This window comes from Paenibacillus zeirhizosphaerae (genome assembly GCF_030705605.1).
Lineage (GTDB): Bacteria > Bacillota > Bacilli > Paenibacillales > Paenibacillaceae > Paenibacillus > Paenibacillus zeirhizosphaerae.
This window is the reverse complement of sequence record NZ_JAPCKK010000021.1, coordinates 1-55,635: the sequence shown is the minus strand read 5'-3', so window position 1 is coordinate 55,635 and position 55,635 is coordinate 1. Positions and strand designations below refer to the sequence as shown.

59 protein-coding genes, 15 tRNA genes, 1 rRNA gene, 1 riboswitch and 1 other annotated feature (1 of these 77 only partly in view) are annotated in these 55,635 nt (G+C 49.9%); of the genes, 18 read left to right on the top strand and 57 right to left on the bottom strand.

Annotated features, from left to right (window positions below):
* Positions 1 to 453: the 3' portion of a 1,4-dihydroxy-6-naphtoate synthase gene (locus OIN60_RS17005; protein ID WP_305756061.1), read on the top strand. Its footprint begins 396 nt before the window's first position; 453 of the gene's 849 nt are visible here — the last part of the coding sequence; its start codon lies off the left edge, out of view; its stop codon occupies positions 451 to 453.
* A gap of 126 nt (positions 454 to 579) precedes the next feature.
* Here OIN60_RS17005 and OIN60_RS17000 read toward each other — a convergent pair whose 3' ends face one another.
* From OIN60_RS17000 to OIN60_RS16990, 3 genes are all read right to left on the bottom strand, one after another.
* Positions 580 to 897, bottom strand: coding sequence for a hypothetical protein (locus OIN60_RS17000; RefSeq protein ID WP_305756060.1), 318 nt, complete (start codon positions 895 to 897; stop codon positions 580 to 582).
* 241 nt (positions 898 to 1,138) lie between these two features.
* The gene (locus tag OIN60_RS16995) at positions 1,139 to 1,420 is read right to left on the bottom strand and encodes a hypothetical protein (RefSeq protein ID WP_305756121.1); all 282 of its coding nucleotides are present in this window, start codon (positions 1,418 to 1,420) and stop codon (positions 1,139 to 1,141) included.
* Between the two features lie 127 nt (positions 1,421 to 1,547).
* Positions 1,548 to 1,907 (bottom strand): HesB/IscA family protein, encoded by a 360-nt coding sequence (locus OIN60_RS16990; protein ID WP_305756059.1) that lies wholly within the window; start codon positions 1,905 to 1,907, stop codon positions 1,548 to 1,550.
* 337 nt (positions 1,908 to 2,244) lie between these two features.
* Between OIN60_RS16990 and mqnE the strand changes: the two genes are divergently transcribed.
* Together mqnE and OIN60_RS16980 are read left to right on the top strand one after the other, a co-directional pair.
* On the top strand, positions 2,245 to 3,351 hold the full coding sequence (gene mqnE, locus OIN60_RS16985) for an aminofutalosine synthase MqnE (RefSeq protein ID WP_305756058.1): 1,107 nt from the start codon (positions 2,245 to 2,247) through the stop codon (positions 3,349 to 3,351).
* 59 nt (positions 3,352 to 3,410) lie between these two features.
* A complete protein-coding gene (locus OIN60_RS16980; protein ID WP_305756057.1) occupies positions 3,411 to 4,478 on the top strand; it encodes an NAD(P)/FAD-dependent oxidoreductase in 1,068 nt (355 codons plus the stop codon).
* A gap of 94 nt (positions 4,479 to 4,572) precedes the next feature.
* On the opposite strand, the gene OIN60_RS16975 is transcribed toward OIN60_RS16980, so the two are convergent.
* Positions 4,573 to 4,821 carry a YuzB family protein gene (locus OIN60_RS16975; RefSeq protein ID WP_305756056.1) on the bottom strand — a complete coding sequence of 83 codons (249 nt, stop codon included), beginning with the start codon at positions 4,819 to 4,821 and terminating at the stop codon, positions 4,573 to 4,575.
* A gap of 88 nt (positions 4,822 to 4,909) precedes the next feature.
* On the opposite strand from OIN60_RS16975, the gene OIN60_RS16970 reads away from it, so the two are divergent.
* The gene (locus OIN60_RS16970) at positions 4,910 to 5,158 is read left to right on the top strand and encodes a NifU family protein (protein ID WP_305756055.1); all 249 of its coding nucleotides are present in this window, start codon (positions 4,910 to 4,912) and stop codon (positions 5,156 to 5,158) included.
* Positions 5,159 to 5,239: 81 nt separating this feature from the next.
* Here the strand turns inward: OIN60_RS16970 and OIN60_RS16965 are convergent, their stop codons facing one another.
* From OIN60_RS16965 to OIN60_RS16930, 8 genes are all read right to left on the bottom strand, one after another.
* Positions 5,240 to 6,010, bottom strand: coding sequence for an SDR family oxidoreductase (locus OIN60_RS16965; protein WP_305756054.1), 771 nt, complete (start codon positions 6,008 to 6,010; stop codon positions 5,240 to 5,242).
* Between the two features lie 140 nt (positions 6,011 to 6,150).
* Complete coding sequence (locus tag OIN60_RS16960; RefSeq protein ID WP_305756053.1) at positions 6,151 to 6,990, bottom strand: MetQ/NlpA family ABC transporter substrate-binding protein; 840 nt, start codon at positions 6,988 to 6,990, stop codon at positions 6,151 to 6,153.
* Positions 6,991 to 7,059: 69 nt separating this feature from the next.
* Positions 7,060 to 7,728 carry a methionine ABC transporter permease gene (locus OIN60_RS16955; protein ID WP_305756052.1) on the bottom strand — a complete coding sequence of 223 codons (669 nt, stop codon included), beginning with the start codon at positions 7,726 to 7,728 and terminating at the stop codon, positions 7,060 to 7,062.
* Positions 7,728 to 8,744 carry a methionine ABC transporter ATP-binding protein gene (locus OIN60_RS16950; RefSeq protein ID WP_305756051.1) on the bottom strand — a complete coding sequence of 339 codons (1,017 nt, stop codon included), beginning with the start codon at positions 8,742 to 8,744 and terminating at the stop codon, positions 7,728 to 7,730. Before OIN60_RS16950 ends, OIN60_RS16955 begins: the two co-directional genes overlap by 1 nt.
* A gap of 124 nt (positions 8,745 to 8,868) precedes the next feature.
* A riboswitch (SAM riboswitch) is annotated at positions 8,869 to 9,010 on the bottom strand.
* Between the two features lie 153 nt (positions 9,011 to 9,163).
* Positions 9,164 to 9,883: a Cthe_2314 family HEPN domain-containing protein gene (locus tag OIN60_RS16945; RefSeq protein ID WP_305756050.1), complete on the bottom strand. Its 720-nt coding sequence runs from the start codon at positions 9,881 to 9,883 to the stop codon at positions 9,164 to 9,166.
* 30 nt (positions 9,884 to 9,913) lie between these two features.
* Complete coding sequence (locus tag OIN60_RS16940) at positions 9,914 to 11,686, bottom strand: UbiD family decarboxylase (protein ID WP_305756049.1); 1,773 nt, start codon at positions 11,684 to 11,686, stop codon at positions 9,914 to 9,916.
* A 166-nt stretch (positions 11,687 to 11,852) separates the two neighbouring features.
* Positions 11,853 to 12,776: a COX15/CtaA family protein gene (locus OIN60_RS16935; RefSeq protein WP_305756048.1), complete on the bottom strand. Its 924-nt coding sequence runs from the start codon at positions 12,774 to 12,776 to the stop codon at positions 11,853 to 11,855.
* Between the two features lie 174 nt (positions 12,777 to 12,950).
* The gene (locus OIN60_RS16930) at positions 12,951 to 13,295 is read right to left on the bottom strand and encodes a thioredoxin family protein (RefSeq protein ID WP_305756047.1); all 345 of its coding nucleotides are present in this window, start codon (positions 13,293 to 13,295) and stop codon (positions 12,951 to 12,953) included.
* Positions 13,296 to 13,487: 192 nt separating this feature from the next.
* On the opposite strand from OIN60_RS16930, the gene OIN60_RS16925 reads away from it, so the two are divergent.
* Positions 13,488 to 14,744 (top strand): DUF2515 family protein, encoded by a 1,257-nt coding sequence (locus OIN60_RS16925; RefSeq protein WP_305756046.1) that lies wholly within the window; start codon positions 13,488 to 13,490, stop codon positions 14,742 to 14,744.
* Between the two features lie 40 nt (positions 14,745 to 14,784).
* Here OIN60_RS16925 and OIN60_RS16920 read toward each other — a convergent pair whose 3' ends face one another.
* From OIN60_RS16920 to OIN60_RS16895, 6 genes are all read right to left on the bottom strand, one after another.
* Positions 14,785 to 16,413, bottom strand: a complete 1,629-nt coding sequence (locus OIN60_RS16920; RefSeq protein WP_305756045.1) for a putative polysaccharide biosynthesis protein — start codon at positions 16,411 to 16,413, stop codon at positions 14,785 to 14,787.
* Between the two features lie 114 nt (positions 16,414 to 16,527).
* Positions 16,528 to 17,007 carry a DUF456 domain-containing protein gene (locus OIN60_RS16915; protein WP_305756044.1) on the bottom strand — a complete coding sequence of 160 codons (480 nt, stop codon included), beginning with the start codon at positions 17,005 to 17,007 and terminating at the stop codon, positions 16,528 to 16,530.
* Between the two features lie 55 nt (positions 17,008 to 17,062).
* Positions 17,063 to 17,800: a Cof-type HAD-IIB family hydrolase gene (locus tag OIN60_RS16910; RefSeq protein WP_305756043.1), complete on the bottom strand. Its 738-nt coding sequence runs from the start codon at positions 17,798 to 17,800 to the stop codon at positions 17,063 to 17,065.
* Between the two features lie 252 nt (positions 17,801 to 18,052).
* Positions 18,053 to 20,128, bottom strand: coding sequence for a peptidoglycan D,D-transpeptidase FtsI family protein (locus OIN60_RS16905; RefSeq protein ID WP_305756042.1), 2,076 nt, complete (start codon positions 20,126 to 20,128; stop codon positions 18,053 to 18,055).
* Between the two features lie 81 nt (positions 20,129 to 20,209).
* On the bottom strand, positions 20,210 to 21,361 hold the full coding sequence (locus OIN60_RS16900; RefSeq protein ID WP_305756041.1) for a transglutaminase domain-containing protein: 1,152 nt from the start codon (positions 21,359 to 21,361) through the stop codon (positions 20,210 to 20,212).
* Between the two features lie 22 nt (positions 21,362 to 21,383).
* On the bottom strand, positions 21,384 to 21,830 hold the full coding sequence (locus OIN60_RS16895; protein ID WP_305756040.1) for a hypothetical protein: 447 nt from the start codon (positions 21,828 to 21,830) through the stop codon (positions 21,384 to 21,386).
* 214 nt (positions 21,831 to 22,044) lie between these two features.
* On the opposite strand from OIN60_RS16895, the gene OIN60_RS16890 reads away from it, so the two are divergent.
* Together OIN60_RS16890 and OIN60_RS16885 are read left to right on the top strand one after the other, a co-directional pair.
* Positions 22,045 to 23,184 carry an MFS transporter gene (locus OIN60_RS16890; protein ID WP_305756039.1) on the top strand — a complete coding sequence of 380 codons (1,140 nt, stop codon included), beginning with the start codon at positions 22,045 to 22,047 and terminating at the stop codon, positions 23,182 to 23,184.
* A 155-nt stretch (positions 23,185 to 23,339) separates the two neighbouring features.
* Positions 23,340 to 23,705 (top strand): toprim domain-containing protein, encoded by a 366-nt coding sequence (locus OIN60_RS16885; RefSeq protein ID WP_305756038.1) that lies wholly within the window; start codon positions 23,340 to 23,342, stop codon positions 23,703 to 23,705.
* A 111-nt stretch (positions 23,706 to 23,816) separates the two neighbouring features.
* Here the strand turns inward: OIN60_RS16885 and cyoE are convergent, their stop codons facing one another.
* Positions 23,817 to 24,752, bottom strand: coding sequence for a heme o synthase (gene cyoE, locus OIN60_RS16880; protein WP_305756037.1), 936 nt, complete (start codon positions 24,750 to 24,752; stop codon positions 23,817 to 23,819).
* Positions 24,753 to 25,086: 334 nt separating this feature from the next.
* Complete coding sequence (locus tag OIN60_RS16875; RefSeq protein ID WP_305756036.1) at positions 25,087 to 25,323, bottom strand: alpha/beta-type small acid-soluble spore protein; 237 nt, start codon at positions 25,321 to 25,323, stop codon at positions 25,087 to 25,089.
* Between the two features lie 119 nt (positions 25,324 to 25,442).
* Between OIN60_RS16875 and OIN60_RS16870 the strand changes: the two genes are divergently transcribed.
* Positions 25,443 to 25,610 carry a hypothetical protein gene (locus tag OIN60_RS16870; RefSeq protein ID WP_305756035.1) on the top strand — a complete coding sequence of 56 codons (168 nt, stop codon included), beginning with the start codon at positions 25,443 to 25,445 and terminating at the stop codon, positions 25,608 to 25,610.
* Between the two features lie 43 nt (positions 25,611 to 25,653).
* Here the strand turns inward: OIN60_RS16870 and trpS are convergent, their stop codons facing one another.
* Positions 25,654 to 26,643 carry a tryptophan--tRNA ligase gene (gene trpS, locus OIN60_RS16865; RefSeq protein ID WP_305756034.1) on the bottom strand — a complete coding sequence of 330 codons (990 nt, stop codon included), beginning with the start codon at positions 26,641 to 26,643 and terminating at the stop codon, positions 25,654 to 25,656.
* Positions 26,644 to 26,708: 65 nt separating this feature from the next.
* Positions 26,709 to 26,954: a binding site (T-box leader), on the bottom strand.
* Between the two features lie 131 nt (positions 26,955 to 27,085).
* Between trpS and OIN60_RS16860 the strand changes: the two genes are divergently transcribed.
* Positions 27,086 to 28,051, top strand: coding sequence for an aldose 1-epimerase (locus OIN60_RS16860; protein WP_305756033.1), 966 nt, complete (start codon positions 27,086 to 27,088; stop codon positions 28,049 to 28,051).
* An 88-nt stretch (positions 28,052 to 28,139) separates the two neighbouring features.
* Positions 28,140 to 28,385 (top strand): alpha/beta-type small acid-soluble spore protein, encoded by a 246-nt coding sequence (locus OIN60_RS16855; RefSeq protein WP_305756032.1) that lies wholly within the window; start codon positions 28,140 to 28,142, stop codon positions 28,383 to 28,385.
* 147 nt (positions 28,386 to 28,532) lie between these two features.
* Here the strand turns inward: OIN60_RS16855 and OIN60_RS16850 are convergent, their stop codons facing one another.
* Together OIN60_RS16850 and OIN60_RS16845 are read right to left on the bottom strand one after the other, a co-directional pair.
* Positions 28,533 to 28,943 (bottom strand): O-methyltransferase, encoded by a 411-nt coding sequence (locus OIN60_RS16850; RefSeq protein WP_305756031.1) that lies wholly within the window; start codon positions 28,941 to 28,943, stop codon positions 28,533 to 28,535.
* A gap of 589 nt (positions 28,944 to 29,532) precedes the next feature.
* A complete protein-coding gene (locus tag OIN60_RS16845) occupies positions 29,533 to 31,323 on the bottom strand; it encodes a M3 family oligoendopeptidase (protein WP_305756030.1) in 1,791 nt (596 codons plus the stop codon).
* A 149-nt stretch (positions 31,324 to 31,472) separates the two neighbouring features.
* On the opposite strand from OIN60_RS16845, the gene OIN60_RS16840 reads away from it, so the two are divergent.
* Positions 31,473 to 31,640, top strand: coding sequence for a YycC family protein (locus OIN60_RS16840; protein WP_305756029.1), 168 nt, complete (start codon positions 31,473 to 31,475; stop codon positions 31,638 to 31,640).
* Positions 31,637 to 31,879, top strand: a complete 243-nt coding sequence (locus OIN60_RS16835; protein ID WP_305756028.1) for a hypothetical protein — start codon at positions 31,637 to 31,639, stop codon at positions 31,877 to 31,879. The genes OIN60_RS16840 and OIN60_RS16835 overlap by 4 nt, the downstream gene beginning before the upstream one ends.
* A 6-nt stretch (positions 31,880 to 31,885) precedes the next feature.
* Here OIN60_RS16835 and OIN60_RS16830 read toward each other — a convergent pair whose 3' ends face one another.
* Entirely contained in the window at positions 31,886 to 32,590 is a 705-nt protein-coding gene (locus tag OIN60_RS16830; RefSeq protein ID WP_305756027.1) for a DUF2225 domain-containing protein, read from the bottom strand.
* A gap of 32 nt (positions 32,591 to 32,622) precedes the next feature.
* Positions 32,623 to 33,003, bottom strand: a complete 381-nt coding sequence (locus OIN60_RS16825) for a globin domain-containing protein (protein ID WP_305756026.1) — start codon at positions 33,001 to 33,003, stop codon at positions 32,623 to 32,625.
* A gap of 379 nt (positions 33,004 to 33,382) precedes the next feature.
* Between OIN60_RS16825 and spoVV the strand changes: the two genes are divergently transcribed.
* Both spoVV and OIN60_RS16815 read left to right on the top strand, forming a co-directional pair.
* Positions 33,383 to 34,597, top strand: a complete 1,215-nt coding sequence (gene spoVV, locus OIN60_RS16820) for a dipicolinic acid transporter SpoVV (protein WP_305756025.1) — start codon at positions 33,383 to 33,385, stop codon at positions 34,595 to 34,597.
* Between the two features lie 105 nt (positions 34,598 to 34,702).
* Entirely contained in the window at positions 34,703 to 35,506 is an 804-nt protein-coding gene (locus OIN60_RS16815) for an NAD kinase (RefSeq protein WP_305756024.1), read from the top strand.
* A 38-nt stretch (positions 35,507 to 35,544) separates the two neighbouring features.
* On the opposite strand, the gene OIN60_RS16810 is transcribed toward OIN60_RS16815, so the two are convergent.
* On the bottom strand, positions 35,545 to 36,198 hold the full coding sequence (locus OIN60_RS16810) for a YutD family protein (RefSeq protein WP_305756023.1): 654 nt from the start codon (positions 36,196 to 36,198) through the stop codon (positions 35,545 to 35,547).
* Positions 36,199 to 36,221: 23 nt separating this feature from the next.
* Positions 36,222 to 37,124, bottom strand: a complete 903-nt coding sequence (gene lipA, locus OIN60_RS16805; RefSeq protein WP_305756022.1) for a lipoyl synthase — start codon at positions 37,122 to 37,124, stop codon at positions 36,222 to 36,224.
* Positions 37,125 to 37,373: 249 nt separating this feature from the next.
* On the opposite strand from lipA, the gene OIN60_RS16800 reads away from it, so the two are divergent.
* Both OIN60_RS16800 and OIN60_RS16795 read left to right on the top strand, forming a co-directional pair.
* Entirely contained in the window at positions 37,374 to 38,429 is a 1,056-nt protein-coding gene (locus OIN60_RS16800) for a M23 family metallopeptidase (protein ID WP_370872525.1), read from the top strand.
* Positions 38,430 to 38,549: 120 nt separating this feature from the next.
* Positions 38,550 to 38,870: an IS3 family transposase gene (locus OIN60_RS16795; RefSeq protein WP_370872522.1), complete on the top strand. Its 321-nt coding sequence runs from the start codon at positions 38,550 to 38,552 to the stop codon at positions 38,868 to 38,870.
* Between the two features lie 272 nt (positions 38,871 to 39,142).
* On the opposite strand, the gene OIN60_RS16790 is transcribed toward OIN60_RS16795, so the two are convergent.
* Together OIN60_RS16790 and OIN60_RS16785 are read right to left on the bottom strand one after the other, a co-directional pair.
* The gene (locus tag OIN60_RS16790; RefSeq protein ID WP_305756019.1) at positions 39,143 to 40,201 is read right to left on the bottom strand and encodes a FecCD family ABC transporter permease; all 1,059 of its coding nucleotides are present in this window, start codon (positions 40,199 to 40,201) and stop codon (positions 39,143 to 39,145) included.
* Positions 40,198 to 41,202 carry a FecCD family ABC transporter permease gene (locus OIN60_RS16785; RefSeq protein WP_305756018.1) on the bottom strand — a complete coding sequence of 335 codons (1,005 nt, stop codon included), beginning with the start codon at positions 41,200 to 41,202 and terminating at the stop codon, positions 40,198 to 40,200. The genes OIN60_RS16790 and OIN60_RS16785 overlap by 4 nt, the downstream gene beginning before the upstream one ends.
* A gap of 157 nt (positions 41,203 to 41,359) precedes the next feature.
* Between OIN60_RS16785 and OIN60_RS16780 the strand changes: the two genes are divergently transcribed.
* The gene (locus OIN60_RS16780; RefSeq protein WP_305756017.1) at positions 41,360 to 42,346 is read left to right on the top strand and encodes an ABC transporter substrate-binding protein; all 987 of its coding nucleotides are present in this window, start codon (positions 41,360 to 41,362) and stop codon (positions 42,344 to 42,346) included.
* Between the two features lie 128 nt (positions 42,347 to 42,474).
* On the opposite strand, the gene OIN60_RS16775 is transcribed toward OIN60_RS16780, so the two are convergent.
* The 3 genes from OIN60_RS16775 to OIN60_RS16765 all read right to left on the bottom strand — a co-directional run bounded on the left by OIN60_RS16775 (position 42,475) and on the right by OIN60_RS16765 (position 44,944).
* The gene (locus tag OIN60_RS16775) at positions 42,475 to 43,317 is read right to left on the bottom strand and encodes a polysaccharide deacetylase family protein (protein WP_305756016.1); all 843 of its coding nucleotides are present in this window, start codon (positions 43,315 to 43,317) and stop codon (positions 42,475 to 42,477) included.
* Between the two features lie 139 nt (positions 43,318 to 43,456).
* Positions 43,457 to 44,248: a TrmH family RNA methyltransferase gene (locus OIN60_RS16770; RefSeq protein WP_305756015.1), complete on the bottom strand. Its 792-nt coding sequence runs from the start codon at positions 44,246 to 44,248 to the stop codon at positions 43,457 to 43,459.
* Between the two features lie 33 nt (positions 44,249 to 44,281).
* Positions 44,282 to 44,944 (bottom strand): potassium channel family protein, encoded by a 663-nt coding sequence (locus OIN60_RS16765; RefSeq protein ID WP_305756014.1) that lies wholly within the window; start codon positions 44,942 to 44,944, stop codon positions 44,282 to 44,284.
* A gap of 164 nt (positions 44,945 to 45,108) precedes the next feature.
* Here OIN60_RS16765 and OIN60_RS16760 point away from each other — a divergent pair, with 164 nt between their 5' ends.
* Positions 45,109 to 45,342: a small acid-soluble spore protein SspI gene (locus tag OIN60_RS16760; RefSeq protein WP_305756013.1), complete on the top strand. Its 234-nt coding sequence runs from the start codon at positions 45,109 to 45,111 to the stop codon at positions 45,340 to 45,342.
* A gap of 97 nt (positions 45,343 to 45,439) precedes the next feature.
* On the opposite strand, the gene OIN60_RS16755 is transcribed toward OIN60_RS16760, so the two are convergent.
* From OIN60_RS16755 to OIN60_RS16635, 25 genes are all read right to left on the bottom strand, one after another.
* Positions 45,440 to 47,023: a peptide chain release factor 3 gene (locus tag OIN60_RS16755; RefSeq protein ID WP_305756012.1), complete on the bottom strand. Its 1,584-nt coding sequence runs from the start codon at positions 47,021 to 47,023 to the stop codon at positions 45,440 to 45,442.
* Positions 47,024 to 47,258: 235 nt separating this feature from the next.
* Entirely contained in the window at positions 47,259 to 48,815 is a 1,557-nt protein-coding gene (gene zwf, locus OIN60_RS16750; RefSeq protein WP_305756011.1) for a glucose-6-phosphate dehydrogenase, read from the bottom strand.
* Between the two features lie 276 nt (positions 48,816 to 49,091).
* A complete protein-coding gene (locus OIN60_RS16745) occupies positions 49,092 to 49,748 on the bottom strand; it encodes a response regulator (RefSeq protein WP_305756120.1) in 657 nt (218 codons plus the stop codon).
* Positions 49,741 to 50,805 carry a sensor histidine kinase gene (locus OIN60_RS16740; RefSeq protein ID WP_305756010.1) on the bottom strand — a complete coding sequence of 355 codons (1,065 nt, stop codon included), beginning with the start codon at positions 50,803 to 50,805 and terminating at the stop codon, positions 49,741 to 49,743. The genes OIN60_RS16745 and OIN60_RS16740 overlap by 8 nt, the downstream gene beginning before the upstream one ends.
* A gap of 18 nt (positions 50,806 to 50,823) precedes the next feature.
* The gene (liaF, locus tag OIN60_RS16735; protein ID WP_305756009.1) at positions 50,824 to 51,474 is read right to left on the bottom strand and encodes a cell wall-active antibiotics response protein LiaF; all 651 of its coding nucleotides are present in this window, start codon (positions 51,472 to 51,474) and stop codon (positions 50,824 to 50,826) included.
* A 143-nt stretch (positions 51,475 to 51,617) separates the two neighbouring features.
* Entirely contained in the window at positions 51,618 to 52,310 is a 693-nt protein-coding gene (locus tag OIN60_RS16730; protein ID WP_305756008.1) for a PspA/IM30 family protein, read from the bottom strand.
* Positions 52,297 to 52,767: a PspC domain-containing protein gene (locus OIN60_RS16725; protein ID WP_305756007.1), complete on the bottom strand. Its 471-nt coding sequence runs from the start codon at positions 52,765 to 52,767 to the stop codon at positions 52,297 to 52,299. The genes OIN60_RS16730 and OIN60_RS16725 overlap by 14 nt, the downstream gene beginning before the upstream one ends.
* A gap of 8 nt (positions 52,768 to 52,775) precedes the next feature.
* Positions 52,776 to 53,447 carry a PspA/IM30 family protein gene (locus tag OIN60_RS16720; protein WP_305756006.1) on the bottom strand — a complete coding sequence of 224 codons (672 nt, stop codon included), beginning with the start codon at positions 53,445 to 53,447 and terminating at the stop codon, positions 52,776 to 52,778.
* A 23-nt stretch (positions 53,448 to 53,470) separates the two neighbouring features.
* A complete protein-coding gene (locus OIN60_RS16715; RefSeq protein WP_305756005.1) occupies positions 53,471 to 53,782 on the bottom strand; it encodes a LiaF transmembrane domain-containing protein in 312 nt (103 codons plus the stop codon).
* Positions 53,783 to 53,993: 211 nt separating this feature from the next.
* Positions 53,994 to 54,073 (bottom strand) — tRNA-Leu (locus OIN60_RS16710).
* A gap of 6 nt (positions 54,074 to 54,079) precedes the next feature.
* Positions 54,080 to 54,153: transfer RNA gene (locus OIN60_RS16705), tRNA-Cys, on the bottom strand.
* 9 nt (positions 54,154 to 54,162) lie between these two features.
* Positions 54,163 to 54,237: transfer RNA gene (locus tag OIN60_RS16700), tRNA-Gly, on the bottom strand.
* A 10-nt stretch (positions 54,238 to 54,247) separates the two neighbouring features.
* Positions 54,248 to 54,322, bottom strand: a tRNA-Gln gene (locus tag OIN60_RS16695).
* 15 nt (positions 54,323 to 54,337) lie between these two features.
* Positions 54,338 to 54,410, bottom strand: a tRNA-His gene (locus tag OIN60_RS16690).
* A 15-nt stretch (positions 54,411 to 54,425) separates the two neighbouring features.
* A tRNA-Trp gene (locus tag OIN60_RS16685) sits at positions 54,426 to 54,499 on the bottom strand.
* A 5-nt stretch (positions 54,500 to 54,504) separates the two neighbouring features.
* Positions 54,505 to 54,590 (bottom strand) — tRNA-Tyr (locus OIN60_RS16680).
* A 5-nt stretch (positions 54,591 to 54,595) separates the two neighbouring features.
* A tRNA-Thr gene (locus OIN60_RS16675) sits at positions 54,596 to 54,671 on the bottom strand.
* A 16-nt stretch (positions 54,672 to 54,687) separates the two neighbouring features.
* Positions 54,688 to 54,760: transfer RNA gene (locus tag OIN60_RS16670), tRNA-Phe, on the bottom strand.
* A gap of 28 nt (positions 54,761 to 54,788) precedes the next feature.
* Positions 54,789 to 54,865, bottom strand: a tRNA-Asp gene (locus OIN60_RS16665).
* A 27-nt stretch (positions 54,866 to 54,892) separates the two neighbouring features.
* Positions 54,893 to 54,966, bottom strand: a tRNA-Met gene (locus OIN60_RS16660).
* 11 nt (positions 54,967 to 54,977) lie between these two features.
* Positions 54,978 to 55,053: transfer RNA gene (locus tag OIN60_RS16655), tRNA-Val, on the bottom strand.
* Between the two features lie 92 nt (positions 55,054 to 55,145).
* Positions 55,146 to 55,217 (bottom strand) — tRNA-Glu (locus OIN60_RS16650).
* Positions 55,218 to 55,239: 22 nt separating this feature from the next.
* Positions 55,240 to 55,328 (bottom strand) — tRNA-Ser (locus OIN60_RS16645).
* 5 nt (positions 55,329 to 55,333) lie between these two features.
* Positions 55,334 to 55,409, bottom strand: a tRNA-Asn gene (locus OIN60_RS16640).
* A gap of 143 nt (positions 55,410 to 55,552) precedes the next feature.
* Positions 55,553 to 55,635 (bottom strand): 23S ribosomal RNA (locus OIN60_RS16635); the annotation flags it as partial.

Here is a 55,635-nt window from a genome sequence, read left to right as displayed (position 1 = left end):
TTTGACCAGATTATGCCGGCTGTACGCGATGGGCGGATGGATGCGGGGCTGGTTATTCACGAAGCGCGCTTTACCTACCCGGAATATGGGCTCAGCCTGCAAGTAGACCTGGGCAGTTGGTGGGAAGAGGATACGGGGCTTCCGATTCCGCTGGGTGCCATCATAGCCCGCCGTCATCTGGATTTGAAGGCGATCACAGGCTGGATCCGTGCTTCCGTAGAATACGCTTGGCAGCATCCTGAGGCTTCCCGGGATTACGTTCTCTCACACGCTCAGGAAATGGCCCCAGATGTCGCCCAGTCCCATATTGAGCTGTATGTTAATGACTTCACGGCCGACCTCGGCGATAGCGGTTATGCAGCCATCGAGGCTCTGCTCGGCCGCGCCGCCGCTGAAGGACTGGTCCCCGCATTTGATCTGGACAAGCTGAAATGGCCCCAGGTGGAAGCTTAATGAGAAAAAGACAGCCTGCTGCTTGAGACTCAAGCAGCAGGCTGTCTCATTCCATAGGAAAGCTTCTCTAACCAATACAGAAAAAGCCTTGAATGTGCAGCGCACTCAAGACTCCATCCAGCTTATTTAAGCTTCTGTTTCGATCACTTCTGTTTTAAATACATTATCCAGCTTTGTGCCCAGCCTTTTTACCAGGGGGACTTTGATATCCCTGCCCAGCTCTTTGAGAAATGAATTCACATCGCAATTCACTTGCTCCAATTGCAGTTCTATAAAGCCATCGTTGATAATGCTGGGATTAGCTTCGTCGGGCACTGCAACCGTAAGATCATACTTTTTCGTCAGAGTATTGCTGTAACGGGAGAAAATTTCTATCAACTCATCATTGTCGAACTTTTCAATCGCGTTCTTTCCTTTGTTCGTAAAATTCAGTTTCACTCTCACTTCACTTGTCCCCTTTTCTTTAAACCACTAATTTTTGCAAATCGCAGGTTGTCGTTCTGGCTGCTGTATGGTTCCTTAAAAGAGAAGACTGCATTATGATTACCCTTACATGATTATATCAACATTTTCATTATTTTTCACCATTGGGGTGTTCCACTATTCGTTCTGCTTCAAAAACAAAAAAAAGCGACTGTCATGAGACAATCACTTGGGCTGTAGACAGCAGCCGGTGTAATTCCGTTTAAACAGGCTTGGTACAGGTCCAGCCGTGGGACTCGTATTCTCGGATCGCATCCCGGAGATCCTCCGCATCATCGGAATGGATCGTTACCGGGGGCAGCGCAACCAGACATTCATCCGCCCCATAATCGATCATGACATCCTCGACTTCATAATAAAGCATGTCTCCGAAGGCAGGATCGGTTATTTTATGCCCCGTGTGAGGCAGGCTGTATGATTCGAACGTTCTTGCCACCTTCGTGTATTCTTTTACACCTGTTGCTGAAATTTGCTGGGTAATCACGATCTTCAAGTTAACCTCTCCTTAAAAAACCTCCATAACGCAGATAGCATGCTATCCCGCTATGGAGGCTATAGTTCTGCCCGCGCTGCATCATATTAAGACAGTAAGAACAAACATGATCCTCTGCTCAGCACTGCTCTGGACTCGGTACACCCGCATCATCACGTGTGCGGAAAGAAGAGCCGCAGCCGCACGTAGCGACCGCATTCGGATTATGAATGGTAAAGCCGCCCGACATGCCGGACTCCTCGAAGTCGATTTCCAGACCGTCAAGGTAACGAAGGCTGTCCTTCTCCATGACCACCTTCATTTCCTGAATGTCCATATATATATCCTGATCACTTTCCTGATCATCAAAGCCCATTGCGTATGAGAAGCCTGTGCAGCCGCCCGGCGTTACACCCAGACGCAGGAACATATTCGGCGTTTCTTGCTGGGCAAGCATCTCCTTCAGACGCTCGGCAGCGGAATCCGTAATGTTGATCATTCCATATTCCTCCTTTGTACTTCATTCTACTTGTTCAGTATACTCCAGTTTCGGCGGGGCCTCAAGCCATGGAAGCATCCGTCTGGCAAGGACAAAAGCACCGTTTTTCTAGCTTATCCGGTTGAACACCTGCCGGGTCAGGTTTATAATAGGTGGGTACGTAATTAGTAAACTGTCGGAATTTTGTCATAGATAAAACCGATATCTTTATTTTTGTAACATTTTTCACAGCATTAATCATGCTCCGCGAAGCCGGAAGCGTACCGACGGAACGGGACATCCTGTGTGTATCAGCAACCATGCGCTGATCGCCCAGCAATTTGGAGGAGGAATAGGTATGTCCACATTAGTATCACCCTTTACAGATCGAAGAATGGCCGAAATCGTGGAGAAGGTGCGCAATGGCGAGCGTCTGACGCTTGAGGATGGCGTGTACCTGTATGAAACGGATGATCTCCTGACCTTGGGTCAGTTGGCTAACGAGGCTAATTTACGTAAGAACGGCAAGAAAGTGTACTTTATTGAAAATATGAGCCTGTACTTTACCAATGTATGCGAGGCCCGCTGCGCGTTCTGTAATTTCCGTAAGGACCTGGGCGAGGAAGGCTCCTACACCTTGTCAGGTCAGGAAATGATCGACTATGTTGAACAGCATATCCATCCCGGAGTGCGTGAATTTCATATTGTAGGCGGGCATAATCAACATGTGCCCTTTCAATATTATGTTGATTCCCTGAAGGCGCTCCATGACAAATATCCGGATGTTACTCTGAAGGCTTATACGGCTGCCGAGATCGATTTCTTCACCCGCATCAGCGGACTCAGCATTGAGGAAGTGCTCCAGGAGCTACAGAAGGCCGGATTGCAATCACTGACCGGCGGCGGCGCTGAAATTCTGTCCGACCAATACCGCCAAAAAATGAAGGTCACCAAAGCCAACGTGGAACGCTATCTTGAAGTCCATCGCACCGCGCATAAGCTTGGTATGAAGACCCATACAACAATGCTGTACGGATCGGTCGAGTCTTACGAAGACCGGATTAACCATATGCTGCAAATCCGCGAGCTGCAGGATGAAACCAATGGCTTTATGGTGTTTATTCCGCTGTCCATGCAGCCGAAAAGCAAAAATGCCGGCATCATGCGGCGCAATTCAGCCTACGAGGATCTTAAGACAATCGCGATCAGCCGTCTGATGCTCGACAACATCCAACACGTGAAGGCTTATTTCATCAATATCGGTCCGCAGCTTACGCAGGTCGCGCTGTCTTTCGGCGCATCTGATGTACACGGCACAATCATCCGTGAGCAGATCAGTCATGCTGCCGGTGCTCTTACTCCTGCCGGTTTGACCCGCAAAGAGCTGATCTGGCTCGTGAAAGGAGCTGGACGCATTCCCGTGGAGCGGGACACCTTCTATAACGAAATTCAGGTGTACGAATAATCTTCTGTATGGAATTTTAGTTTGGCACAATCGTTACCCAGAAAGGGCGGACTTGTATCATGAAGAAATTCGTCATTCTTGGAGGCGGCTACGGCGGTCTCACCATTGTAAATGAACTGCTGGATAAATCCATTCCGCGGGATACCGAGCTTGTGCTGGTGGACAGGATGCCTTTCCAAGGGCTTAAAACGGAGTATTACTCATTGGCGGCGGGAACCGTATCGGATTTTGAACTGCGGGTCACCTTCCCGGAACACGACCAGCTTACCCGCAGATTCGGAGAAGTAACCTCCATTGATTTGGACGCCAGGATTATCCATTTCAAAGAGGGAGATCCCCTCTTATATGATCAATTGGTCATCGGCCTGGGGTGTACGGACCGGTTTCATAATACCCCTGGGGCCGAAGAGTTTTCCTGCACGATCCAGTCTTTTAATAGTACACGGCGGACCTATATGCGCCTGAATGAGATCAACCCTTACGGAAGCGTCCATATTGTTGGCGGCGGTCTGAGCGGCGTAGAGATTGCCGCCGAGCTGCGGGAAAGCCGACCTGACTTGAATATCTCGATCATGGATCGCGGGGAACGGGTGCTCTCTTCGTTCCCGCAGCGCTTGTCCGCTTATGTCCATGAATGGTTTAAAGAACATGATGTGAACGCTCTTTCCCGCGTCTCCGTGACACGGGTTGAGCCTAACGCCATTTATAACCACGACGACCTTATTCAAACGGATGCGGTCGTATGGACGGCTGGTATTCAGCCGGTCAAAGTCGTCCAGGATCTGAGTATAGCCAAGGATCCGCAGGGAAGGATCGTCGTGAACGAGCTATACCAAATCCCGAATCATACCGAGGTGTATGTGGTGGGAGATTGCGCAAGCCTTCCTTTTTCTCCAAGCGCACAGGCGGCGGGAATCCAGGGCGAACAGATAGCCCATATCGTGCAGGCTATCTGGAAGGGTGAGAAGCCCCAGACTCATGCTATCAAGCTGCGCGGCACCCTGGGATCATTAGGCAAGAAAGCCGGATTCGGCTACGGATTCTTGGGCGGCACGGCCCTGCGCGGGCGTATTCCCCGTCTGCTCAAGAGCGGAGTTCTCTGGAAATCGAAACGTCATTTTGGATAATATTCACCTATCTGCACATAAGCAGCGGAGAGGACGAAGCAATTCCGGAAAAGCGATTGTAGGAATGCTTCGTTCTCAGAGCGTCTCCCGGCGATCAGTCAAGATCAAGCGTCTCCCACGCCTCAGCTTCCTTGATCTTGGCGATAATCGCATCGTACAATGCCTCGGGAGAATCCGCCGCCACAATTTCACCGTCAACCATTGCAAACGGCTCGGCATAACACTGACCGCAATTGTTCAGACAGCCATATTCCACGATATCGTAATCCGGATTCTGCTCTAGTCTGGGCATGACTGCTTCTGTGCTGATATTACTGCTGCAAAATTCTATGATCGGTCTCATATTTTATTTCACCTGCTTTTGGCAGGAGCATTTTATTTTGCTCCCGTTTGTAATATAATAAGCATTATAGGAAAGGAGTTGAATTCTAATGAGCGATAACACACAAAGCATCACCATGTATGATGAGGTGTTGGAAGTTTTGGATAAATTGCGCCCGTTCCTGCAACGTGACGGCGGCGACGTCGAGTTGGTTGACGTAGAAGACGGCATCGTGAAGCTGAAGCTGATGGGGGCTTGCGGAAGCTGCCCGAGTTCAACCATTACGTTGAAAGCCGGCATCGAACGCGCTCTTCTCGAAGAAGTCGACGGTGTGCAAGAAGTGGTACAAGTATTCTAATATGCTTCAAGCATATTCATGACAGGGTCTTGGCTTCATATGAAGCCAAGGCTCTTTTTTTTGTTAACTCCCCTCTTCAGCCTACAGCGGTATCGAAGGACGAATCGGATCAAGTCCGCCCGAAATATCCATAATATTGCCTGTAATAAAATCGGACGAGTCCTCGCATAAATAGGCAATCACCCGCGCAATGTCCTCCCCGCTGCCCGGTCTGCCTCTGGGTGTCTCATCATCCCGCATACCGCTGACCTCGGCAATGGTCTTCTCCTTATTGTCACCGCGAATATCTCCAGGACAAATCATATTGACCGTGACCCCTGACGGAGCTTCTTCAACAGCCAATGTTTTCGTAAAAGAAACAAGCCCTACCTTGGCCGCCGCATATACGGCTCGGTGTGGCCATGCTCTCGCTTCCCCGGCGTGCCCAAACCCAAAATGGATAATTCTCCCCCACCGCTGTCTGCGCATATACGGAAGCACCCGATGGTCCAGCAGCATCGTTCCCACCAGATTGCCGTTCATCAAAGCATGAATTTCAGCAGGCGTATAATCTGCGAACAGCCTGCGCTCCCGTATAAACGGCCCTGCGTTATTCACCATAATATCGACACCGCCGAGCCTGAGCTCAACCTGGCCCACCAATTCTTCAATATCCTGCTGCCGGGTAATATCCGCCTGAATGGCCGTACACCGTACTCCTTTGGCCTGGATGATTTTCTCCAGCTCCAAGGCTTCCTTACGGCTGTGCACATAGTTTATCGCAATATCGAACCCTTGATCCGCTAAACGTAAAGCTGTCATTTTTCCCAGCCCTTTGGCGCTTCCAGTAATCAAGGCAACCTTTGATTTCAACGTACTTCCTCCTCTGCAAAGAGAACGCCACAGGAACAGTATAAAAGATTTGGGTTCTTGTCTCAACTTGCCGGAGCTCAGTATGCAAAAAAACCGCCCTGCCCGAAGGCAGAAGCGGTATATGCTTATACTGTTATTCATTAAAATGCAGGAACGATCGCCCCTTGGTATTTATCTTCAATAAATTTTTTGACTTCCTCGGACTGCAGTGCTTTTGCCAAAATTTGAATGCCTTCGGAGTCTTTGTTATCCGGACGGGCCACCAGCAGATTCGCGTAAGGGGAGTCCTTATCTTCGATGAACAGGGCATCCTTCGTTGGATTCAGATTAGCTTCCAGCGCATAGTTCGTGTTAATAACCGCCAGATCCAGGTCAGGCAACTGGCGCGGTAGGATGGCTGCATCCGCTTCACGGATGTCCAGGTTTTTCGGATTACCAGTAATATCGGCAATCGTAGAATTGATATCTGTGTTGTCTTTCAGTGTAATCAGACCTTGCTTGGCCAGCAGCATCAGGGAGCGTCCGCCATTGGTCGCATCATTCGGAATGCCTACAATAGCGCCGTCCGGAATTTCATCGGCCGATTTGAATTTTTGCGAATATGCACCCATAGGCTCAACATGTACTGGCACTACGGATACGAGATCCATACCGCGCGCTTCATTCTCGCTGGTCAGGTACGGCTGATGCTGGAAGAAGTTCGCATCCAACTGTTTGTCGAACACTTGTACGTTAGGCTGCACATAGTCGTTAAAAGTAACGACCTGCAGGCGTACCCCCTGCTTCTCCAGCTCAGGCTTGATCGCTTCCAGTATTTCGGCATGAGGCACAGCAGATGCACCGACTTTCAGCTCAATGCTGCGTGGTGTACCTCCTGGATTTTCGTCCGCTGTTGCTCCCGGACCGTTCTGAGCACTCCCGCAGGCTCCCAGAATCAGCAGCAATGCAAGGCTTAGAAAAGCAAATGACCATTTTTTCATAACGTGTAACCCCTCCAAAATTTAGTTTTAAAAGCTTGGCATGAATAAGGATTTATATTTAATGTTTCCTTATTTTCTTGTATAATGCCGCACGAGACGGTCACCCGCCATTTGCAGCAATTGCACCAGCACGACCATAAGCACGACGGCAACAATCATGACCGCTGTGTCGTACCGATAATAACCGTAGTTGATTGCCAGCGCGCCCAAACCGCCACCGCCTATCATGCCTGACATGGCCGTATAGGAGACCAGCGTGACAATGGTAATCGTCAATGCGGCCAACAGTCCCGGCCTTGCTTCACGGAGCAGCACTCGGAAGATGATTTGCCCGGTTGAAGCTCCCATCGCATGAGCCGCCTCAATGACGCCCCGGTCCACCTCCCGCAGGGAAGTCTCCACAAGCCTTGCGAAAAACGGTGCCGCCCCAATTACCAGCGGAGGAATTGTGCCGGTCACACCAATGGAGGTGCCAACGATCGCTCTCGTTACAGGGATCAATGCAACGATCAGAATAATAAACGGCACCGATCTGAGAATATTGACGATGAATGACAGCACCGTGTAGATGACCTTCATCAAGACGAGTGATGAACGGCTGGCCAGGAACAGCACGACACCGAGGGGCAGCCCCAGAAGGAGTGTAAACAACCCGGATATGCCTAGCATTTGAATTGTATCCAACGTCGATGCGCCAATTTCGTTCCAGTTAATTTGAGAAAAATCAAGCTCATTCATCAGCCGATCACCTCCACATCAAGCCCCTGTGCGGATAATTCCCGGGTCGTCTCCCGGATGGCTTTGTCGTCGCCCTCAAATCGAACGGTGAGCAGGCCGTAGGGCACATTTTTCAGCGTGGAGATGGTCCCCTGCAGGATGGCAAAATCCACACCGGTCCTGCGGACCGTCCGTGATAAAATCGATTCATAGGTTTTGTCGCCCAGAAACGAAATTTTGACGGTTTGCGAAGACGCCAGGTGAGGAGCCGCAATCGCTACCTGCAAATCTCCACTCTGATCGGATTCCCTCATAATAAATTCTCTTGTTACCGGATGCTGCGGCTTGATGAAGACTTCAGCCACCGGCCCTTGTTCTACGATTCCGCCCTGATGGATAACGGCGACGCGGTCACAGATCCGCTGTATCACATGCATTTCGTGAGTGATCAGCACGATGGTCAGATTGAAGCGCTGATTAATATCGAGCAGCAGCTTCAGAATCGAATCTGTCGTCTGTGGATCGAGCGCTGACGTGGCCTCGTCGCACAGCAGCACGTCCGGGTCGCTGGCAAGCGCGCGAGCAATTCCGACACGCTGCTTCTGCCCGCCAGATAGCTGGGCAGGATACTTGTTGGCGTGCTGCTCCAGTCCGACAAGAACAAGCAGCTCGTTTACCTTTTTGTCGATTTCCGCTTTAGGTTTGCTATCCAGACGAAGCGGAAATGCGATATTGTCATATACGGTCGCCGAGGACAGCAGATTAAAGTGCTGAAAAATCATACCGATTTTACGCCGTCTGGACTGCAGCTTCTTGCGGCTCAGACTGATCATGTTCACTCCGTCGATCCATATCTCGCCCGAGCTTGGCCGCTCCAGCAGGTTGATGCAGCGGATCAGCGTACTTTTCCCCGCCCCGGAGTGGCCGATAATACCAAAAATTTCACCTTTGCCTATCGATAAGTTCAGGTTAGACAGCGCTGGTGTCATCCGGCTGCCTTTGCCATAAAATTTAGTCAGCTTCTTGATTTCAATCAAGTTGGTCCGTCCCCCTTCTCTTCCTTGTACCCCTTCCCGCCATGACTGTCTCTATTTTGTCCAACAAAAGAAAAGAGCCCCTTTCGCAAATGAAAAGGGCTCTTGCCTATACAGCAAAATCCGGTTCTCATCTGCCAATACCTCCTGCAAACACAGTGGTATTGTTGGAATTAGCACCATGACGCTGCTCCTTAGCGTATATACGCCGGGGTGCAGCCGGTTGCCGGGCTTCATCGGGCCAGTCCCTCCGCCTCTCTGGATAAGAGATATATAGTTGTCTCGGTATCACGGTATCATAAAGCTCACATACAAACTAGAATTTAGTATAGATACTTTACATGGCTTTGTCAAAGGTAATTTTGCGAAAACATGCAGTAAAGCTTTCTTGCGGCTACATGGAAATGAATACATACTGCCGTTTACTGTCCCGTTGAACGTCGTTCCCACTGCTGATTCGTATAATCAAAAGCTGCCGCTATCGAACGACAGACCATGTCCAGGCCCTGCTGCAGATCATCAAGATGCTCGTCAAGATCCTCAAGCTTTATTTTACCGTATAATGCACGCTGCTTTTGCCATAAATCATCCTGCATTTCAACATTCATATAGTGCACTTCCGTATTTCTGCGTTTGCGCAGCCGGTTAAGCGGGTCTCTGAAGCCGTCCTTCAGCTCGAAAAGACGGTCCGCAAGCTTGTCATGGATTTTTAAATATCTGAACTGTCTAAGCACGGTAAAGTAGGAATAATGGGCTTTCACCTTCGACGTATTCATGTCGTAAAAGTCATTCAACAGATTTCCCAGTTTGTCCAGCAATGCGAACACTCGAATAAACCCGTTTTTGTAAAAATACACATACCGGGCATAGTCCTCCTGTTCCTCTGCAGTCATTTCCTCAGAGAAATTCGCACAGACCTTCTTCCTGAAAAATGCCGCCGCATACGCGCTCTGTTCCAGCTCATCCAGGGAGGTGCTCAACCCGCGCGTCAATATTTCAGCCTTACGGAAATCGAACGTCGGATCCCCGCTCTGCTCCATTTGGCGCTGCAGCAGACTTAGCGTCCGCTTCATGCTATTCATGGCCTGCAGCAGCGCTCCGCTGTCCTGCCTTGGCTGTTCACCCAAAAGCTCCCGAAGCATTGTACTCTAACCTCCTAGGGCCTGTATGGCTTAAGATTGGATACCATAGCTCTTCCAGCGCTCATCCACCAAACGGACAATGTCCTCGCGCGGCAGCACCTCATCCGGATAGCCCGGCTTCATGCGCGCATCCACGACGAGCGGCAGCTTGTAATTCAAATGATGCAGCTTGACTTCATGGTCGGCAAACATATCCGTTGCCGGATTGAAGCGGGTAAATACCGTCCACAGGAAGGACGCCTGTGAGCGCACCACTTCCTCGGCGTTGTCCACAATAAATACCAGCGGCCACTTCTGTTCCATACCGGACATGCGTTGCAGCACATGTGCGGGCAGCTCAGGCTCCTGCTCATATGAAGCTCCCGAAATGACAAGGCAGCCGCCGCAGTATGGCTCAATGCGGGTAATGCCCGGCAGGTCTCCGCCCTCATACACACGCGGCAACTCACGCACCGGCTCGCCGACACCCATCAGCACCGCCTTGCTTCCGTGGTTCAGCTTACGCCCGGTATAATCGAGCGTATCATGCGAGGTATGATTGAATATGAACAAATCCCGGGCCGGATCAAAACGCTCCAGAATCGTCTCCAGCAGCGCGGTAAAATTCGACAGGTCTAACGGTTTATCCGTCAGCATCAGGAATTTCGTCAGCGACAACTGACCTTGCCCCAGGATCGTAAAGGCAGACACAAGCGCCTCACGCGAGTAACTTTCACGCACAACGGCGGCAGCAAGCGCGTGCACCCCTGTCTCCGCATATGCCCATAAAGAACGCACCGCCGGCATGACAAGCGGATAAGCAGGGGACAGCAGACGCTGCAGGAATTCACCCAGATAATAGTCTTCCTGTCGCGGCTTGCCTACAATTGTCGCCGGATAAATGGCGTCCTTGCGATGATGCATATGCTTGACACGAAATACCGGGAAATCATGCTTCAATGAATAATAGCCGAAATGGTCCCCGAACGGTCCCTCCGGACGCCGCTCATGCGGAGGAACGTAACCACTGATCGCAAATTCAGCCTCCGCAGGGATACGATGGCCTCCCGACGGGTCTTCCACCATCGGAAGCTTGCCGCCCATAATCAGCGAAGCGAGCATCAGCTCAGGCAGATTTTCGGGAGCGGGAGCGATGGCCGAAGCGATCAATGCGGGGGGGCCGCCCAGGAATATCGTGACAGGCAGCGGCTCGTTGCGCTGCTCCGCTTCATGGTAGTGGAAGCCGCCTCCCTTATGGATTTGCCAATGGATTCCCGTCGTGGAATCATCATAGATTTGAATCCTGTACATGCCCAGGTTATGGTCTTTAGGCTGGCCGGGCTTCTCGGTATATACGAGCGGAAGCGTAATAAACGGACCGCCATCCTCATGCCAGCTCGTTACACGCGGCAGCGGCGCAAGCGGCGCCTCTGTTCTCTGCACACCCAGCACGGGAGCTTCTGCGGCTGAGACAGTTTTCACCCCTACCTTAATCATGTCCCTAATCAGCCCGCGCTCATTCCATAATGCTTTCGGAGTTGGCGGAAGCAGTGTTTTCGTTGCGTTGACGATCGTCTTCATCAGTTGCTCCGGACGTGGTCCGAAGGCCATATCAACACGCCGGTCCGTACCAAACAGATTGCTGACAACCGGAAACGGCGTTCCTTTCACATTGGTAAACAGCAGAGCCTTGCCCTCCTGCTCGATCACGCGGCGGTGAATCTCCGCCAGCTCAAGATAAGGATCAACAGGCGCTTCAATAATGTGCAGGTCATTCTCCTTGCGCAGTGCTTCAACAAACTGCCGCAGATTCTGATAGATCACAGGTTATTAGTCCTCCTATATTGAAAAGCCGCCGCAACTGCCGAGGGCAGGCCGGTTTTCCAGGCTTAAGCAAAACAAAGCCCTCGAGAAGCTCGCGGACTTTGCTTGTTCTAATCTTATTATATGGGTTTCCCCGCCTTTGGGCAAAACCGGATATTGCAGAGGCTTAAGTGCGCTGAAGAGAAGCGTTTTGCACTGCCATTTTCTCCGGCGACAGCTGCCAGACCCGGTAGCTCATGTAACACAATATGGCGAACAGGGCTGCTATGATGAGCATATGCGACAATACGACGAACATGTACAGCTCCGGTCTTCCCGCTGTGTACAACAGGGCTATCCCCACAACAATCTGGAGGGCGATAAGAATGACGGAGACTACGCCAAGAGCACGAATATCACCATGATCCGGATGCTTGCGATAAGAGAAGTGCCCTACCGCCAGAATGACAAAAAACAGGACGCCGGCTGCAATCTGGTGCAGCGATAACGGCGCAATTCCTAAGAAGGAATTAATGCGATTCTCGGTAGAGTGGCTCAGAAACGCCCCAGTATACACTGCAATATACGTATAGACGGTGGATGCCCAAATGAAATTACGGAAGCCGCGCGAAACCGGCTTTCGGTCATGGCGCAACATACGGTGTGTGTCACGATCCGCCTGCCAGGCGCCCAGCGTCATCATCGATGCACTCGCAAAGGCAATAAGGGCGAATCCAAAATGAAGCGCCATGACGGCCGTGGACTGGGAGAACACGACAGCCATTGCCCCCATGATGCCCTGAATAATGACAAAGAGCAGCGTCATGAGTGAGAAAAACTGCAGATCACGGCGCTTTTTGAAATAAATCAGGAACGCTGCAAAGGTGGCAATGGACAGTATACCCGCCAAACCGCTAACCAAGCGGTGGGAAAATTCGATGACCGATGCGATCGTATGGGCTGGAACGAACTTGCCGTTGCAGGTTGGCCATTCACTGCCGCAGCCAAGGCCCGAATCGGTACGTGTCACCACTCCCCCGCCAAAGGTGGCCAGGAACATGACAATACAGGTCGCCAGGGCCAGCCATTTTAAAATCCGTGTATTCTTCACGATATCTCACCTGCTATTTTCATATTTTTGAGTTGAGCGTATTCCCGCTAATTTCAAAATAATTATAACGGATAAAAACATCATTGACATAAAGCCTTTGTGACAAAATGTTAACGTCTCCCACGTAAAAAAGCGTCCCCCTTGGATAAGAGGGACGCTCGGTATTAACCCTGATTAAGCCTTCAAGGCTGTATGAACCTCAACGGCTCGGTCAAGAAACTGTTCAATTTCCGCACGGGATTTGCGCAGTCTGTTTACTAGCCGCATAACCTCCCTGCCTTCGCTGAAAGCGATGAAGCTTGGAATACCCAGTACGTTATAGGCTTCGCTGACTCCTTCGGCTTCCTCAACGTCCACCTGGATCAGCTTCAAATCATCCGCATATTTCTGCTCCACATCCGGCATGAACGGATCTATAAATTTGCAGTCACCGCACCAGTCCGCTTTAAATACAGCCACCGTCAGCCCGGGAGCCTGCACAGCCTGATCGAATTCCGCCTTATTTCTAATTTGCCGCATATCATACACCATCCCTTCGCATGAATTATGAAATAGCAATCAAGGATTGTTAAGGCCGAAGCCTATCTTTATTTTAACCCGAAAAAAGGTTTTTGCCCAGCACCCTCCGACTCCGATTGGAACCCCGCCTTGTGAGCCATACTGAATATATAAGGAATAGATAAGAAAACTGGGAAAGGAGGGAAGAGCATCATGCGGGACGACTGGCTTCGCTCCTGGATGCGCCTGCTTGGAACGGTGCCCCGTATGACTGGGGAAGCGCTGAAGGGAAAATATGCGGGATGGAAAGCTTCCAAGCGGCTCCGCCATCCACTGAGAGAAATACCATGGAACAGCCGCTCCGCCGAAGCGGCGCTGGCTGATGCGGAGCGTATGTTTTCCATGAACGGACGCAGCATGCGTGCACCGGTAACAAATATGCTCCAGTCCGAAGAAGACCGGGAGCTTGTGGAACTGATCCATAACGAGACCACACGGTCTAACCGCAGCAATATCACGCGAACGGCCGCCTATCTCGAATGCTACAACCGCTTTCCGGAACTGCACTGGGCACTGCTGGCCCATCTGGTGTCACGCAATGGCGGTTATAACATGACGGATTTGAAGGGCGGCCTGATGGAGGATCTGATGACCGGCCAGCAGAGGGAGTGGATGTACCGTTTGCTTGAGAGATGCAACGCCCTGATTTTCCAGGATGCTTATCCCCAACTGCTGCTTTACACACATAGCCGCCGGCTGGGTCGCAGTTGCTTTCATTTGCTGCCCTTTTTTCATGTCTCCGCTTTTATGGTCCCGTTTTGGGACAGGTTTTGGACATTGCGAGACAGCCCCCTGCTGACCGTCGCCCTTATCATCAATGAACAGCATTATATCGAAGAACGGGTCATACGGAACCCGTATTTTCAAAAGCATGTCACCCGCTGTGCGTCGTTCCGCGTACATGACTGGCTTCACCTTAACCAGATTGTGTTCCCTCTAGGGCAAGACAGCGGGCTGGCTGGTCTTATCATCGAGCATTTTACCAATCTGAACGAGCGCATCGGCTTCGGAAAAAGCCTGTATGCCCTCTTGTTCGGATATGAGCAGGTGCTGACGCAAGCACATTCCTTCGCACAGAATGTCCCGCATAAGGGCTCACGCAGCGAATACTGGCCCCAGCTCTTCACACCCGACATCAAAAAAGCGCTGCACTCTCCTTACGAGAGCGCAGCGCTTAATAACAAGGAGCGTCTTCCTTCCAACAGTAAATTGTACAGCCCGACACTTGAGCAGGTATGGTCGGATACACCTTATGAACCGATTCCCAGATACGACTGGTTCCAGGGAATGCTGAACCCTTCCTATCTGAGCAAGCCCCGGCGACCTTTCCTGTTCGAGATGACCCACGAGCACAGATTCGGCATCCGGAAGACTGCTGCGGGTCACGATGCCGAGATTCTATTGCAATAGGTCCTTTTTGCAATAAATGCCTTGCCGCGTGATGACTCCTTTACCCCCGCTGTCCGGACGCTCCGCGCTGCAGACGCATGAATGGGCGCAGTACCTTTTGCATGATCCGCGGATAACTGCCCAGCTCGTCCCGGCGCAGAACACGCAGCAGCACGAGCAGCACAAGGTAACTCAAGACGACCGCCAGCCCTGATACGATACAAGCAACCAGAAAAACGAATCTGGACGGTGCCGATCCCGCAGCAACCAGAACCAGCGTATTGACACCGTAGCCGACAGCTCCTGCAATCAGAACAGTCAGGATGAAGCCAACCCATCTGCCGCCAAGGATCGAGAACGGAACCACCTTTTTCAACACGCGCAGGTTCAGGTAGGTTATAACCAGAAAACAGAGACCCGTAGCCGCGATAATGCCGTAAATACCCAGCCATGACGCCAGTAGCCAGCTCGCAGCCAGCTTCACCATCAGACCAGCGGCAACACTGATCATCGAAATATTCGGCTTGCCGATGCCGATGATCATAGAATTGGTTGTCATCATTGTAATCTGGAAAATTGTTCCGAAGGTCAATGCCGCAATAATCTCGCTGCCGTTCAACGAACTGAACAACAGCCCATTCACCGAATAGGCTGCCGCACACAGCGCGATGACGATCGGCATGCCGGTCAGAATCGAGATGCGCAGTGCCGATGTAATCTGGTTACGCAGATGATCATGGTCCTTGCGCGCAAAGGCTGCGGAAATGATCGGCAGCAACGATTGGCTAAGCGCAATAGCAAGAATCGGCGGAATACCGGCAATGCTCTGCGCCCGGTTGCCCAATATGCCCAGCGTCTCCGTTGCCTTGGCTTCGCCCAACTGGTTAAGCAGCAGAGTCTTGACAATCGACGTGTCGATAAAGTTAACCGCAGGGACTGCAAGGGAAGAGAGCACAATCGGAATGGAGAGCACAAAGATGCTCTTGTAAATTTGCAGCAGCGGAAGCTGTTCCACCAGCGGCTCATTGATTCTGCCCGCCGCATCGGAGCGGCGCAGCTTAAACGTATAATAAAGCATGATAGCAAACGCCCCGAGACTGCCGAACACGCCGCCAAAGGAAGCGCCTGCCGCCACCTGCGCATCCGAATATCCGGCCTGCAGCAAGAAATAAGCGAGCAGAATGGCAATACCGACACGGGCAAACTGCTCCACAATCTGCGAAATACCCCCGGCTGTCATGTTGCCCCTGCCCTGAAAATAACCGCGCATCATCGCGATTGCCGGAAACAGCAGCAGCGCTGGCGCTAGCGCGCGAATCGACAGCGCCGCTTCTGGCGTCTTGGCGATATGCTCAGCATAGAATGGAGCGCCAAAGTACAGCAGTGTCGTAATGATAATACCGGCGCCTGCCGCAAAAATCAGAGCTGCCTGGTAGATGCGCCGCGCCTCCTGCGGCTTGTTCAGTGCATACCGCTCGGATACCATTTTACTAAGAGTGCTGGGTATACCTGCAGTTGCCACTGTCAGCAGCATCAGATATACCGTGTTGGCTATTGAAAAGGAGGCATCCCCGATATCCCCCAACAGATGCTCGAGCGGGACCCGCTGCGCGAGTCCCAGCACCCGTGCCACCAATGCCGCCGCCGCCAATATCAATGTGCCTTTAATAAACGTTTCCTTCTTGGACAATGTATGTTCCCTTCCTTCCCCGTGTAGCGGGCGTTTCCACAGCAAAGCCCCGCTCAGGGCCGGCCGGCAGACCGTCACCTGTGCGGAGCTTATCAGCGCTTATTCACCGTAAATTCAGAATACGTAAATCAGGAAAACGACAATCATCACGAGCTGTAAAATGACTTTCATCACCGTGCTGGTGAACAAACCAACGACCGAGCCAAACCCGACCTTGATCGCCTTATCCAGCGGTTGGCGGTTAATGAGCTCCCCGATCACCGCACCGATAAACGGCCCGAGAATGAGGCCGAACGCCGGAATGACAAAAGGACCGATGATCACCCCAACCGTGCTCAGCACCGTGGACAGCTTGGAGCCGCCGAACTTATTGACACCCCAGGCATTTACAATATAATCCGCCACGAAGAGAACAACCACGATGAGGGTCTGGATAATCCAAAACCAGGTGGTAAAGGATGAAAAACTGAAAAACCATCCGTAGATAAAAAAAGCGAAGTAAATCGCCAGCGCTCCCGGCAGAACCGGGTACACCGCGCCTGCCATCCCGATGACAAACAAAGCAATGATCAGCACCCAACCAAGTATGTCCATGGCCGCCTCCATTTCCGTTTCAATGTACTAGCCTGCCGCCCTTGGCGGACACAGATCAGACGAGAATATGGTCGCGAATGACTTCCACAATGCCGTCCTCATTATTGCTGGCCACGACCAGGTCTGCGGCTTCTTTTACCGTTTCCTGAGCATTGCCCATCGCTACACCGAGCCCAACCGCCTGGATGACCGCCAGATCGTTAAGACTGTCTCCGACCGCGACGACCTCATCCATCGTAATGCCGAGCAGGCCGCATACTTCCTTAATGCCGCTCTCCTTGGAGATTCCCTGCGGATTAATTTCGATATTCGTGGGAGAGGAATTCGTGATCTCAAGACCGCCCAGATTTTGCAGCTTGATAAGAATGTCATGGCGAACTTCTTCGATTTCTGTGTTATACCCAAATTTAAGCCATTCAAACCCATCCAGCGAATCGGGCCACCGCTCTGTATTAAACAGTCCCTCTGTTGTATACGCCCAGAACCAGGAGTCCGCTTCGTCCGCAATCGCCTTCATCTGACGAATGAGCTCTTGATCCAACAGATAACGGCGCCATAGCTCACGAGGGGATTTCCATACCTCACCGCCATTGACCGTTACCATCGGTGTATCCAGCCCAAGCTCCTGTCCGTAGGGCAAAGCGCTTGATGCCGCCCTGCCTGTCGATAGACAGACATGAATGCCCTCCCGCATGGCCTTATGAATCCATTTTGTCGTTTCCAGTGAAATCTCGTGGTCATCGTTCAGAAGTGTGCCATCCATATCGAGCGCAAGCAGCTTGTATTTTCCCATGGTCCCTCTCCTCCTGTATGTCCATTATGTATCTTTATCTCTCTTCATGTTAGGCTTTGCAGCCCAACGACATTTTACCACAAATAAAAAGAAGCTCAAAAGAAAAAAGCCCTCAGCCTTTGTAAACGGAGGGCATGGACTCTCTCCTCACATGCTGGTTCAAGGCTGCCACTGATACCTCATTCAGCACCTAAACAAAAAACATCCTGTGAGTTCACCTCACAGGATGCCCCTGTAGTAATAAAATGCAAATTATTGCTTCGCAGAGTCTTCTTCCTTGTCAGCATTTTTCTTCGGAACGCCGTCCAGCCCATATTCTTCATCATAAGCATCGAATATTTTGCGGGCGATCGGTCCGGCACTGTAAGCGCCAAAGCCGCCTTCAGGCACCATGACAGCCACAGCCAGCTTCGGATTATTACGCGGAGCAAAAGCGATAAATACCCCGTTATCCACTAATTTCCTACCTACACTCTCCTGCGAAGTACCAGTTTTGCGGGCGAAGTCATACGGGAAACCGTCAAAAGCCGATACATCCGTAGCCATGCCGCGCAGCACCTCATCCCAGTAAGCATCAGGAATATCCACTTCATTTAGCACCTTAGGCTTGATCGTTTTCACAACATTGCCTTCTTCATCCTTGATCTGACTGACCATATGTGGTTCCATCCGCTTGCCCTTGTTCGCCAGCATGGTTGTGTATTGAGCCAGCTGTAAAGTCGTATATTTCCCCTGCTGGCCGAATGAAGCAAACGCCAATTTAGAGAGAGCAGTTTCGTTTTCAGTCTCATAGTATTCCAATCGCCCGAGATACTCACCCGGCAAATCCACACCAGTGGATACTCCAAGCCCAAACTCCTTCATATGTTTATCCCAAACGTCTACGCCCTGATCCAGTTCCTCATTATTACGATACTTGTTATACAGCCTCTCCCCGATCATATCCACCATAAACGCATTGGAGGAATGCCGAATCGCGGAGGCCGGATCCAGTCCGCCGTAGACGTGATTGGAGGAGTTACGCACCCGGGAGGAATTGTTGCGACCGAAATAGGCAGCACCTGTATCCTGATAGTAGGTCGATGTCGTAATGAGCCCCTCCTGCAGACCGATCAGCACGGACAGCGGCTTAATCGTCGATCCTAGCAGAACAACAGATTCCGGATGTTGTCCCGACTGTCCGGAGGGGAACGAACGAATCGTTCCATTTAAATATACATTTTGAATTTTCTTGTAATTCTCGCTGCTGATCTTCCCCGAGCTCCAGTAGTTCGGATCGTAGTCCGGCATGCTTGCCATCGCCACCACATTACCGGTGTCCACTTCCATTGCGACCGCAAAGCCGGTTTTCGCATAGGGATGGGTGCTGCCTGATACTGCATTGCTGTGCAGCCAGCGCAACTGATCCATGATCGCCTGCTCGGTCTTAACCTGCACATTCTTGTTAATCGTGGAATAGACATTATAACCCTTGACCGGAGGCGTCACGGATTCCACGCCCTGCGGCATGTTGCGCGGATCGACAGGCACGGTCTTATACCCGTTTTTGCCGCGCAGCTCTTCCTGATATTGGTACTCCAGACCGTCGAATCCAACCGTTTCATTTTCCAGATAGACGACTCCCGGGTTTTTCTCGGCGGAGTTCTTTTTCTGAATTTCTTCATACTTAGGAAGCGTCTGCCGGGCACTGCTGTAATTTTTCACATAACCAACAGACTGCACGGCAACGGTATCCTTGTCATAGTGCCTTACGCTTTCTTCAACGACCTCGACACCGGGAAATTCGTCCTTATTCTGCAGAAAATAAGCAACCTCATCTTCGCTTAGGTCCGCCTTGATCAGGCGGGGGGTAAAACCGTTGGCTTTCCGGTAATTACGGTCCATAGCTTCCAGAATCAGGGCAGGAGTAAGCTTTTCCGCCTTCGGATCTCCATATTGGTTAAACCGGTTAGCCAGCTTCTTCGCCATCAGCTCAAGCTCAGGCAGCAGCTTCTTGTCCGGATCGCGCAGGTTTTCCGCGCTGTCACTGTAGTTCTTGCTCAATGTAATATACAAAGATTGAATCGGTGTGGAATAAGCTAGTTTATTCTCTCCTGTAGCATCATATATCGTGCCTCTGATGGGAGGAAGCGGTACACTTTTGGTAATGCTGCCCGTTTCTTCTTCCTTCAACTGAGGACCTTCCACGAACTGCAGGATAGCCAGCCTTACAATAATCACGGTGAATATCATAAACGAACTGAAAAAGAAAAGGTTGATCCGGAAGCTGAATCGTTTACGGCTTTCGGCTTCACTGTGCTTTTCCTGTTCGCCGCTAATCTGTCTCATACGGCTCCGATCTCTCCTTTTTCAGGGATACTAACGTTGAATATTTTAACATAATTTGTGTAAGCCAACCTGAAAGCAACCTTAAATCAACTGATCCTCGATATGGGTCTGGGCAAAATCGGGAGGATTGAACCAGTCGCCACTTTGCGCCCAGGTCGGATCAAGCGGCACCCATTTTTGCTTCTCGCCAAGATACACTTCATTCCAGGCATGAGGCCCGTACCCTCCCTGTCCGTTATACCCTAATCCCGTGACCACTCTGACCTCAAGCTTCTGGGAACGGGCCATCACCGCGTACAAGCGTGCATAATCAATACATACGCCTTTGCGGGTATCAAACGTATTCTGCGGTGTCTGCTCATGCCACACTCCGCGTTGTTCATAATCCTCGACCTTGTCATAATCATAAGCAATCCTTGTTCCCACCCAATCGTACAGCCGACGGGCCTTCTCCTCGTCGCTGGAGACGCCGCTTGAAACCTGTGCCGCTGCTGCTTCGATATCATCAGGGATGCTGCGGTCGATGATCTCATATCTGCGCTGTAAAACCCCGGTGAGCTCCTGTTCGGCCGCCTGGGTAATGACCGGCAGCTTGTCCTTAATCAGCCCGCCGGTCAGCGGAGCGATGACTGTCTGTGCCCCTTTGCTGTATACCGGGGAGGCCTGCACATAGCTGCTGAAGCTGCTCTCCGGGTACAAGCTCACACCGATAAAGAGCAGCGCAATGAGCATGATCGCCCGCACAGACCCAATGATTGCGCCAATGACAGCACCGGCCAGCCTGCTGAAAAATCCGGCTCCGCCTTGTTGCGGGTCTACACTGACAGCCCGGCGTCTGCCCATAAGCACTGCATAAAGCAGACTCAGCACCAAACGGACCACCAGATAACTGACAAGGAACAGTACAGCAAAACGCAAAAGCGGAAATATCTGCACAACATGAAGCACCGTATACCATAACTGTTCCGAGGTGCTCAATTCACGCTGCGGCAGCTCTTCACCCAAGACGGCCAGCCGCTGCTGAACGATGGGGGACAACCATGCAGCCAATCCAAGTGAGCTGACAACAGCGGCTGCGGCAAGAATACCGTCAACAAACAAATCAAACAGCCGTCCCGCCGAACGGGACGCTCCGCGCCACCAGCCTTGCATAAACGATATTAGCACAATGGCGATTAAAGCCACTGTAATCCCGTTCAACCGGAGAATGCTCTCCAGCCATTGATTATTCATTGCCTTCCTCCTCGGTTGCTTGCTACTGCACCGCCGAACGGTTCTTCGCGCTTTGAATGTAGTCCCCGACAGCTTCGGTTATACTCCATTCGCCGACCCGCACCCCGCGGAACCATACCTCCACCTTATCGCTGCCGCTTTGTCCCTTCACTTCGATATTGCTGCTCGATACGGTGTAAGTTCCATCACCGCCCGATTCATACTTCGCATCCTTTGCTTCTTTCACCATCATATTCAGGGCCTCGGTCCTTACCACATCGACGGCCTCGTCACGGACATTCGTCACCATTGTACTAATCTGTTCCATGGAGATGCCACTGTAGATCAGCAGAGCAGCTACAATGACAGCCGCAATCAGCCATTTTACCAACGTCTTCACCAGGTTCAGCACCGCAAACAGCACGATCAAGGAGATCAGGATCACCAGCCAGTTCTGTTTCAGAAATTCCATCCAGACATTTACATCCATGTTATATACACTCCGCTTTCTGCTGCAATCCGGCTCATTCGCCGTATCATAGCACCTACAATTCAAGGGCCGATAAGTAATTATACATGATTTCAGTAAGCTCTGTCAGCCGAGAACAGCCTGCCGAAATTTACGGTCTACGTTTGTCCAGCCGGGCGTAAGATGTACAGCAGGTAACTTGTACCAAGCTTTCAGTAAGAGAGGGGTATGCAGCATGAAAACAGCGCTGTGGCTGTATCTGTTTCTGTTCATTGCTTTTTTCGATCTTCACGCCCAGTATCCGATGCTTACTCCTTACGCCGTATCCCTAGGTGCTGCACCTACATTTATTGGCTGGATGATGGGCATCTATTCACTGACACATCTGCCGGGCAATCTGCTGGCAGGTCCAGGTGTAGATCGGCATGGCAGCAGGCGTTATATTATGCTGAGCCTTACGGCGGCAGGGCTCATCCTGATCATTCAGGCCTTCATCAAGTCTCCCTGGGAGCTGCTGGTGCTGCGGGGACTGAGCGGATTCGTGCTCGCATTCCTCTCCCCGGCTTGTCTGACATTGCTGGCCCGGCTGTCGGATCACCCTGTCACCCAAGGGAAATATATGTCAGGACATGGTGTGATCCATACCTCGGCTTCGGTTATTTCTCCAGCAGCAGGCGCGTTCATCGTCGCAAGCTTCGGATTCAGGACGACCTTCGGGTCGTTAGGGCTGCTCCTGATTGCTACCGGAATTATGGCTTATTTTACGCTCCCCAAAACCAGGCCCTCTGCTGAGCCTGCTGCTCCCTTGGATGCAGAACATAGCCGTTCCATTCCTGATTGGCGTTACTTCCTGCCCCCCTTCGTCATTGCGTGCGCGCAGGGAATTTTGTTCTATGAATTGCCGCTGCGCGGAGCGGGCAGCGCCTCCATCATGTCAACGGGTATCCTGTTCTCTGTCATCAGCCTTGGCGCCCTGCTCACGCTCAGCATGCTTTTTCTAAACCGTTATTCACCAATCCTCCGGCTGACTGCCGGTATATTCATGATGGCCCTCTGCTTCTATTTACTGGCCGTATTCGATACGTCTATTATCGTTACTCTGTTTTTGCTTGGCACAACCAAGGGCGTGATATTTCCTGCGATGGCTTCACTGTTCATCATTCTGGGCGGCTCCCATCTGGGCCGGACCTTTTCGCTGCAATCCATTGTAACCTCCATCGGATCGTTTTGCGGTCCTGTCCTGGCAGGTCTGATTCATGGCTATTTCTCACCTTTTTTTGCAGCCTTCCTTATTCTTATGATTGGGCTGGCTTTAACTCCATTACGACGGATTCCACAACCCGTTTCTCTGCCATCCTCAAAAAAAGCAGCATAAGCAAAACATTTCCAGCCTTTCTCCCTCAGCCTGCCGCCTGGCGGGCTATTTGCTTTTGCATGATCCCTTGTTTTGTTGCTACACTATCTATTGTATAACCATTCATCATTTCCCGGGGAATCGCGACAAGCTATTTACATGAGGGGGTGTGCCTGATGCCGATTACTATTATTGTGGAGGGCAAAAATGATCGCAGCAAGCTGCGCAGGCTGCTGGATCCCGAAGTACGTATTTTGTGCACCTTCGGCACGCTGAACACCTTAAAGCTGGACTCCTTGCGTAAGCAGGCCAAGCACGATGAGATCTATTTATTCATGGATAACGACAGCTCTGGAAAAAAAATCCGTGGCATGCTCCGCGATTCCTTCCCCGACGCCCTGCATATTTATACCCGCAAGGGTTATGCAGGAGTCGAGGGTACACCGGATGAATATCTCATCGCCCAACTCGAAAAAGCCGGACTGGATGAATTTATTCTATACCCTAAAGAACAGCCTCTAAGCCAATACTTTGATTCGTAAGCATAGCGCAAAAGGTCGAGAATAGGGCACAACCTGCTCCTCTTCCCGGAGTGTCTCAGAATATGAAAAGGGGATCCCAGGTCAATGGACCTCCTGGGACCCCCGTCAAACTTAATGGGCCGTATCAATAATCATCAGCAGGAAGCTGATGGTCAGGTAATTAATGGAGAACAGGAACACTTTCTTGCCCCAAGCCTCATTATCGTTCGTTTTAAAGCCCTTCACAGCGAAGAACAACCATACCAGAGACAGGATCAGGGTAACATACATGAAGATCTGACCAGTATACCCATACACGTGCATCAGAATCGGCACCGGAATAAGCAGGACCAGATACGGGATGCACTGCCATTTTGTACGTTCTACGCCCTTAACCACCGGCAGCAGTGGAAATCCCGCGGCACGGTACTCCTCCACGCGGCGGATCGCCAAGGCCCAGAAGTGAGGCGGCTGCCAGAGAAACAACAGGGCAAACAGCAGCCAGGCTCCAGCGTCAATCTTGCCGGACGCAGCCACATAGCCGATGACCGGAGGCATGGCTCCTGAAATACCGCCGATGGACGTGCTCCAGGTGGATGAACGTTTCAGCCAGAGTGTATAAATGACCACATAAACGAACATGCCCAAAATACCGAGCAGCCCCGCAAGCACGCCTGAGAAGGAGAACAAGACCGCCAGACCGGCAATACCCAGGATGATTGCATAGGAAAGCACGACTGCTGGCGTAAGACGTCCGGTTGGCAATGAACGATTCCGGGTACGCTCCATCTTCATGTCCAGTTCACGGTCAAAATAGTTATTGAACACACAGGAAGACGCCATGACAAGCACAGTCCCCAGCATCGTAAGAATCATTTTAATATAGTCAACGTCCCATTGGGAGGCCAGCCAAAAGCCGCCGAAGGCAGCGACCAGATTGGTTCGCAAAATACCGGGCTTGGTTACTGTAATAAAATCCTTCCAGGTACCGGCTTCACTGCCGGGCGGTTTCGATGGCACCGCAACTGCAGCTGTGTCCGAGGAAGCTTTATATCTAAAATTATTCACGTTAAGTAACTCCTCCTTTATGTCCACAAGAAAATCGGAGGAAGTCGCCCTCCGAATATAAATTTTATCACATTGTCTTTCCTGAGAGTTTGACAAAGATCGTACATTTACACTGATTCTGCGAGGTTGTTCTCATAAATATTGCCAATTTATCCGTTTTTCCATACCTTGTTTTATTATGTAAGCGCCCTCTTGACGTTTCTATAGTTCTGATTCACAATACGGGATAGGCGGACAACAAAGAAAAAGCCGGAGCGATAACGCCCCGGACTTTCGTCCATTGGTGTTTTCAGGATATGGGTATACCCTGTCCATGTCTATTTGGCGGAATTCGTTAGAAACGTCCTGTTCCAGCAGTGCCACCGGTAGTTCCTGCAAGGGATTGCTCCGCTTGTTGAACGAGTTTTTTGGTGATGTAACCTCCAAGGGCTCCGGTCTCACGGGATACCATGTTACCATAATAACCGTCTTGCGGAATGGCGATTCCCAGCTCCTGAGCCGCTTCCATTTTCATTTGATTCAGAGCGGAACCAGCTTGTTTGATCAGCAATCCATTTGAACGACGTGCCATATTTGGAATCTCCTTTCAGTCTTCTGGATGAGGTTCATTGCAAGCTTGCAAACTTATTATGGCTCTCAATCATCAGCTTATTCCCGTAAATACAATATTTAAGGTTGGAGGTTTTTCCCATGAGCAAGACTTTGTCCATGTGGTTTGCCGCTTCGTCCATTGTACTGCTGACTGCAGCCGCCATTTCCATCAGTCATTCCGCATGGCTCGCGGTCGTTCTAGGCCTTGCATCGGTGCTGAATATTGGTTGGGGCTTTGCCACCAAGGCGAGACAAAACCGCTCCTAAATAGAGCCCGGCTCAGTCCGGGCCCTCACAGCAAGCTTTTCTCTCAGCCTTTCGGCATGAGAAATCCCATTCGTTCCTTCACAGCAGCCAGTGTACTGGCTGCTGTTTCTCTTGCCCGCTCGGCAGATTGTGCAAGAATGCGGTCCATTTCTCCGGACTCGCGTATATCGCGGTAGCGCTGCTGCAGCGGCTCAAGAACAGATACCACCGCTTCACCCAGCTCCTTCTTGAATGCACCGTACATTTGCCCCTCGAAGCGTTTCTCCACCTCCGTCAGCGATAAACCTGAGCATTGGCTGAATATACTCATCAGATTGCTAATTTCCGGTTTGTTAGCCGGGTCATATCGCACTTCACTGCCAGAGTCTGTTGTGGCACGGCTTATTTTTTTGCGAATGACAGATGGCTCATCCAGCAGTGCGATATAACTTCCAGGATTCGGATTGCTTTTGCTCATTTTTTTGGAGGCGTCATCCAGCGACATCACGCGTGCCCCTACTTCAGGAATATAGGGCTCCGGTATCGTGAAATAATTTCCGAAGCGGTGATTAAAGCGCCCCGCCAAGCCGCGCGTCAGCTCAAGATGCTGCTTTTGGTCTTCTCCGACCGGAATCAGGTCCGCATTATAAAGAAGAATATCTGCGGCCATTAGAGACGGGTATACAAATAAGCCCGCTCCTACAGAATCTTTCCCTTCCGATTTATCTTTGAACTGTGTCATTCTCTCCAGCTCACCCATGTTCGTGAGTGTGGTCATCAACCATCCGAGCTCAGCGTGCTGCGGGACATGGGATTGCATGAACACATTGGATTTTTCAGGATTGATACCGGCCGCTACAAAAAGAGCTGCAACAGCGGCGGACTGCTCTCTAAGCTGTGCAGGCTCCTGCGGCACGGTGACCGCATGCAGATCCACGATCATAAAGTGACAGCGGTGATCCTCCTGCAGCTTCACGAAGTTCTTCATCGCACCGATGTAATTTCCCAGCGTCAATTGGCCACTGGGCTGAATTCCTGACAATACAGTTTTCATGCTTCAAATTCCTCCTGGTATTTTCTTAATTTAGTCCCTGAACGCAAAAAAGCCCGCTATCCCCTCAAAGGGACGCGAGACCGTGGTACCACCCTTATTCGCAGATGCTTGCGACAAGCCTTCCATCAACAAATCTGCCTTAGGATTCCTATAACGGGGAACAGCCGGCCGGCATACTGGGGAGAACACATCTCCTATTCCGCTTGGCACTCCAAGGTCCATTCGGCAGTCAGGCCACACCGGTTCGCATCATTCACCGGCTTTCTGAAGTGTACACTTGAATGCTTACTTGTCCTTATCATTGCATTACCATCTTATTTGTATTTATGATAAGTCCAGAGGAGTTTATTGTCAAATCTCGATTTGTACTTATAGCAGCAAAATCTGTTATCATAATGCTGTACGGTGAAAACCCGATTACAGTGGACAAAGGAGCATGGATATGAAACAAGTGACCAAAGGGCATTGGAATGGTTACGACACTTACATCTTACATAGCCGGGAACTAGAAGTCACACTGCTGCCTCGTTTGGGCAATAACGTTATCTCGATACGGGATAATATAAACGGACGGGAGATCCTGCGTAAGCCGGCTGAGGAAGATTTATCCTTTTATCTGCAAAAGCCATACCATTTCGGTATTCCTATGCTGATACCGCCAGGAAGAATTCGCGGAGGGCATTTTGTCTATGATCAGGTGGAGTACCAGTTCGACCGTAATACAGCCAATGACAATCATATCCATGGTCTGCATCGAACTCAGGCTTGGTGTGTAAGCGATATTGAAGAAGACGATGATTCCTGCAGCATTACCACTGAGCTTTTAACAATCAATGACGAAAATTGGATAAGACAGTTCCCTGTGCCGCTTCGCTTAGAAATGGTGTATCGACTGCAGGGAAGCAGCTTCAGCCAGACTTTAAAAGTTACACATCAGGGCGAGGTAGCCATTCCATTTGGAATGGGTTATCATACATGGTTCCTGCTTGACGGAGAACCAGAGAGATGGTCGCTCAAGCTGCCGGTGAGTGGAATATATGCACAGAACGAACAACTGCTGCCTACCGGGGAAATGGAGGGTCTTGGAGCGCTTGAGCAATTGCCTGAGGGAATATCTTTGAAGGGATGGAACCTGGATACACCTCTGCGTGCCTCAAGCGGCCCCGCCGTCGCCCTCCTGTCCAGAGATGACGGATACAGCATTCAATACAGTGCAGATGAGCAGTTTTTTAAGCATTGGGTCTTATATACGAAAGGGGAAGCGGATCAGTTTTTGTGCATCGAGCCCTATACCTGGCTGCCGGATGCTCCCAATCTGAAGCAAGGAGACGACTTTACAGGTCTGATTCGCCTGGAGCCCCAACAGACTATTCATTTAAATACTCGTCTAGAAATTGTTTTCCCCTAATTTACCTCTTTATTTCTCCTTCCTTCGGCGGATATTTTCATAATGCCGTAGCATACTAACCTCACTACAGCCGAAGGAGGTGAGCACCATGTACGAAACGAATCAAGGCGGACGCCGCCGCAGCAACAACCTGGTGGTACCTCAAGCCAACGCATCGCTGCAGCAATTGAAATTCGAGGCAGCTCAGGAGCTGGGAATTACGATTCCACAGGACGGTTATTATGGTAACATGCCTTCCAGAGAAGCCGGTTCGCTTGGAGGTTATATCACGAAGCGCCTGGTACAAATCGCTGAGGAATCCATCGCAGGCCAATCCGGTAAATCCGGTCTGTAATCGTAAATGAGATCATAAGAAAAGCATTGATCGACGTACTTCGAAGAAGATAACGTCTATTCGATGCCCTTTCCAAAAGAATCCTTACAACAAAGAAAGCGGCCCTTTACAGGCCGCTTTCTTTGTTGGTCATAAAATTAAAAAAAATTATAATAATTCCGTGTTTACTTCTTGGTATGTATGGTGCCTCGGATAACGTATCATCAGATTAGCCATGTTGTAATTGGATTCTATCGTGGTGTCCACATTAATTAGTCCTTGCCTAATTGTAAATTCGTATGAGATTTCCCCATGTGTCCATTTCTGCTTGAGCTTTAGGGCCTCAAGCGCCATACTGCGGAAAGACGAGCGCTGTTGTGCATTTAAGCCTGATTCCGACATCTGCATCTGGCCGCCCCTGCTTTCCACCGGAAAATGTCGAATACCGAATTTGCCGATGACGTTATTGCGGATTTGCAAAAACACAATTCCCGAATCCATGCCCGATAATTCGTCGTCCAATTCTCTAAAGACCATATCCACCTGTCTAGCCAGCGATAGCTGCTCCATTTTTATCATACAAACACTCCTTTAGTCTGATATAAAAATCATTTAAATAGGACTTATGTCTCATATTATAAGTGAGTATCATGACCTATTCAATATTAACCAACATAAATGGGAGTTTATTCCTAGTGAGCTCGCGTATTTATACATGGTTTTTGGTCTTGGACAGCAAATCGCCACTTTAATCGACATAATTTGCTAAACCGTTATCAAACTCCCTTCCTGCGATTTCCCAGTTCACTTCATCTTTTTCAAACCATACCGCTCCCTTTACGCCGGAGGGTTCTTCGTTACCATTCCAAGTCCCAGGCAGCACTAGACAAAAAAAGGGTGTCCCCAAAGGCTCTTGACCGCGTGTGTGTTTCGTGCGTGGGTGAGACGCTCCGGGAACGAAGCATTCCTCCAATCACTGTTGACCCTCCGGGCCAAAGGTGAACGCTCCGCTTTTCCGAAATTGCTTCGTCCTCTCCGCTGCTTTTGTGCATCCTCCAACTTAAAAAGAACAATCGGAAATCGCAATCTTCTGGTTTAACAAATTGAAAAAGGAGCTGACCCAAGCCATTTTCATGACTTTTGGGACAGCCCCTGATTTCCGTGCCTTTTACTCTGTCATACGCAGAAATAACTCAATATCCTCCACAGCCAGCTCTGCCGCTCCACGCCAGAAATCCGGCTTGGTCAAATCACTTCCCAGATGCTTGTCGGCTAGGCCTTCCACGGTCATACGACCGGTATCGCGCAGCAGCTCGTCATACTCTTTCGCAAATCCGCCGCCGCTCTTCTGCGCATAGGCATATATGCCTGCACTGAACATATAGCCGAACGTATAAGGGAAATTATAGAATGGAACATCCGTAATATAAAAATGCAGCTTGGAGGCCCAGAAATGCGGGTGCATCTCCGCCAAAACGCCACAATACGCTTCTCTCTGCGCTTCTGTCATCAGCTCACTAAGCTGCTCTGCACCTACGATGCCTGATTTGCGTTTCTCATAAAACCGGGTCTCAAACAGAAACCGTGCGTGAATATTCATAAAGAAAGCCACGCTGCGCTGAATCTTGTCCTCAAGCAAAGACAGCTTCTCCTGCTCACTTGATGCAGCTTCAATCAGGGCATCCGAAACGATGAGCTCTGCAAGTGTTGAGGCGGTCTCCGCCACATTCATGGCGTAGTTCTGATTGAACTCAGGAAGATCATCCATGACATGCTGGTGATAGCCGTGACCCAATTCATGCGCAAGAGTCGATACATTGCTTGCCGTACCCGCATAGGTCATAAAAATACGGGTTTCTTTACTTACAGGCAAGGAAGTACAGAATCCCCCCGGACGCTTGCCCGGACGGTCTTCGGCTTCAATCCAGCTTTTATCGAAAGCCATCTCGGCAAAAGAAGCCATGTCAGGACTGAATTTCGCAAACTGTTCGATAATGGTGACAGCCGCCTTGTCATAGCTGATATGTTCCGAGGAAGTACCTATCGGTGCTTCAATATCATGCCACGATAAACGCTCAACTCCCAGCAGCTTGGCTTTGCGCTCAAGATATTGGACCAGCACGGGCTTAATCTCCACAATGACCTGCCACATCATATCCAGCGTTTCCCTGGACATTCTGTTGATGCTGAGCGGTTCCTTCAGCACATCGTCCCAGCCGCGATTTTCATACAGCTTCAGCCTGAAGCCGCCAAGATGGTTCAACGTGTCCGCACAATAGTCATCCACGTTCGTCCATGCTTTTTCCCATTCGACAAAAACCTTTTCCCTTACCGCTCTGTCTGCATGATGCAGCTTATTGGCAGCCTGTCCTGCGGACAGATGGTTGATTTCACCGTTCTCTTCAACGGGAATCGATACCTTGCTGACAATCGTGTCATAAAATTCACCCCAGCCATGATATCCGTCAACCGCCAGATCAAGAGCAAGGCTTTCCAGCTCCGGCGCCATTTTCTCCCTGGCCGCCTCACGGCTCTCATTCAGCACAAAAGCAACCGGTTTAATATTCTCCCTCTCCATCCAGCGGGCCCATATGTCATCGCTGGTCATACGGAGAAGGTTCTGATACACGGTTCGCGCCGTCTCCAGCAGAGCCTTGAGAGAATTGATGCGTGAGCCAAGACGAACGGCTTCCTTGTCATCCTGGTTTTGGGCGGTCAGACAGGCAACAAAGGACGAAGCCTCGGTAATACGGCCCCCACAACCCTGCAGAAGCTCCAGTATGCCATCCAGATGCTCTGTATCCAATACGGTTTGCGGCGCCTTTGCGGCTTTCACATCAGCAAGCAGCCTTTTGATATCCGCTTCCAGAACGTTTAAGTAATCGGCAAATGCGGGAGAGGAAGATCCCCCGCTGAAAATAGACTCCAGATCCCATGTTTGCTGTAATGGAGTTTTCATTTTGTGTGCCCACCTTTCGCAGAAATGGTTAATATAAGGACAGCCGGCATTTGAACTCCCCCTGTACAAAGTGTATAACTAAATAGAATAATGCCTTGATAAAAAATAATTTATGGTTCACAATTCATAAATATGTAGGAGGTAAAGTCATGAAACCTTTACAAATATCACCCGAAACCGCCATCAAGCTTTCGGAAAAGCTCGGTGTGCCCATCGAAAATCTGATGCATATGCCACAGCATATTCTAATGCAAAAGCTGGCCGAGCTGGCGAAATCCGAAACGGCAGACGCTAGCGGCAAGAAAGAGGAGTCATGATTCCTTTCGATCACACCTGGCCGTACGACGTCGTCATGGGGGATGTATACGCTCAGGACTGTCCTTTCTGTGGCACGAATCACGTCCTGCTCCCAATCAAGCCCCGGGAGCTCAAGGAAATCCAAGGAGGCAGGAAACGACTGCTTGTCTTCCCCTGCTGTCACAGCCGGATTACTCTTGTCGATTGCGACGGGGATTATCTGCTGGCGGATGTTCCACTCCGTAATCAGTTGAAATAATACAGATTAGGAAGGCTCACGCATTTCCTCCGGAAGTCCAAGATTCTTGGCAACCATCTGCTCACGCAGCACAGTCCACTGCTCGCGGCAAGCCCTGATTATGGCCGCGTCGATAATGCTCTTGTCATTAATGACCCGTGAGTACCATCGCACAGCCTCATGAAAATTGCCGGTTCTGCGGTGGAGCTCACCGATCAGGTACAGCAGCTTTGCATTGTTAGGGCCAACACCCTCCAGCTCGTACACCTTGATATAGGATTCGAGGCTGAACGACAGGAAGCGGAGCTCCTCCTTCTCCATAGCTTCGTACCTGTACAGCCACGCGATATGATGCAGGAGGCTGGCGATGACGCGTTCCTTTTCACCGATGGTTTGCGCACACAGCAGTGCCAGCTTGTAAGTCTCCAGCGCAGTTTTCCATGTGCGCTGTCCGCCATAATTCCGCTTCTCCCATCTGCCGCCGATCTTTTCAGCAAACTGTGCCCTCTGAGCATCATTTAACTGATCCGCTGAATGCTCCGTAGAGGCAAAGCCGCAATGCGGACAAATGCGTACGACATAATAATCGGGATTCTCATTTTTGTAGTAGCAGCAAAAATCGGAGTCGGTACGTACCGCCTTTTTCAGGCTGGGCCTTACTCTTGATGTTTGGTATTCTTCTGAACAGTACGCACAATTTAGTTTAATCGTGTATAAAGGTTCAATTTCCAAATGACTACATCCCTTTCCCGAAAGCACATTGATTAACCAGGAGTATTCACAAAATGATAAGCCGGCCCTGACAGACGCTCCACCACGAACGAACGAAGCGGCTCCTCAACCCCAATCTCATCAAGTGCTCCAGCCATACATTCCAGCCAAGCTTCTGCCCTCTCCTCCGTAATAGGAAACTTCATATGACGCGCCCGCATCATCGGGTGACCGTGCGCCTCGGAGAAAAGAGCAGGCCCTCCAAAAAACTGGCTAAGGAACATATACTGCTTCTCCATGACAGGACGAATATCCTCTGGAAACAAGGGAGCAAGCAGCGGATGTTTTTGAACCTTGGGATAGAAGGCTTCCACCAAGGTACGCACACCCTCCGCTCCGCCCAGATTATCATAAATGGATAAGTTAGGATTCACGTATCCGCCAACTTTCTTCTAGATTCAGAAATGCAAGACGTATATATTATAGCACCAAAAAACAACAAAATGGCGCTGCTTAGCGCCATAGTAAGAGAAATATTAGTAACTCCGCCAATCCTCTTCACCGGGATGGACGAGAGAGGCACGAATGACATATACAAACGCACAAACCAGAATACCGGCAACGACACTCATCGTTATCACTCCATCCTCAAGAGTTTTATCGTTGGTTTCATTATTTTAACACACTAATAACAAAAGTACAGCCATATAGCGGACTTCATCCGCCTTTTTTGTACTCTTTGTCCATCCCGAATCATATGGTGAACTAGGCCCATATGATCAGGCCAAATCAGTGAATCCGAGGAGGGATTCCGTGCCCGTCTTTCGGCAATGGTCCGTTGTCCTGTTCAGCGCTTCCCTGTTCATCACATGTGTTCTTATGGCTCTGCATCCTCTGGCTACGCTAGACGCCGGCGTAAGAGGGCTTGCCATTTGGTGGGATGTGCTGTTTCCTTCCCTGTTTCCGTTCTTTGTTATATCAGAGCTGCTGCTTGGCTTTGGCATTGTGCACGGAATCGGTGCGCTGCTGGACCCTCTCATGAAGCCTTTGTTTCGCGTACCGGGTTGTGGAGGATTCGTGGCTGCCATTAGCTGTGCATCAGGCTATCCGATTGGAGCCAAGCTGACCGCCAAGCTCTGGCAGCAGAAGCTGCTAACTCGCGAAGAGGGCGAACGGCTGGTCGCCTTTACAACGTCTTCTGATCCCATATTTCTGATCGGGGCCGTATCTGTAGGATTTTTCCACACTCCATCTATAGCCATTGTGATCGTCTTATCCCATTACCTCGGCGCGCTTCTGGTTGGGCTGCTGATGCGTTTCCATGCTCCCCATGCTTCTGGTACCTCCGGTCCGGCCGAACACGGACAAGCCGGGTGGCGTGAGGCTTTACAGACAATGCATAAGGCGCGCCTTGAGGACGGGCGGCCGTTTGGAGAAATGCTGCTCGATTCGGTAAGGTCTTCCCTGAGACTTATTATTGTCGTTGGAGGCCTTGTTGTATTCTTCTCCGTGCTGCTTGAGTCCCTGAACCAATCCGGATTGATGCAATGGCTATACAATATGGCCGAAGTTTTATTGACAAATGCAGGGATTCCCACTGTCCTCAGTGATGCCCTGGTCGGCGGCATTTTTGAAGTGACCTTGGGTGTAAGCTCAGCAGGTGCGGCGACGGACGTTCCGTTGGCTTATAAGGCTGCCGCCGCGGTATTTGTGCTGTCCTGGGGTGGATTGTCCGTTCATGCCCAGATCGCCAGCATCCTGAATGATACGAATCTCCGTTATCCGCCTTTTCTGCTGGCGCGCGCAGTCCATGCCATCGTCTCCCCCTGCCTCTTGCTTCTCCTATGGAAACCGCTGATGGGAGGGACAGATACTGTTCAGGTGTTTCAATCCATATGGAGTGTCCCGCTCAATCCGGTTTCAGGGTTCATTGCGTATACACCACTTAGCTTGATCATCGCACTGTCTGTACTCGTTCTGCTCGCCCTGCTGCGGCTATTTTTCAAGCTGCTCCAGCGGCCGGAATGACGTCAATCCGGTGATCTGAAGGAAAATCGCCTGGCCCATTGGATTGCATTTGCATCCGATTGCAATTATGATCGGTATATACACATGACAAAGGAGCTTTTCACCTTGAGATATTATGTTCTGGATCGCGGGGATAAGCGTTCCATTGAGCTGAGTCAGCAGTTTCACCGTCTCGCCGAAAGTAAAGGTTTCAAGCTTGATTCGGAATCTCCAGAGATTGTGGTTTCTATTGGCGGAGATGGCACCATGCTGCACGCGTTCCATACGTTTACGGACCAGATTCCGGATATTGCATTTGTGGGTGTACACACTGGACACCTCGGCTTTTATGCCGACTGGCGGGCTGACGAGCTCGAACATCTAGTGGAGCTCATGAGTGCCAACGGGCCAGAAGGCTTCGGAAATCCGCGAATTGTGAAGTATCCTCTGATTGAAATCGAAATTCACAAGAAATCGGGAAGTGCCTCTTATCTTGCTCTTAATGAGTTTACGTTGAAGGGCGTAGACGGCACGATTGTCGCTCAGGTCGATATTAACGACACCGCCTTTGAAATGTTCCGTGGTGACGGAATATGCGTATCCACCCCTTCCGGCAGTACTGCTTACAATAAAGCTCTTGGGGGAGCGATGGTGCATCCGACCATCGAAGCGCTCCAGTTGAGCGAGATCGCGTCCATCAACAATCGCGTATTCCGCACACTGGGCTCTTCATTGATGCTGCCTAAGCATCACCATTGCGACATCTTCTCACGGAAAGAGCAGCGGTTGCTACTGACCGTCGACCATTTGAACATCCAGCTTGACGATTTGGTGTCCGTGCGATGCCAGGTAGCGAAGGACAAGGTCAGCTTTGCCCGTTACCGCCCCTATCCTTTTTGGGACAGGGTCCGCAACGCGTTTTTGAATTGAAACTTACTGAAGCTAAAATGAAACAGCGGTTCCTGAGATCAGGAACCGCTGTCGCTTTTGGCGTTGTTATGCTCTTGACTTTGCCGTTCACTATGTTTTCCCTGCTGGACCGGTGAACTGCCCTGCTCCTTCGCAAAGCGCGGCTTGCTGTCCCGCTGCTGCTCGACATTCCGCTCAAATCGGCTGCCTTTTGCTTCCCGCTCCCGCTGGTTCTGAGGCTCACGGCCAGGACGATTTCGGCGGGTATCCTGAGTTTGGCGATTCTCCCGCGGACGCTTGACATCCCGCGTTTCACGCCGAGGCTGTCTGGCCTCGCGCTTCTGCTGCTCAGCCTCTGTCTGCTGTGCGCCAGTCTCATCCTGAAGCTCCTGTTCACTTGTTCCTGCAGCATCCAGCAGTTCCACATGGATGTTTGAGACTCCTTGAACTCGTTGAATCACAAAATAAGCACAGCCAAAGTTGCAGTATTCATTGATGTAGTCTGACAGTACGCTAATGGATGATTCCTTGTTCGCTTTGGGGTGCCCCTCTCTGTAAAAACCTTTCAGGCGAAGCTGGTTATATCCCCAATCTCCGATGATATAATCATAACGGTCCAGCACTTCACTGTACCGATCACGGAAAGCCTCCGGATTCCATCCATTTTTATGGTCCTGTACAAGTTCGTATATTTTGCCGCCTATCTGAAACAAGGTTACATACCGCCTTTCCCCGATCAAGCCTGCGAAACGATACCTTCTTCCTTTTGCCGAGCAGCGGACTTCACCTGCTCATGCGCATGGTAGGAGCTGCGTACCATCGGGCCGGATTCCACGTGACTGAAGCCACGCTTCAATCCTTCTTCCTTCAATTTCGCAAAATCCTCAGGTGGATAATATTTTTGCACGTACAAATGTTTTTCAGACGGCTGCAAATATTGGCCGATCGTCATAATATCGCAGCCAACAGCCCGCAAATCGTCCATCGCTTGCAGTATTTCGTCCCACTCTTCACCTACGCCCAGCATAATGCTTGATTTGGTAGGAATGGACGGCTGCATTTCCTTGGCCCGCTGCAGCAATTCAAGGGAGCGGCGGTACTTGGCTTTAGCCCGCACCTTATCTGATAGACGTTCAACGGTTTCGATATTGTGGTTCAAAATATCGGGTTTGGCATCCATTACGATTTGCAGAGATTCTCTGTCTCCCAAGAAGTCCGGAATCAACACCTCCACACTACACAGCGGAAGTCGATTGCGGATGGCCTTCACCGTCCCGGCAAAGATGGATGCGCCTCCATCTTTCAGATCATCACGCGCTACGCTCGTTACGACACAGTGACGCAGGTTCATCTGCTCTGCCGCCTCGGCTACACGCTCCGGCTCCTGCAAGTCAAGCTCTGTAGGCAGTCCGGTATTCACCGCGCAAAAACGGCAGGCCCGAGTGCAAATATCACCCAATATCATAAATGTCGCTGTCCTGTTCGCCCAGCATTCGTAAATGTTAGGACAGCGCGCCTCTTCACATACCGTATGCAATGTCTTGGAACGCATCATACTTTTTATTTCTTGATAGTTGTCCCCCGTAGTCAGCTTGATACGGATCCAATCGGGTTTCGGTTCTTTTACTTTTTTGGACAATGTCGTGAACCTTCTTTCTAAATGAGGTTACTGTCATCGCCACATATTATAACATGAAAGTGGTGGGAAAGCCTCCATTCTTTGTTTTCGGCACAACTCATGTCGTATGGATAAAATACTCCTTTATGGATAAATCTAAGGAAAAGCGCCGCTTGATGACATGAACTGCGGCCGTTATACCAACACGGGCATACAGGCCCGGCCGGAAAAGGGGAATGTGCTTTGCCTTTCAACCTGTACACAGACCGCATGCCGCTCTGGCTAACTGTCCTTTTGGCAGGAGTTTTACTCTCCATATGGACGAGCGCACCTGCAGTAGGGGCGGAAGCGAGAGCCTCAGCAGAATCCGCTACTCAGACACTGACCGGAAAGCAGCTTTATGAAGCCAGGCTGGCCCTGTATCGCCAAATACAGAAGGTTACAGGTGTGCCTTGGGAGCGCTTGGCGGCCATCGATCAATACGAGCGCACCCTAACCCTTGCCCATCCGAAAGACAGGAAGCATAACGAGCGGCTAACGGGTATTTATTTCAGCGGTATGGCTTGGTCCGGCTCGTTTAACCCCGATCAGGATGACAGCAATCCAGGCTCGATCGCCTTTTTTGACGGCTACGGACAGGACGGCTCTGGTGACGGTATAGCCAGCAGGGATAACGACAAGGATCTTCTTTACACGATGGCATCCCACATCGCCGCATTCGGCCAATCGGAAGATAACTTCCACGTCGCCCTGTGGGAATATTATCACAATTCCCGTTCCGTGCAGCGTATTCAGCAATTTACCAAGCTGTACACAACCTTTGGCACCCTGGATCTCCACAAGCATGCCTTTCCCCTTCCCTTGGGCAGCGACTATTCCTACCGCAGCACATGGGGAAGCGGGAGAAACTGGGGCGGCTACCGCATTCACGAAGGAACGGATTTGTTCGCCGGATACGGCGTGCCTGTCCGCAGCACCTGCTACGGAGTCATTGAAGTGAAAGGCTGGAATCCATTCGGCGGGTGGAGGATCGGCATCCGGGATATCGATAACAGGTACCATTACTATGCTCATTTACAAGGCTTCGACAAAAACCTGCATAACGGAGATGTGGTAAAACCAGGACAGACCATTGGCTGGGTAGGAAGCTCCGGATACGGCAAGCCCGGCACACAGGGCAAATTCCCTCCCCATCTACATTACGGGATATACCGGGACAGCGGCTTAACAGAATGGTCCTTTGATCCGTATCCGCTGCTGAAGAAGTGGGAACAGGACGAGAGAAAAGCTTTAAAGTCTAAAAAGAAAGGGCTGTCCCCAAAGTGATATGCTCCCCATATAGTAGACAGGTGAAAAAACAAAATCCTGTTACTGTATGGGGAGTATTTTTATGGAACAAAAGAGGTTTACGGCACTTGAAAAATTGAATATTCTCCAAGAAATTGAATGTGGCGAACTTGGTTTAAAAGCTGTAGCTCGAAAGTACGGATTATCCAAAACATCTGTAGTCGAAAACCCAGTTCCCGAGAAACGGACAATGCGAAACTCACACAAAGTATGTCCCGGGTGGGCCGTTGCATGGATAACGGTCCCATGGAATCCTTTTGGAGAACACTCAAATGTGAGAAGTACTACTTGCATACCTACCGGACCTTTGAAGAGCTCCAAAAAGACATAGATGATTACATACATTTTTACAATTACGAACGGTTACAGGCAAAACTAAACGGCCTCAGCCCCAAAGAATTCAGGACCAAGGCCGCTTAACTATCTTTTACTTTTTGTACTGTCTACATGACGGGGTGCAGTGCAATTTCCGGTTGTTCTTGAAAGTTGGGGTCTGCACGCAGCAGCGGAGAGAACGAAGCAATTCCGGAAAAGCGCAGCGTTCGCCTTTGGCCCGAAGGGTCAACAGCGATTGTAGGAATGCTTCGTTCTCGGAGCGTCTCCCCCACGCACAAAACACGCACGAAAAGAGTGCCCCGGTCAAGAGCCTTTGGGGACACCCACAGCTCCGATGAACACACTCTGTTTACAACCTATGTGCTTCTGCTTTTAAACAGCAAATAAATGAAATAGGGTGCTCCAATCGCAGCCGTGAAAACCCCCGTCGGTACTTCCAAGGGTGAAAATAATGTTCTGCCCATTAAATCCGCACCCATGACGAGCAAAGCTCCTATCAGCGCCGCTGCTGGAATAAGTGCCCCGTAAGAAGAACCCACAAGTTTCCGGGCAATATGAGGTGCAATTAACCCAACAAAGCCAATGCCTCCTGCAAAAGCAACCGCCCCTCCAACCAAAGCCGTACAAAGAAGCAGCAAATAGAGCCGCTGACGCCCAACATGACTCCCTAGTCCCGTTGCAAGAGAATCCCCTAGCTGCTGTACATTTAACTTACGTGCAGCACCCCAGGTCACCAAGCTAATTACCGTAATCCATGGAGCCAATACAGCAACATCCCCCCAATTCGTTCCGTTGACTGTGCCAATCAGCCAAATATTCGCTTGACTGGCATTGTGGATAGGACTGAGAATCATAAAAAACGTCGTAACCGCCTGCATAAGTGCGGCAATGCCAATGCCGATTAGCACCATCCGCAAGGGAACAACTTCTCCATGCTTATAAGAGAGCAAATAAACGATAAAGGTAGTTAAGGTGGCGCCTAAGAACGCACCGAGTGGCAGCCACTCAATACTAATCAACAATGAGCCGGTATCCCGATCGCTAAATAAAGCGAGAAATAAAACAACTGCCGCGCCAGCCCCTCCTGTTACTCCAATAATTTCCGGTGAAGCCAGTGGATTGCGTACAAGACCTTGCAGAATGCTACCTGCTATGGCTAGACCAATGCCAGCGAGCAATGCCATTAAGACTCGTGGAAGACGAATAGATGTAACCACAAGTCTCTCCATGTCATCCCCTCTGCCGAAAATAGCCTGAAGGACTCGAACAGGAGAAATACTCATATCTCCCATTCCTGTGCTCAATAAGAAAAGAAGTAGTGTTAATAACAATAAGCATCCCGAGGTGAGGAGTGCTTTCTGATTCAGCAATAGCGAAACCCTGGAGCCAATTCGTAGAGTTAGCTGCTTTTTCATTTGGTTAAGCCCCCTCTACGAGCGATATAAATAAAAAATGGTGTACCAATCACTGCCGTCATTACGCCGACAGGAACCTCTTGCGGCATCAAAATGAATCTTGCTCCTATATCGGCAGCCAGTAACAATATTCCACCGAATACCCCGCAGTAAGGAATAACCCATCTATAGTCTGTTCCCACAAATGCACGGGCAAAATGCGGAATAACGATACCCACAAAGCCAATCGGCCCGGCAACAGCGACTGAACTCCCGGCTAACAGCACAACAATTAACACAAGTATGCCTCTCACAAGCTGCGTGCGCTGACCTAACCCCCGCGAAACATCATCACCAAGCAGTAACAGATTTATTTTTCCGGCCATCAGCATCGAACCAAGCCAAGCGATAATCAGATAAGGGAGAACGCTGGTTAACATCTCCAATTTACGCCCCTGCACCGACCCCGCCAGCCAGAACAATACTTCGTCAAGGGCCGTTTCATTTAATACAAGAAGTCCTTGCGTCAATGATGAAAACACCGCTCCAATGGCAACACCGGCAAGTGTAAGTTTAATAGGAGTGAGTCCTTCCTTGCCAATAGAACCTATTATGAATACCAAAGAGGCGGCAAAAGCCGCGCCAAGGAAGGCGATCCATGAAAACACTTGGAGCGAGTGGGCAGAAAAGACAACAACAGCACAAACAATAAAAAAAGACGCGCCAGCATTAATCCCCAATATCCCGGGAGAGGCGAGTGGATTTCTGGTGAGTGCCTGCAATATGGCCCCTGCTATGGCAAGGCTTGCACCCACGGCCGCCGCAATAAGCGCGCGTGGTACACGGACAGTCTGCACAATAATATGTTCATTTGAACCATTAAATTTTGTGAAAGAGTCTATCACAGTACTTGTACTTGTATCAACGTATCCATATACGACACTTGCTGCCAGGCAATACATAAGCAAAAAGCTAAATAATATTAATCCTGCTACTTTCTTCTGCTTTGTTTGAAAAATCATATTTATGTACCCTTTCCTTCTCATTATGTTCAGTCTAATTAAATTGAAATAATAGTCAATGAGAATTTCTATCAATTATGAATTGACAACCCTGCTCTCTGAATTATATCATTCTTTTTGTGAATGAAAATCATTATCATCAATGGGGGCTACTTAATTGAAAAGCTTTTCTTGGAGTTTGCTTATGCTGGGGCTAGTATTTTCCCTGCTGCTAAGTGCTTGTGGGACAAAGGAAGAACAAAAGAATGAAGCGGCAACAGAAACAGAAACAACCGAAAAATATTCGGTAGAGCATGCGATGGGTACAACGGAGATCACAGGTCAACCGCAACGTGTTGTCATTTTGACAAATGAAGGAACTGAGGCTTTACTTGCCATGGGAGTAACTCCAGTTGGAGCTGTAAAGTCATGGAGCGGGAATCCATGGTATGAACATATTCAAGATCAGATGAAAGATGTGCAGGTCGTTGGTACAGAATCCGAGGTAAACGTTGAGGCCATTGCTGCCTTAAGACCAGATCTTATTATTGGCTCTAAAATGCGTCAAGAAAACATTTATGAGCAGTTACAAGCCATTGCTCCAACTGTTTTCTCAGATACATTAAGAGGAGACTGGAAAGAAAATTTCAAGTTATATGCAAAGGCTTTAAATAAAGAACAAGAAGGTGCTCAAGTATTAAAGGAATATGATAATCATGTAGCACAAGTTAAGCAAAAATTAGGGGATAAAGTGAATCAGGAAGTATCGGTCGTCCGTTTCATGGCCGGAAAAACGCGGATTTATTACACCGATTCTTTCTCTGGCGTAATTTTTAATGAACTGGGCTTTAAACGTGTCGAACAGCAAGAAGCGCTCTTTACTGATGCCAATAAACTAGGAAAGCTTGCTATCGAGGTAGGCAAAGAAGTTACCCCTAAAATGGATGGAGATCTCCTTTTTTACTTCACCTATGCTCCTGATGGAGATCAAGAAGCTCTAGGCACGGAAGCAGAGTGGACCAACGATCCACTTTGGAAAAATTTAAAAGCTGTTCAAAGCGGGAACAGCCATCAAGTCAGTGATGTCATTTGGAATACTGCGGGTGGAGTGCTTGCAGCCAATCAAATGCTGGATGAGCTTGAGAAGATTGTGCTGGCTGATTAAACATTGATTTAACATGCAAAAGGGAGTCCCGCAAGGTCTATTAGTCCGGGACTCCCTTTTGCACGTTCTGAGACGCTCCGAGCATCCCCCACCTCTTAAAAACAACATAAAATTGACATTGTTAGTGATTACAGCGAGCGCTGCTGATCGCGAATCTCCCGCCAAGTGACCACGCGAATACCTTCCTTCTGCAATAGCCGGATAACCTCTTTGTCGCGGAACACCTCATATTCAAAACTGCGAAGCTGCCACGTGTCCGTGATTGCTTTTAATTCTTTGGTGTCCCGTGATGGGTGAAAAACAATCTCCGTAAGGCCAGGCTTTAATGCCTTAATAGTGCGAATTACCGTTTCTTTCGTATTAGCATAAGAAGCCTTCTCACCAGCCGGTAGTGAAAAGGGAAGCATCTCAAAGTGATCGAGAAGCAGCACACCCTTCTCCTCCGCAAGCTTCACCATCTCTTGATGCCGAGGATGCTGCAAGAACATGCCGCTAAGCTTGGAAAATCGCAGCGGGAGCCGATATGTCTCGCACAGGTCAAGCAAAATTTCGGTGACATGGTATATCGAGCCCATATGGTTGTCTATGTGAGTGAGGTCCATTCCCATTCGCAGAGCGAATTCAATTTGTGCAATCGCTTCTTCACGGATCTCCTCAGGATTGGCGTTGGCGACAACCGTCTCTGTAGCTGCCGGAAAATATCCGAACTCATGAATCAAAGTTGATAACTGACTATTCAACGGTCCCCATTTGTAATGCTCCCATTCACTCGTAAATGTAAGATGGATCCCCACGTCGGTCTTCGGGTTCTGTTTCACGAAAGCGGCAGCTTCCAGCACCCAGGGACAAGTCACCATTATACTCGTCGAATCAATGACACCTTTCTCCAGCAGCCTACTTATTGCCTGATTCGTTGCATGACACATACCAAAATCATCCGCATTAATGATCACTAAACGCTCATTGGACATATCCAATCCTCCTCGTTTACAACAGCATACTCAAGATATTGTATGATAACGCTTACGAATTAGTAAAGACCGGAGAAATGATCGGATGAATTTCGAGCAGTTTCCGGTCTTGGTAAGTTGGGGACAGGAATTATGTTATTTAAAACTTTCGCTGCCGCATTGCCTCAAACAGCAGCACCGTCGCCGCCATCGCCGCATTCAGGGATTCAGCCTGTCCGACCATCGGGATCAGGATGCTGTCATCAACCAACGTGGCCACAGCGTCCGATACGCCCTGTCCCTCGTTCCCGATCACCAGCCATACGGGCTGACTGAAATCATATGAATAGCAGGAATAGCTCGCCTGCAGCGACGTGCTGACCACCCGGGCCCCTCCGGTCTTAGCTGCAGCCAGTATCTGTGTCAGCTCCGCTTCCACAATCGGCAAATGGAACATCGAGCCCATTGTGGAGCGTATCGTCTTCGGATTGTACAAATCCGCACAGCCGTGGCCCAGGACAACTCCGGCCGCGCCAGCGGCATCTGCACTGCGAATAATTGTTCCAACATTGCCCGGGTCCTGCACACCATCCAGTACGATCACCAAGCCGTCTTGCTGCCGCAGGAGCTCGTCTGCCTGGCGTGCCTCTTTTCGCACAACGGCAAACACAGCCTGAGGAGTCTTGGTCTCCGTACACTTGGCTATGACGGCACAGGAGACAGCCGCCCATTCCGGCTTCCGGTCAGGCAGTTGCGCGAAGCCTCTAAGCTCGTATGGAATGCCTTTCTCTATATCATAGGCTATACATTCAATGTCCGCACCGGATCGCAGCGCTTCCTGCACCAGATGCACACCTTCCACAATATACTTTCCCTGCCGTGTACGATGTTTTTTCTCCAGTAGCTGCGCCCACTCTTTCACACGCGGGTTGTTCGGAGAAATCAGTTCCATGCTCGCTTCATCCGTTCTTTGTTCATTCTTAGTCTAATCGGCAAAATCCTGTTCAAGCTTGATCAAATGCTCCTTATGTCCAACTACAATAAGAACATCACCGGCCGCAAGACGTTCATCAGGACTTGGGGAAATGTTCATTTCCTGCCCCCGGCGAATGCCCATGACGTTACATCCGTACCGTGCCCGAATGTCCAGCTCCTTCAGGTTCATGCCGAGCATTGCTTTAGGCGCTCTCATATCAAATATGCTGTAATCCTTCGACAGTTCAATATAATCCAAAATGTTCGGTGAAGTAAGATGGTGCGCAACCCGCAGTCCCATATCCCGTTCCGGATAAACAACCTTGTCTGCTCCTATTTTCTGCAGCACCTTACCATGCAATTCATTCTTGGCTTTAACAATCAGCGCCGGAATACCCATATCCTTCAGAATCAGGGTCGTTAAAATGCTTGCTTGTATATCCTCACCGATAGCGACCACCACAACGTCGAAATTGCGAATGCCGAGCGCTCGCAGCGCCTCCTCATCGGTGGAATCGGCTGTCACGGCATGGGTCACCATCTCTGCGATTTCCTGGGTACGTTGCTCGTCGGAATCGATGGCCAATACATCGTATCCCATTTCACCGAGCGCATTGGCCACGCTGGAACCAAACCGTCCCATTCCGATGACCGCGTACTGTTTTTTAGGCATGTTTTGACCTCCATAAATGTCACATTTCTACCATCCTAGTATAGCACAATAAGACAGCCGTGTTCATCAAGACAGGCGTGACAATCCCGTACATATTTAGGACAGGGTTAGGGAAAGCTGTACACTGATTCATTGAATTTGATCATACCGGGAGGAACAAAATAATGCCCATCACACTTGATTTACGCCAGGCCATCATTCATAAGGTTCACGGGGAATCGGAGGAAGACCTGAGGCATATGATCGAAGGCTCCATTAACGGACCGGAAGCTGCCCTTCCCGGTCTGGGTGCCGTGTTTGAAATGATCTGGCCCAACATCGATCAGAATCATCAAAACGAAATGGTCCATATCCTGCATGAGCATTTAAAGCAAGTAACACCACAGCCTTTAAAATGATACAAACCAAGAAAGCCGACGTCTGTCGTAACAGACGTCGGCTTTCTTTACTAATGCTTACGTTTAATTACGGTCCGATTTCCGAAACCCGCTGGTTTTATGGTGCTGTTTCTAAAAATTTCGCTGTTGGATTTTTCTCCATCGCCGTTCTCATCGCATATTCATTCTCGAACAGCACGACATAATTCCCCTTCTTGTCTTTAACAAGTGTGGAGTTGATACGGAATTTACTTGGATCGATATTATCGTCGATGATCCAGCGGGCAAACTGGTATGGCATTCTTTGAAGCTGAACATCCACTCCGTACTCACCCTTCATCCGGTACTCAAATACTTCGAACTGGAGCTGTCCAACTACACCCAGAAGTGTATCATCAAAGCTGACAGTCTGGAATACCTGAATGGTGCCTTCCTCTGTGAGCTGGTCAATCCCTTTCTGATATTGCTTATGCTTCAGCGCGTTTTTTACCGTAACTTTCGCGAAGATTTCAGGGGAGAAGGTCGGAAGCTCGTCAAATACAACCTCACTGCCTTGGCTGAGCGAATCTCCAATCCGGAAGATGCCCGGGTCGAACAAACCGATAATATCGCCTGGAAAGGCTTCTTGCACAATATCCCGGTCCTGAGCCAGAAACTGCTGCGGTTGCGAAAGCTTGATTTCTTTGCCCATTCTGGCATGCTTTACGCTCATGCCGCGCTGAAATTTGCCTGACACAATGCGCAAAAACGCGATCCGGTCACGGTGTGCCGGGTTCATATTGGCCTGGATTTTAAAGACATATCCGCTGAACTTCTCATCCGTAGGCTCGATTACACCAGCAGTGCTTTTACGAGGCTCCGGTTTGGGAGCAAGCTTCAGGAAGTTCTCCAGGAACGTCTGCACGCCGAAATTGTTAATGGCGCTGCCGAAGAACACGGGTGTCAGCTCACCGCGTTGTACCTTCTCCATATCAAATGGATCACCCGCAACGTCCAGCAGCTCTAGATCCTGACAAAGCTGGTCATGTAGAAAGTCACCGGCCATCTGCCGGATCATCGGATCGTTATAATCTTCAACCTTCTGCACTTGAATGTTGGAGTGATCGTCGCCTTGGAACAACTCGACCTGATTGAGCGTCCGGTCATAGACCCCACACAGCTCGCGCCCTGTTCCAATCGGCCAATTCATCGGCACGGAACGGATGCCCAGCACCTGCTCCAGCTCTTCCATCAGATCGAAAGGGCTTCTTCCTTCCCGATCCAATTTGTTAATGAATGTAAAGATCGGGATGCCCCGCTTGGCACAGACCTGAAACAGCTTGATTGTCTGCGCCTCCACACCCTTGGCCACGTCAATCAGCATCACGGCGCTGTCCGCAGCCGTCAACGTGCGGTAAGTATCCTCACTGAAGTCCTGGTGACCCGGCGTATCCAGAATGTTCACCCGATGCCCTTCATAATCAAACTGCATGACAGAGGAAGTAACCGAGATCCCGCGCTGCTTCTCGATTTCCATCCAGTCACTTGTGGCATGCTTACTTGCTTTACGGGCCTTGACCGTACCTGCTTCACGGATGGCTCCCCCGAACAAGAGCAGCTTCTCGGTCAGAGTCGTTTTCCCCGCGTCCGGGTGGGATATAATTGCAAAAGTACGACGCTTGTCGACTTCCTGCTGCAGCAAATTTTCCGTTGTTTTACTCATTTCACTTTTCCCTTCGTCGCATAAATACTTTTCGCTATTGCAATCTATTCAAACCAGGACTTTCTCATCCGCTTTCATCAAATCGGCATAAAGACAACCCTCGCTTAACCATGAAATCATTATGTTATTATAGCATACTCTGAACGCAAATCATCCCCATACGCCGAAAGACGAATGAGGATGATTATTTGTGGATTTATGTTATTCTGCAGGCATACTGCCAGCATCGTCCGGCCTATTGACCCTCGCCGACCTGCCATACCACATTGTCTTCTTCCTGGCCGCTAACCGGCCACCATCCGAAGCCATCCTGCCCAATCAGCCTGTTCGCTCCTTCCGGTCCCCAGGTTCCGGCAGCATACGTCTCAAGCGAGTCTGGTGTCTTCTCCCATGCCCTGACAATCCGGTCCACGAAGGCCCAAGCCGTAGCTACCTCGTCCCAGCGGGTAAAATAGGTTGAATCCCCCTCAACCGCATCCTGCAGCAGCCGTTCATAAGCTTCAGGCGAGTTGATGCCTACCATGCAGCTTTGACAGAAGTCCATGGCCAAAGGCTCAATTTCCGTCTCAGAGCCCGGCTTCTTCGCATTAATCTTCACGTAGATGCCTTCCATCGGATTCACACGAATAACCAACAGATTCGGTTCCAGTTTATATTTTTTTCCTAAATATACATTGTTGGGCATGCTCTTGAATTCCACTACCACTTCCGTGGTTTTAACCGGCAGGCGTTTCCCTGTCCGAATATAGAAAGGAACCCCCGCCCAGCGGAAATTGTCCACAAATACACGGGCAGCGAAATACGTCTCGGTACTGGACTCCGGATTCACTTTGTCCTCCTGACGGTAACCCGGGAGCTCCTTCCCACGGTAGCTGCCTGCTGTATATTGCCCACGAACCACATTCATCTTCACATCTTCATTGGATGCAAAAGGACGAAGGGAACGAAGCACCTTCACCTTCTCATCCCGGATATCCTCCGGAAGGAGCCGGCTTGGCGGTTCCATGGCAATCATGGTCAGCATCTGCAGCATATGGTTTTGTCCCATATCACGCAGGGCGCCCGAATGATCATAGTACTCCCCACGTTCTTCCACACCGACCGTTTCTCCAAGGGTTATTTGCACATTAGCTATATGCTTGTTATTCCATAAAGGCTCAAAAAATGCATTCGCAAAACGAATGACCTCAATATTCTGCACCATTTCCTTGCCGAGATAATGGTCGATCCGGTAAATCTCCTCTTCGGCGAACACCTCGCGAATCTCCTGATTTAACTGCTGCGCCGACTCCAGATCATAACCAAACGGCTTTTCAATCACGAGACGGTTCCAGCCTGCGCCTTCCAGCATGCCGCCTTCTTTCAAACTGTTGGATACACTCCCAAACAACTCCGGGGCTAGCGCAAGGTAAAACAACCGATTGCCAGAGATGCCGAATTTCGCTTCAATCGCTTCCGTTTGCTGCCGAAGCTGATGGAAGCCCTCCACATTGTTGATGTCCAGCGATTTGTATTCAAAATGGGAGGCGAATTTTTCCCAATCCTCGCTGTTCGCTGCCTTGTAGCGGCAAAACTCCTGAATGGAATCATACAAATCATTATGAAATTCCTCCAGCGTACGCGGACGACGCGCTACACCGATCACAGCAAATTCCTCTCTCAGCTTGCCTTCCCTGTATAAACTGTAAATGGCCGGATAGAGCTTACGGCGAGCCAAATCACCGGTTGCTCCGAAAATGAAAAATACCACACCTGGAGTTTGCACTTCATTCATCATTTGATTTTCAGCCATAGCTCCTCATTCTTTCTTTGAAAGTTTTATGGTGATCTGACTAAAATTCCCGGCAGTTCCAAAGTGAATTCGTGATTTGATCCAGTTTAGCATATTTTGGTATCTACAGGCTATCCGTCTGCTATAAGATTTCTTTATAGAATTACTTTCCTGCACACTATATGTTTCAGGTACTATCCTGTATTTTACCCAATCCCTGGATGTTCAACCCACATGGATTGAATGCAAAAAGCCACCAAGCCTCAGTGCATTACTACTGCGGTCTGGTGGCTGACTTTACTCGGCCAAGCCGTTCTTATATGCATAAATAGCTGCCTGCGTACGGTCCTCAACCCCTAACTTGGCAAGCAGATTGGTAACATGGAATTTCACTGTTTTAATGCCAATAATCAGCTCATCCGCAATATCCTGATTGGATTTGCCCTGGGCAAGCAGGCGCAGCACCTCCATCTCCCTTTCCGTCAAGTCGGCGTGGGCGGGTGCCTGTGCTTGAGGCTTGCGGAACCGGTCCATCATTTTGGAGGCAACCTGCGATTCCAGCACGGACTGTCCCCGGGCAGCGGCCCGAATGGCATCCGCGATTTCGCCCGCACGTGACGTTTTGAGCAGATAGCTGAAGGCGCCGGCTTCGATTACCGGGTACATTTTTTCATCATCCAAATAGCTTGTGAGCACAATGACCCTGCATTGCGGCTGCTGCTTCAGCACCTGACGGGTCGTTTCGATCCCGTCCATGCCGTCCATCACCAGATCCATGAGAATCACGTCCGGCTGATATTCAGCCGCAAGCCGAATGCCTTCCTCACCGCTGCCCGCCTCGCCCACGACTTCGATACCGTCCTCAGTGCCAAGCACGGCTGCCAGGCCAATACGCACCATTTCATGGTCATCCACCAGCAGCACTTTGATTGGATTTTCCGTGTCGTTATCCATCATTCTCGTTCCTCCCGCTTTCTTCGTTCATGACGGGAACCGAAATTTCAATACGTGTTCCCTTTCCCGGTGCCGTAATGTATTGAATCGCTCCGCCGATCTCGTTAATCCGTTCCTGCATGGTGGATAATCCATAGGAAGCCTGCTTTTTGTCATCGAGCTCAAAGCCGATCCCGTTATCGCGGATCATGACACGAAGCAAGCCTGAGCGCTGCTGTATACGGATCTCCATTTTCGTCGCCTTCGCATGGCGAAGCGTGTTCGACATGGCTTCCTGCATGATGCGGAACAAATGATTTTCAATACCCTTGACAAGACGGATTCCACTGTCCATCTCAAAATCAATCTCTATTGGAACTTTAACCTGAAGCTCCTTAATCAGCTCTCTAAGGCCCTGCTCTAAGTGCTTTCCTTCCAAATATACTGGTCTTAAGTGCAGCAGCAGCGCTCTCATCTCCGATTGGGCCACCGCCGACATTTCTTCGATCAGGGCGACCTGGCGCTGGGCCTTCGCAAAGTCCTTCTCCAGCGTCCTGCCTACAGCCGTAGCGGTCATGGAAATGGCAAAAAGCTGTTGCGAAACCGCATCATGCAGTTCCCTTGCCAGTCTCTGTCTTTCCTCTACTATAGCAGATATTCTGGCTTGTTCGGCAAGCTGTGCATTATTTGTGGATAACCGCTGCAGCGAGGATACCTGCTCTTCCCACTTTCTCCCGATGCGGCCCAACTGTTCGCCGAGCCTGCCGATTTCATCTGCCCCTAGCTCGGGAAGCTCCCTTGAAGGACTGCCCTTCTCCCACATCAGCAGCGTTTCGCGCATCAGCTCCAGCCTTCTTTTCACCCGGTAGCTTTGATAAATGCCATAAGTAGCCCCCAGCCCCACGAGCAGAAAAAATAATGCCGCCCCGAACTGCAGACCTGCCCTCCATTCAGGAATAGGCTTGATGTATCCATATGTATTGGCCATATACAGGAAGACAGCCCCCACAATGAGAGACAGGAGGATGCCTTCACCCATGCTGCGGGTGACCATATTGGATGTTTTACGATCATTCATATACGGTACCTCCTGCTCCTATATAAATTGAAAACGTACATCTCCTGCTACATAAGAAATAATAAATTTGACCTTGTATTCGCTCTCCGCATAATTCGGAGATTTCCATACCAACCGGTTCAGCACACCTACGTCCATATCCCGACCAAGCTCAATTTGCCCAAACACCACAACCGCCTCAACCTCAACCCCATAATACTCGGGAATCCAAAAATCCACATCCCCTAAAATCCCTTGCATATAAAAAACCGTCTCCCGCTCCTCCGGCAAAGCCAGCGAAAGATCCGCATTCATTTCTCCAATAACATGCCATATGCTTGCATTGCGCAAAGTCCATGGCATCTCATCCCACTTATAATTGGACATAAAGTTTTGCTTGAATACCGCGCTGCCGCCCGGCTGTATTTTACGTGACCTATAATAAAAGACACCCAGCGAAATCAGAGTAATGCCTATGAATAACACCAAATTGTCCAGTACGAGCAGCACACCGCCAATAGCAGCCAGCATATAACCTTTTTTGAGACGGTTCCTTTGCATTTTATATACGCCTGCAAAGATCAGAATCAGTGCGACGATGGTAAAAAAGCCTATAAAATTATGAAACAGCGCCAACAAGCCAAGAAGAATCATAACCCAGCCTGCCATAACCGTTTTTCGCCTCTCCATGCCGCACCCTCCTTTCTTTCAGGTAGGAAAAGCCATGCCGGCGTTCACTAGAAACGGCCGAATGGCTTCTCCGATAGTATGGAACGGTCTTCAAAGTTCATTCCATACAGCATATCATATTGTTACATTAACGAGTAGCTTTCTTAACCCTTTGGCTTATCAGTGCTCTTTTGCAGCTTGCTTTTCAATTGCTCTAACTGCTCTTCCACCTTAAGCTGTTTCTCGGCGTCAGCAGGATTCACGTATTGACCGGCTCCGGCACGGTACGGTGCCCGCAGCACATCGGCTTCCGCTTCCATCTGCATAATTTTTTCCTCCATACGATGGAAGCCGAGAGACGCACTGCCGCTCTCAATCGTATTTACGCTGCTGATTTGAGACATTTGCTTTTTGGCTTTAGCCATTTGGGCACGGGATACGAGCTCGTTGCGCTTATTGCGCATTTTGTAAAACTCGTCCTTCATCTCATGAAGCTGCTGAACAAGATCTTTCACCTGATCCGAAGATTGTTTGTGAAGCTCACGATATTCGTCCAGCTTCTGTGCAAAATAAATTTTTTCTTCCAGCAGCTTGCGTGCAACATCCTCCTGACCGTTGCGAAGTGCAGCTTCCGCCTGCTTCTCCCGCTCGTTGGCTCCGCGCTCTGCTTCCTCCAGGCGCTGCTTCATGCGACGTTCATTCGCCATCTGCTTCGCTACCGTCAATTCAGCTTCATGGATTTCACTTTCCATATCACGCAGGTACTGGTTCAGCATGACTATCGGGTCTTCCACCTTATCCAGCATGTCGTTAACCGAAGCTCTTGTCATATCCTTCATTCTTTTAAAGATTCCCATTTTTACGTTCTCCCTTCTCTAATTCCGCTATTTTTTTACGCAGTTCCGCCAATTCCTTCTTCATGGCTTTCTTCTCGATATCTTCCATCATGGAGTCCAGATCACTGCCTTTGCTGCCAAAAGAGGATTGCTGACCGTAACCATTATTAAATCCTTGGCCTGCACCGTAATTTTGTTGGTGCTGTTCTCTGCCATATTGGCCTCCATATGGACCACTGTTATAACCTTGCTGAAATGAGCCGCCTGGATGCCCATAACCGTTATGAGGGGGGTGTGGTTCTTTAGGAATTACGAGTGCAGCGATAAAGTAAATGAGGATCGTTGCTCCCCCGGTGAAAGGAATGCTGATCAACAGCAAAATCCTGACCCAGGTGGAATCGATACCTACGACATCAGATAGCCCGCCGCTCACCCCTGTGATCATTCTGTCCCGGCTTGACCGGTATAATTTGGTCATCTCATCGTCTACTCCTTTCTTCCATCATTTAGCTTCTGCTTCAGTCTTGCCAGCTCCTGATCCAATATGGATCCTTTGGTGGTATGTCCGCCGGTATACCCGGCCTCGGAACGGCGCAACTCGCGCAAGCTGTATGTCTCTGCTTCAATATCTGCAACCTTATTTTCCAAGCGGTCAAACATCCGGGGAATATTTCTTCCGCCGTATGTACCCGCACGATCGTTCATTTGACGCTGTAAATTCAACGTCTCCATACGTGCCACGTAGTATTGTCTTTTGCTGTATACCGTTTGATACTCAGTTCGCAGCTCCTCCAACTGATATTCAAGCTCCTGAAGAGATTCTCTACTCTGTTCCCACAGCTCCGTATACTGCTGGGCCTTTTCTTCGTAGAGCAATTTCTCCTGGAGCGCCAGCTTGGCGACATGGTCTTCTCCTGCTTTTACTGCCAGTAAAGCCTGCTCTTCTCTTTTGTTCAGCATAGCCAAGGCTTGCTCCATTTGCAGCTTCATTTGTCTTGTGTGTATTGCATATTGCTGCTGTAACTTCTCAGCTTCTGCAATATCCCTCCGTGTGGCGGAGAGAAACTGGTCAATCATTCGAACGGGATCCTGGCTTTGCTCCAACGCGTCATTGAACGTTGCCACCGTGATGTCCCGCATACGACGAAATACACTCATTTGGTATGCTCCTTTCCTCTAATTTAATATCTGGGTCCGCGACCTCTTAAGAGTGAAATCCCGAAAATGATAAGTCCTACAGCAAGGAGTGGACCGATCAGCCAGGATAACTTGCCGATTAGAATCAGCAAACCCAAAATTAAAATAACCCAGCCAATCACCCTGTTACCGCTTCGGATTCCGTAGTAACCAAGCACGATCATAGCCATCGGGATCAGATAGCTCATAATCTCATGCAGCAGATAACCGAACGCCGGAGTAAAGTTACTGAGAAGAATCAAAGCGCCTACTACGATAAGCAAAATGGCCAAGCTTTTGTTTCTATCCATTCTCATTGATTGATCACCGCCTTTCGTTATCTCTCTCTTATGTCTTTATTCTATACGTATCCCCCTTCCGTTAAAACGGACTGGGGACGGTTTTTAGACCTAGCCTCAGGTCTAGGTATATTCTGGACCCTAACTGCAGCATGAAGATAAGTAAAGAGGAATGCACAAAAAAAGATAGCTCTCAAGTTCTTCACTTGAGAGCTATCTTTCAAAAGGATGCCGGCGAGAGGACTCGAACCTCCACGGTTTCCCTCACGATTTTGAGTCGCGCGCGTCTGCCAGTTCCGCCACGCCGGCATATTATGGAGGCGCCACCCAGATTCGAACTGGGGATAAAGCTTTTGCAGAGCTGTGCCTTACCACTTGGCTATGGCGCCATATCTTTATGGAGCGGACGACGGGAATCGAACCCGCGACCCTCGCCTTGGCAAGGCGATGCTCTACCGCTGAGCCACGTCCGCATATACAAAATGGCTGGGGATATAGGATTTGAACCTATGCATGACGGAGTCAAAGTCCGTTGCCTTACCGCTTGGCTAATCCCCATTATAAATAAAAGAGGGCGATCGATGGGACTTGAACCCACGAATGCCGGAGCCACAATCCGGTGCGTTAACCCCTTCGCCACGACCGCCAAAACAAAAAAATATGGCAGGGGCAGCAGGAATTGAACCCACACTAACGGTTTTGGAGACCGCTGTTCTACCTTTAAACTATGCCCCTATAACTGGTGGAGGATGATGGATTCGAACCACCGAACTCGTAAGAGAACAGATTTACAGTCTGCTGCGTTTGGCCACTTCGCTAATCCTCCATAAATGGTGCCGGCGAGAGGACTTGAACCCCCAACCTACTGATTACAAGTCAGTTGCTCTACCAATTGAGCTACACCGGCGTATTTAATTGAAAAGTGGCTCGGGACGGAATCGAACCGCCGACACGAGGATTTTCAGTCCTCTGCTCTACCGACTGAGCTACCGAGCCTTATGCAAATTCCGTTTCATCAAATAAATGGCGGAACCGACGGGATTCGAACCCGCGATCTCCTGCGTGACAGGCAGGCATGTTAGGCCTCTACACCACGGTTCCAGAGGCACTTTCTTAAATTGAAAGTAATTGCGGGGGCAGGATTTGAACCTGCGACCTTCGGGTTATGAGCCCGACGAGCTACCGAACTGCTCCACCCCGCGATATTAAAATATGGTGGAGGCTGAGGGGATCGAACCCCCGACCCTCTGCTTGTAAGGCAGATGCTCTCCCAGCTGAGCTAAGCCTCCATCTTGAAACACTATTAGATCATACCATATTTATGTATCCCAGATCAATAAGCAATTTGCTTCAATATAACTGTGAAACATAAGGTAAAAAATGACCCGTAGGGGATTCGAACCCCTGTTACCTCCGTGAAAGGGAGGTGTCTTAACCCCTTGACCAACGGGCCTTATAATAAAATTAAAGCAGAACGGAGAGAGAGGGATTCGAACCCTCGAGACGCTTTTGGCGCCTACACGATTTCCAATCGTGCTCCTTCGGCCAACTCGGACACCTCTCCAAAAATGGCTCCCCGAACAGGACTCGAACCTGTGACAACTCGATTAACAGTCGAGTGCTCTACCAACTGAGCTATCAGGGAATATTACTGCTTATTAATTCAGGAAAACAGCACCGCCAAATGCCATTTGTAATCCTTTAAACATTACAACTGCTTGAGTTGACATGTCCAGTGATTACACCCTGAAAACTGGATCCGAAACGTCCATTGCCTTTTAGAACCTTTAGGATAAGCCCTCGACCGATTAGTACTGGTCAGCTCCATGCATTGCTGCACTTCCACCCCCAGCCTATCTACCTCGTCGTCT

Bases quoted from the DNA above. Each gene is read 5' to 3' on its own strand.
- OIN60_RS16990 (WP_305756059.1), bottom strand. From the start codon at position 1,907: ATGATCAACATTACGGATTCCGCTGCCGAGCGTCTGAAGGAGATGCTT.
- mqnE (WP_305756058.1), top strand. From the start codon at position 2,245: ATGTCCACATTAGTATCACCCTTTACAGATCGAAGAATGGCCGAAATC.
- OIN60_RS16980 (WP_305756057.1), top strand. From the start codon at position 3,411: ATGAAGAAATTCGTCATTCTTGGAGGCGGCTACGGCGGTCTCACCATT.
- OIN60_RS16975 (WP_305756056.1), bottom strand. From the start codon at position 4,821: ATGAGACCGATCATAGAATTTTGCAGCAGTAATATCAGCACAGAAGCA.
- OIN60_RS16970 (WP_305756055.1), top strand. From the start codon at position 4,910: ATGAGCGATAACACACAAAGCATCACCATGTATGATGAGGTGTTGGAA.
- OIN60_RS16960 (WP_305756053.1), bottom strand. From the start codon at position 6,990: ATGAAAAAATGGTCATTTGCTTTTCTAAGCCTTGCATTGCTGCTGATT.
- OIN60_RS16955 (WP_305756052.1), bottom strand. From the start codon at position 7,728: ATGAATGAGCTTGATTTTTCTCAAATTAACTGGAACGAAATTGGCGCA.
- OIN60_RS16945 (WP_305756050.1), bottom strand. From the start codon at position 9,883: ATGCTTCGGGAGCTTTTGGGTGAACAGCCAAGGCAGGACAGCGGAGCG.
- OIN60_RS16930 (WP_305756047.1), bottom strand. From the start codon at position 13,295: ATGCGGCAAATTAGAAATAAGGCGGAATTCGATCAGGCTGTGCAGGCT.
- OIN60_RS16925 (WP_305756046.1), top strand. From the start codon at position 13,488: ATGCGGGACGACTGGCTTCGCTCCTGGATGCGCCTGCTTGGAACGGTG.
- OIN60_RS16915 (WP_305756044.1), bottom strand. From the start codon at position 17,007: ATGGACATACTTGGTTGGGTGCTGATCATTGCTTTGTTTGTCATCGGG.
- OIN60_RS16910 (WP_305756043.1), bottom strand. From the start codon at position 17,800: ATGGGAAAATACAAGCTGCTTGCGCTCGATATGGATGGCACACTTCTG.
- OIN60_RS16905 (WP_305756042.1), bottom strand. From the start codon at position 20,128: ATGAGACAGATTAGCGGCGAACAGGAAAAGCACAGTGAAGCCGAAAGC.
- OIN60_RS16900 (WP_305756041.1), bottom strand. From the start codon at position 21,361: ATGAATAATCAATGGCTGGAGAGCATTCTCCGGTTGAACGGGATTACA.
- OIN60_RS16895 (WP_305756040.1), bottom strand. From the start codon at position 21,830: ATGGATGTAAATGTCTGGATGGAATTTCTGAAACAGAACTGGCTGGTG.
- OIN60_RS16890 (WP_305756039.1), top strand. From the start codon at position 22,045: ATGAAAACAGCGCTGTGGCTGTATCTGTTTCTGTTCATTGCTTTTTTC.
- OIN60_RS16885 (WP_305756038.1), top strand. From the start codon at position 23,340: ATGCCGATTACTATTATTGTGGAGGGCAAAAATGATCGCAGCAAGCTG.
- OIN60_RS16875 (WP_305756036.1), bottom strand. From the start codon at position 25,323: ATGGCACGTCGTTCAAATGGATTGCTGATCAAACAAGCTGGTTCCGCT.
- OIN60_RS16870 (WP_305756035.1), top strand. From the start codon at position 25,443: ATGAGCAAGACTTTGTCCATGTGGTTTGCCGCTTCGTCCATTGTACTG.
- trpS (WP_305756034.1), bottom strand. From the start codon at position 26,643: ATGAAAACTGTATTGTCAGGAATTCAGCCCAGTGGCCAATTGACGCTG.
- OIN60_RS16860 (WP_305756033.1), top strand. From the start codon at position 27,086: ATGAAACAAGTGACCAAAGGGCATTGGAATGGTTACGACACTTACATC.
- OIN60_RS16855 (WP_305756032.1), top strand. From the start codon at position 28,140: ATGTACGAAACGAATCAAGGCGGACGCCGCCGCAGCAACAACCTGGTG.
- OIN60_RS16850 (WP_305756031.1), bottom strand. From the start codon at position 28,943: ATGATAAAAATGGAGCAGCTATCGCTGGCTAGACAGGTGGATATGGTC.
- OIN60_RS16845 (WP_305756030.1), bottom strand. From the start codon at position 31,323: ATGAAAACTCCATTACAGCAAACATGGGATCTGGAGTCTATTTTCAGC.
- OIN60_RS16840 (WP_305756029.1), top strand. From the start codon at position 31,473: ATGAAACCTTTACAAATATCACCCGAAACCGCCATCAAGCTTTCGGAA.
- OIN60_RS16835 (WP_305756028.1), top strand. From the start codon at position 31,637: ATGATTCCTTTCGATCACACCTGGCCGTACGACGTCGTCATGGGGGAT.
- OIN60_RS16800 (WP_370872525.1), top strand. From the start codon at position 37,374: ATGCCGCTCTGGCTAACTGTCCTTTTGGCAGGAGTTTTACTCTCCATA.
- OIN60_RS16795 (WP_370872522.1), top strand. From the start codon at position 38,550: ATGTGGCGAACTTGGTTTAAAAGCTGTAGCTCGAAAGTACGGATTATC.
- OIN60_RS16790 (WP_305756019.1), bottom strand. From the start codon at position 40,201: ATGAAAAAGCAGCTAACTCTACGAATTGGCTCCAGGGTTTCGCTATTG.
- OIN60_RS16785 (WP_305756018.1), bottom strand. From the start codon at position 41,202: ATGATTTTTCAAACAAAGCAGAAGAAAGTAGCAGGATTAATATTATTT.
- OIN60_RS16775 (WP_305756016.1), bottom strand. From the start codon at position 43,317: ATGTCCAATGAGCGTTTAGTGATCATTAATGCGGATGATTTTGGTATG.
- OIN60_RS16770 (WP_305756015.1), bottom strand. From the start codon at position 44,248: ATGGAACTGATTTCTCCGAACAACCCGCGTGTGAAAGAGTGGGCGCAG.
- OIN60_RS16765 (WP_305756014.1), bottom strand. From the start codon at position 44,944: ATGCCTAAAAAACAGTACGCGGTCATCGGAATGGGACGGTTTGGTTCC.
- OIN60_RS16760 (WP_305756013.1), top strand. From the start codon at position 45,109: ATGCCCATCACACTTGATTTACGCCAGGCCATCATTCATAAGGTTCAC.
- OIN60_RS16755 (WP_305756012.1), bottom strand. From the start codon at position 47,023: ATGAGTAAAACAACGGAAAATTTGCTGCAGCAGGAAGTCGACAAGCGT.
- zwf (WP_305756011.1), bottom strand. From the start codon at position 48,815: ATGGCTGAAAATCAAATGATGAATGAAGTGCAAACTCCAGGTGTGGTA.
- OIN60_RS16745 (WP_305756120.1), bottom strand. From the start codon at position 49,748: ATGGATAACGACACGGAAAATCCAATCAAAGTGCTGCTGGTGGATGAC.
- OIN60_RS16740 (WP_305756010.1), bottom strand. From the start codon at position 50,805: ATGAATGATCGTAAAACATCCAATATGGTCACCCGCAGCATGGGTGAA.
- liaF (WP_305756009.1), bottom strand. From the start codon at position 51,474: ATGGAGAGGCGAAAAACGGTTATGGCAGGCTGGGTTATGATTCTTCTT.
- OIN60_RS16730 (WP_305756008.1), bottom strand. From the start codon at position 52,310: ATGGGAATCTTTAAAAGAATGAAGGATATGACAAGAGCTTCGGTTAAC.
- OIN60_RS16725 (WP_305756007.1), bottom strand. From the start codon at position 52,767: ATGACCAAATTATACCGGTCAAGCCGGGACAGAATGATCACAGGGGTG.
- OIN60_RS16720 (WP_305756006.1), bottom strand. From the start codon at position 53,447: ATGAGTGTATTTCGTCGTATGCGGGACATCACGGTGGCAACGTTCAAT.
- OIN60_RS16715 (WP_305756005.1), bottom strand. From the start codon at position 53,782: ATGAGAATGGATAGAAACAAAAGCTTGGCCATTTTGCTTATCGTAGTA.